General features: G+C 67.6%; 54 protein-coding genes and 1 pseudogene (2 of these 55 cut by a window edge). 21 read left to right on the top strand and 34 right to left on the bottom strand.

The genetic code is table 11. The annotated features are described in order from the left end of the window. The 4 genes from gatA to U5809_RS25545 form a co-directional block, all read left to right on the top strand. A protein-coding gene (gatA, locus tag U5809_RS25560) for an Asp-tRNA(Asn)/Glu-tRNA(Gln) amidotransferase subunit GatA (protein WP_124455769.1) crosses the window boundary here: on the top strand, window positions 1-955 show its 3' portion. It extends 536 nt beyond the left edge of the window; only the last 955 of its 1,491 coding nucleotides appear in the window; its start codon lies off the left edge, out of view; it ends in the stop codon at window positions 953-955. A 3-nt stretch (window positions 956-958) separates the two neighbouring features. Then, entirely contained in the window at window positions 959-2,434 is a 1,476-nt protein-coding gene (gene gatB / locus U5809_RS25555; RefSeq protein ID WP_176050806.1) for an Asp-tRNA(Asn)/Glu-tRNA(Gln) amidotransferase subunit GatB, read from the top strand. Between the two features lie 118 nt (window positions 2,435-2,552). Beyond that, window positions 2,553-3,392 carry a polyphosphate kinase 2 family protein gene (locus tag U5809_RS25550; RefSeq protein WP_176050805.1) on the top strand — a complete coding sequence of 280 codons (840 nt, stop codon included), beginning with the start codon at window positions 2,553-2,555 and terminating at the stop codon, window positions 3,390-3,392. Window positions 3,393-3,433: 41 nt separating this feature from the next. Further along, a complete protein-coding gene (locus tag U5809_RS25545) occupies window positions 3,434-4,207 on the top strand; it encodes an exodeoxyribonuclease III (protein ID WP_176050804.1) in 774 nt (257 codons plus the stop codon). 86 nt (window positions 4,208-4,293) lie between these two features. On the opposite strand, the gene U5809_RS25540 is transcribed toward U5809_RS25545, so the two are convergent. After that, entirely contained in the window at window positions 4,294-5,346 is a 1,053-nt protein-coding gene (locus U5809_RS25540; protein WP_322088556.1) for an NAD(P)-dependent alcohol dehydrogenase, read from the bottom strand. Between the two features lie 226 nt (window positions 5,347-5,572). Between U5809_RS25540 and U5809_RS25535 the strand changes: the two genes are divergently transcribed. Then, on the top strand, window positions 5,573-6,517 hold the full coding sequence (locus U5809_RS25535; RefSeq protein WP_282506202.1) for an AraC family transcriptional regulator: 945 nt from the start codon (window positions 5,573-5,575) through the stop codon (window positions 6,515-6,517). A 9-nt stretch (window positions 6,518-6,526) separates the two neighbouring features. On the opposite strand, the gene U5809_RS25530 is transcribed toward U5809_RS25535, so the two are convergent. The 7 genes from U5809_RS25530 to argB form a co-directional block, all read right to left on the bottom strand. Continuing rightward, window positions 6,527-7,585: a M48 family metallopeptidase gene (locus U5809_RS25530; protein ID WP_322088555.1), complete on the bottom strand. Its 1,059-nt coding sequence runs from the start codon at window positions 7,583-7,585 to the stop codon at window positions 6,527-6,529. After that, on the bottom strand, window positions 7,575-8,996 hold the full coding sequence (locus U5809_RS25525) for an AmpG family muropeptide MFS transporter (protein ID WP_322088554.1): 1,422 nt from the start codon (window positions 8,994-8,996) through the stop codon (window positions 7,575-7,577). Before U5809_RS25525 ends, U5809_RS25530 begins: the two co-directional genes overlap by 11 nt. Window positions 8,997-9,115: 119 nt before the next feature. Next, window positions 9,116-9,724, bottom strand: a complete 609-nt coding sequence (gene metW, locus U5809_RS25520; RefSeq protein ID WP_166962431.1) for a methionine biosynthesis protein MetW — start codon at window positions 9,722-9,724, stop codon at window positions 9,116-9,118. Continuing rightward, window positions 9,721-10,866 carry a homoserine O-succinyltransferase MetX gene (gene metX, locus U5809_RS25515; protein WP_282506199.1) on the bottom strand — a complete coding sequence of 382 codons (1,146 nt, stop codon included), beginning with the start codon at window positions 10,864-10,866 and terminating at the stop codon, window positions 9,721-9,723. Before metX ends, metW begins: the two co-directional genes overlap by 4 nt. Window positions 10,867-11,251: 385 nt before the next feature. Next, window positions 11,252-11,917 (bottom strand): nucleoid occlusion factor SlmA, encoded by a 666-nt coding sequence (gene slmA, locus U5809_RS25510; RefSeq protein ID WP_322088553.1) that lies wholly within the window; start codon window positions 11,915-11,917, stop codon window positions 11,252-11,254. Beyond that, window positions 11,884-12,675: an HAD-IA family hydrolase gene (locus U5809_RS25505; RefSeq protein ID WP_322088552.1), complete on the bottom strand. Its 792-nt coding sequence runs from the start codon at window positions 12,673-12,675 to the stop codon at window positions 11,884-11,886. The genes slmA and U5809_RS25505 overlap by 34 nt, the downstream gene beginning before the upstream one ends. Further along, window positions 12,672-13,571 (bottom strand): acetylglutamate kinase, encoded by a 900-nt coding sequence (gene argB / locus U5809_RS25500; RefSeq protein WP_006754950.1) that lies wholly within the window; start codon window positions 13,569-13,571, stop codon window positions 12,672-12,674. The genes U5809_RS25505 and argB overlap by 4 nt, the downstream gene beginning before the upstream one ends. 294 nt (window positions 13,572-13,865) lie before the next feature. Between argB and U5809_RS25495 the strand changes: the two genes are divergently transcribed. The 3 genes from U5809_RS25495 to U5809_RS25485 all read left to right on the top strand — a co-directional run bounded on the left by U5809_RS25495 (window position 13,866) and on the right by U5809_RS25485 (window position 16,146). Then, window positions 13,866-14,090 carry a cysteine-rich CWC family protein gene (locus U5809_RS25495; protein WP_176050796.1) on the top strand — a complete coding sequence of 75 codons (225 nt, stop codon included), beginning with the start codon at window positions 13,866-13,868 and terminating at the stop codon, window positions 14,088-14,090. 69 nt (window positions 14,091-14,159) lie between these two features. After that, a complete protein-coding gene (locus U5809_RS25490) occupies window positions 14,160-15,590 on the top strand; it encodes an ATP-binding protein (RefSeq protein ID WP_322088551.1) in 1,431 nt (476 codons plus the stop codon). Window positions 15,591-15,603: 13 nt separating this feature from the next. Continuing rightward, complete coding sequence (locus tag U5809_RS25485; RefSeq protein WP_021156278.1) at window positions 15,604-16,146, top strand: response regulator transcription factor; 543 nt, start codon at window positions 15,604-15,606, stop codon at window positions 16,144-16,146. 70 nt (window positions 16,147-16,216) lie between these two features. Here the strand turns inward: U5809_RS25485 and hslU are convergent, their stop codons facing one another. From hslU to dapF, 8 genes are all read right to left on the bottom strand, one after another. Beyond that, on the bottom strand, window positions 16,217-17,560 hold the full coding sequence (gene hslU, locus U5809_RS25480; RefSeq protein ID WP_176050794.1) for an ATP-dependent protease ATPase subunit HslU: 1,344 nt from the start codon (window positions 17,558-17,560) through the stop codon (window positions 16,217-16,219). A 10-nt stretch (window positions 17,561-17,570) separates the two neighbouring features. Beyond that, window positions 17,571-18,107, bottom strand: a complete 537-nt coding sequence (gene hslV, locus U5809_RS25475; RefSeq protein ID WP_006483683.1) for an ATP-dependent protease subunit HslV — start codon at window positions 18,105-18,107, stop codon at window positions 17,571-17,573. Window positions 18,108-18,343: 236 nt separating this feature from the next. Then, window positions 18,344-18,760 carry an RNA polymerase-binding protein DksA gene (gene dksA / locus U5809_RS25470; protein WP_006477498.1) on the bottom strand — a complete coding sequence of 139 codons (417 nt, stop codon included), beginning with the start codon at window positions 18,758-18,760 and terminating at the stop codon, window positions 18,344-18,346. Window positions 18,761-19,257: 497 nt separating this feature from the next. Next, on the bottom strand, window positions 19,258-20,337 hold the full coding sequence (locus U5809_RS25465) for a CobW family GTP-binding protein (protein WP_222155462.1): 1,080 nt from the start codon (window positions 20,335-20,337) through the stop codon (window positions 19,258-19,260). 199 nt (window positions 20,338-20,536) lie between these two features. Next, window positions 20,537-21,751, bottom strand: coding sequence for a class I SAM-dependent rRNA methyltransferase (locus U5809_RS25460; RefSeq protein WP_322088550.1), 1,215 nt, complete (start codon window positions 21,749-21,751; stop codon window positions 20,537-20,539). 76 nt (window positions 21,752-21,827) lie between these two features. Beyond that, on the bottom strand, window positions 21,828-22,748 hold the full coding sequence (gene xerC, locus U5809_RS25455; protein ID WP_322088549.1) for a tyrosine recombinase XerC: 921 nt from the start codon (window positions 22,746-22,748) through the stop codon (window positions 21,828-21,830). A gap of 13 nt (window positions 22,749-22,761) precedes the next feature. Beyond that, window positions 22,762-23,487 (bottom strand): DUF484 family protein, encoded by a 726-nt coding sequence (locus tag U5809_RS25450; protein ID WP_176050790.1) that lies wholly within the window; start codon window positions 23,485-23,487, stop codon window positions 22,762-22,764. Window positions 23,488-23,524: 37 nt separating this feature from the next. Next, on the bottom strand, window positions 23,525-24,394 hold the full coding sequence (gene dapF, locus U5809_RS25445; RefSeq protein ID WP_322088548.1) for a diaminopimelate epimerase: 870 nt from the start codon (window positions 24,392-24,394) through the stop codon (window positions 23,525-23,527). A gap of 236 nt (window positions 24,395-24,630) precedes the next feature. Here dapF and U5809_RS25440 point away from each other — a divergent pair. After that, window positions 24,631-24,934, top strand: a pseudogene (locus U5809_RS25440) (HigA family addiction module antitoxin). A gap of 30 nt (window positions 24,935-24,964) precedes the next feature. On the opposite strand, the gene U5809_RS25435 reads toward U5809_RS25440, so the two are convergent. Next, complete coding sequence (locus U5809_RS25435) at window positions 24,965-25,849, bottom strand: lipid A biosynthesis lauroyl acyltransferase (RefSeq protein WP_322088547.1); 885 nt, start codon at window positions 25,847-25,849, stop codon at window positions 24,965-24,967. Between the two features lie 265 nt (window positions 25,850-26,114). Between U5809_RS25435 and metK the strand changes: the two genes are divergently transcribed. After that, a complete protein-coding gene (metK, locus tag U5809_RS25430; RefSeq protein ID WP_322088546.1) occupies window positions 26,115-27,302 on the top strand; it encodes a methionine adenosyltransferase in 1,188 nt (395 codons plus the stop codon). Between the two features lie 109 nt (window positions 27,303-27,411). Here the strand turns inward: metK and U5809_RS25425 are convergent, their stop codons facing one another. Beyond that, entirely contained in the window at window positions 27,412-27,753 is a 342-nt protein-coding gene (locus U5809_RS25425; RefSeq protein ID WP_322088545.1) for a hypothetical protein, read from the bottom strand. A 352-nt stretch (window positions 27,754-28,105) separates the two neighbouring features. On the opposite strand from U5809_RS25425, the gene U5809_RS25420 reads away from it, so the two are divergent. After that, window positions 28,106-28,879, top strand: coding sequence for a phytanoyl-CoA dioxygenase family protein (locus U5809_RS25420; protein WP_322088544.1), 774 nt, complete (start codon window positions 28,106-28,108; stop codon window positions 28,877-28,879). A 150-nt stretch (window positions 28,880-29,029) separates the two neighbouring features. On the opposite strand, the gene U5809_RS25415 is transcribed toward U5809_RS25420, so the two are convergent. After that, the gene (locus U5809_RS25415) at window positions 29,030-29,236 is read right to left on the bottom strand and encodes a DUF3185 family protein (RefSeq protein ID WP_176050785.1); all 207 of its coding nucleotides are present in this window, start codon (window positions 29,234-29,236) and stop codon (window positions 29,030-29,032) included. A gap of 191 nt (window positions 29,237-29,427) precedes the next feature. On the opposite strand from U5809_RS25415, the gene mgrA reads away from it, so the two are divergent. Next, complete coding sequence (gene mgrA / locus U5809_RS25410; protein ID WP_322088543.1) at window positions 29,428-30,471, top strand: L-glyceraldehyde 3-phosphate reductase; 1,044 nt, start codon at window positions 29,428-29,430, stop codon at window positions 30,469-30,471. A 111-nt stretch (window positions 30,472-30,582) separates the two neighbouring features. Here the strand turns inward: mgrA and U5809_RS25405 are convergent, their stop codons facing one another. Further along, a complete protein-coding gene (locus U5809_RS25405; RefSeq protein ID WP_011353526.1) occupies window positions 30,583-30,768 on the bottom strand; it encodes a hypothetical protein in 186 nt (61 codons plus the stop codon). A 302-nt stretch (window positions 30,769-31,070) separates the two neighbouring features. Beyond that, window positions 31,071-31,958, bottom strand: coding sequence for a DMT family transporter (locus U5809_RS25400; protein ID WP_322088542.1), 888 nt, complete (start codon window positions 31,956-31,958; stop codon window positions 31,071-31,073). 789 nt (window positions 31,959-32,747) lie between these two features. Here U5809_RS25400 and U5809_RS25395 point away from each other — a divergent pair. Together U5809_RS25395 and U5809_RS25390 are read left to right on the top strand one after the other, a co-directional pair. Continuing rightward, the gene (locus tag U5809_RS25395; protein ID WP_011353523.1) at window positions 32,748-32,960 is read left to right on the top strand and encodes a hypothetical protein; all 213 of its coding nucleotides are present in this window, start codon (window positions 32,748-32,750) and stop codon (window positions 32,958-32,960) included. Between the two features lie 58 nt (window positions 32,961-33,018). Then, window positions 33,019-34,041 carry a serine/threonine protein kinase gene (locus tag U5809_RS25390; protein ID WP_322088541.1) on the top strand — a complete coding sequence of 341 codons (1,023 nt, stop codon included), beginning with the start codon at window positions 33,019-33,021 and terminating at the stop codon, window positions 34,039-34,041. An 81-nt stretch (window positions 34,042-34,122) separates the two neighbouring features. Here U5809_RS25390 and U5809_RS25385 read toward each other — a convergent pair whose 3' ends face one another. After that, window positions 34,123-35,565 (bottom strand): coniferyl aldehyde dehydrogenase, encoded by a 1,443-nt coding sequence (locus U5809_RS25385; RefSeq protein WP_322088540.1) that lies wholly within the window; start codon window positions 35,563-35,565, stop codon window positions 34,123-34,125. Beyond that, window positions 35,562-36,068, bottom strand: a complete 507-nt coding sequence (locus tag U5809_RS25380) for a hypothetical protein (protein WP_322088539.1) — start codon at window positions 36,066-36,068, stop codon at window positions 35,562-35,564. Before U5809_RS25380 ends, U5809_RS25385 begins: the two co-directional genes overlap by 4 nt. 509 nt (window positions 36,069-36,577) lie before the next feature. On the opposite strand from U5809_RS25380, the gene U5809_RS25375 reads away from it, so the two are divergent. Next, the gene (locus U5809_RS25375) at window positions 36,578-38,218 is read left to right on the top strand and encodes a GMC family oxidoreductase (RefSeq protein ID WP_282506179.1); all 1,641 of its coding nucleotides are present in this window, start codon (window positions 36,578-36,580) and stop codon (window positions 38,216-38,218) included. A 29-nt stretch (window positions 38,219-38,247) separates the two neighbouring features. Here U5809_RS25375 and U5809_RS25370 read toward each other — a convergent pair whose 3' ends face one another. From U5809_RS25370 to fliF, 6 genes are read right to left on the bottom strand one after another with little or no spacing between them, the layout of a single operon-like run. Beyond that, window positions 38,248-39,606: a flagellar hook-length control protein FliK gene (locus tag U5809_RS25370; protein ID WP_322088538.1), complete on the bottom strand. Its 1,359-nt coding sequence runs from the start codon at window positions 39,604-39,606 to the stop codon at window positions 38,248-38,250. Between the two features lie 31 nt (window positions 39,607-39,637). Further along, on the bottom strand, window positions 39,638-40,096 hold the full coding sequence (gene fliJ / locus U5809_RS25365; RefSeq protein WP_322088537.1) for a flagellar export protein FliJ: 459 nt from the start codon (window positions 40,094-40,096) through the stop codon (window positions 39,638-39,640). Window positions 40,097-40,101: 5 nt separating this feature from the next. Then, a complete protein-coding gene (gene fliI / locus U5809_RS25360) occupies window positions 40,102-41,607 on the bottom strand; it encodes a flagellar protein export ATPase FliI (protein ID WP_415877960.1) in 1,506 nt (501 codons plus the stop codon). A 32-nt stretch (window positions 41,608-41,639) separates the two neighbouring features. Continuing rightward, window positions 41,640-42,323 carry a flagellar assembly protein FliH gene (fliH, locus tag U5809_RS25355; protein ID WP_322088535.1) on the bottom strand — a complete coding sequence of 228 codons (684 nt, stop codon included), beginning with the start codon at window positions 42,321-42,323 and terminating at the stop codon, window positions 41,640-41,642. Beyond that, complete coding sequence (gene fliG / locus U5809_RS25350; protein WP_176050775.1) at window positions 42,316-43,311, bottom strand: flagellar motor switch protein FliG; 996 nt, start codon at window positions 43,309-43,311, stop codon at window positions 42,316-42,318. The genes fliH and fliG overlap by 8 nt, the downstream gene beginning before the upstream one ends. Next, on the bottom strand, window positions 43,301-45,064 hold the full coding sequence (gene fliF, locus U5809_RS25345; protein WP_322088534.1) for a flagellar basal-body MS-ring/collar protein FliF: 1,764 nt from the start codon (window positions 45,062-45,064) through the stop codon (window positions 43,301-43,303). Before fliF ends, fliG begins: the two co-directional genes overlap by 11 nt. Before the next feature lie 247 nt (window positions 45,065-45,311). Here fliF and fliE point away from each other — a divergent pair, with 247 nt between their 5' ends. The 6 genes from fliE to U5809_RS25315 all read left to right on the top strand — a co-directional run bounded on the left by fliE (window position 45,312) and on the right by U5809_RS25315 (window position 49,364). After that, the gene (fliE, locus tag U5809_RS25340) at window positions 45,312-45,656 is read left to right on the top strand and encodes a flagellar hook-basal body complex protein FliE (protein WP_034190274.1); all 345 of its coding nucleotides are present in this window, start codon (window positions 45,312-45,314) and stop codon (window positions 45,654-45,656) included. A 160-nt stretch (window positions 45,657-45,816) separates the two neighbouring features. After that, window positions 45,817-46,251 (top strand): flagellar export chaperone FliS, encoded by a 435-nt coding sequence (gene fliS, locus U5809_RS25335; protein ID WP_176050773.1) that lies wholly within the window; start codon window positions 45,817-45,819, stop codon window positions 46,249-46,251. Beyond that, complete coding sequence (locus U5809_RS25330) at window positions 46,248-46,580, top strand: flagellar protein FliT (RefSeq protein ID WP_176050772.1); 333 nt, start codon at window positions 46,248-46,250, stop codon at window positions 46,578-46,580. Before fliS ends, U5809_RS25330 begins: the two co-directional genes overlap by 4 nt. Before the next feature lie 100 nt (window positions 46,581-46,680). After that, the gene (locus U5809_RS25325) at window positions 46,681-48,045 is read left to right on the top strand and encodes a flagellar hook-length control protein FliK (protein WP_322088533.1); all 1,365 of its coding nucleotides are present in this window, start codon (window positions 46,681-46,683) and stop codon (window positions 48,043-48,045) included. Continuing rightward, window positions 48,042-48,359 (top strand): EscU/YscU/HrcU family type III secretion system export apparatus switch protein, encoded by a 318-nt coding sequence (locus U5809_RS25320; protein ID WP_322088532.1) that lies wholly within the window; start codon window positions 48,042-48,044, stop codon window positions 48,357-48,359. The genes U5809_RS25325 and U5809_RS25320 overlap by 4 nt, the downstream gene beginning before the upstream one ends. A gap of 270 nt (window positions 48,360-48,629) precedes the next feature. Then, a complete protein-coding gene (locus tag U5809_RS25315; RefSeq protein ID WP_322088531.1) occupies window positions 48,630-49,364 on the top strand; it encodes a PepSY-associated TM helix domain-containing protein in 735 nt (244 codons plus the stop codon). A gap of 64 nt (window positions 49,365-49,428) precedes the next feature. On the opposite strand, the gene U5809_RS25310 is transcribed toward U5809_RS25315, so the two are convergent. From U5809_RS25310 to U5809_RS25290, 5 genes are all read right to left on the bottom strand, one after another. Continuing rightward, window positions 49,429-50,454 carry an XdhC family protein gene (locus U5809_RS25310; RefSeq protein ID WP_322088530.1) on the bottom strand — a complete coding sequence of 342 codons (1,026 nt, stop codon included), beginning with the start codon at window positions 50,452-50,454 and terminating at the stop codon, window positions 49,429-49,431. Window positions 50,455-50,719: 265 nt separating this feature from the next. Beyond that, window positions 50,720-52,126, bottom strand: coding sequence for an amino acid permease (locus tag U5809_RS25305; protein ID WP_322088529.1), 1,407 nt, complete (start codon window positions 52,124-52,126; stop codon window positions 50,720-50,722). 231 nt (window positions 52,127-52,357) lie between these two features. Continuing rightward, complete coding sequence (rqpR, locus tag U5809_RS25300; RefSeq protein ID WP_322088528.1) at window positions 52,358-53,014, bottom strand: response regulator transcription factor RqpR; 657 nt, start codon at window positions 53,012-53,014, stop codon at window positions 52,358-52,360. Window positions 53,015-53,021: 7 nt separating this feature from the next. After that, entirely contained in the window at window positions 53,022-53,837 is an 816-nt protein-coding gene (gene rqpS, locus U5809_RS25295; RefSeq protein ID WP_322088527.1) for a quorum system sensor histidine kinase RqpS, read from the bottom strand. A 415-nt stretch (window positions 53,838-54,252) separates the two neighbouring features. Next, window positions 54,253-55,014, bottom strand: the 3' portion of a protein-coding gene (locus U5809_RS25290; protein WP_282506168.1) for a ferredoxin--NADP reductase. 9 nt of this gene lie beyond the right edge of the window; the window shows 762 of its 771 coding nt (coding positions 10-771); its start codon lies beyond the right edge, outside the window — the gene reads right to left on this strand; the stop codon is at window positions 54,253-54,255.

Below are 55,014 nucleotides of genomic sequence, written 5' to 3'. Positions count from 1 at the left end.
GTCGTTCGCGGGCGTGACGGGCATCAAGCCGACCTACGGCCGCGTGTCGCGCTACGGGATGATCGCGTTCGCGTCGTCGCTCGACCAGGGCGGCCCGATGGCGCAGAGCGCGTCCGACTGCGCGCTGCTGCTGAACGCGATGGCCGGCTTCGACGAGCGCGATTCGACGAGCCTCGAGCGCGACGACGAAGATTTCACGCGCCACCTCGGCCAGCCGTGGGCGGCCGGCAACGACGCGGGCAAGCCGCTCGCGGGCCTGCGCATCGGTTTGCCGAACGAATATTTCGGCGAAGGCCTCGCCGACGACGTGCGCGCGACGATCGACGCCGCACTGAAGCAGTATGAAGCGCTCGGCGCGACGCTCGTGCCGGTGTCGCTGCCGAAGACGGAACTGTCGATCCCCGTGTATTACGTGATCGCGCCGGCGGAAGCGTCGTCGAACCTGTCGCGTTTCGACGGCGTGCGCTTCGGCCATCGCGCCGCGCAGTACGGCGACCTGCTCGACATGTACAAGAAGTCGCGCGCCGAAGGCTTCGGCCCCGAGGTGAAGCGCCGGATTCTGGTCGGCGCGTACGTGCTGTCGCACGGCTACTACGACGCGTACTACCTGCAGGCGCAGAAGATCCGCCGCATCATCGCGAACGATTTCCAGGAAGCGTTCAAGTCGTGCGACGTGATCATGGGCCCGGCGTCGCCGACGGTCGCATGGGATCTCGGCGCGAAGGGCGACGATCCGGTGCAGATGTATCTCGCGGATATCTACACGCTGTCGGTGAGCCTCGCCGGCCTGCCCGGCATGAGCGTGCCGTGCGGCTTCGGCGCGGGCGCGAACGCGAAGCGCCCGGTCGGCCTGCAGATCATCGGCAACTATTTCAACGAAGCCCGGATGCTGCAGGTCGCCGACGCGTTCCAGCGCGCGACCGACTGGCACAAGCAAGTTCCGGCAGGGGTGTAAGCAATGACTACGCAATGGGAAGTCGTTATCGGTCTCGAGACGCACGCGCAACTGTCGACCGTCTCGAAGATTTTCTCGGGCGCGTCGACGCAGTTCGGCGCCGAACCGAACACGCAGGCCTGCCCGGTCGACCTGGCGCTGCCGGGCGTGCTGCCGGTGCTGAACCGCGGTGCGGTCGAACGCGCGATCCGCTTCGGTCTCGCGATTGGCTCGACCATCGCGCCGCGCAGCATCTTCGCGCGCAAGAATTACTTCTACCCCGATCTGCCGAAGGGCTATCAGATCAGCCAGTACGAGATTCCGGTCGTGCAGGGCGGCCAGATCACGATCCAGGTGCCCGCCAACGAGAAGGCCGGCAAGGCAGCGTACGAGAAGACGGTCAACCTGACCCGCGCGCACCTCGAGGAAGATGCGGGCAAGTCTCTGCATGAAGACTTCGCCGGGATGACGGGGATCGACCTGAACCGCGCGGGCACGCCGCTGCTCGAGATCGTCACCGAGCCGGAAATGCGCAGCGCGGCAGAAGCCGTTGCGTACGCGAAGGCGCTGCACGGTCTCGTCGTGTGGCTCGGCATCTGCGACGGCAACATGCAGGAAGGCTCGTTCCGCTGCGATGCGAACGTGTCGGTGCGCCCGGTCGGCCAGGAGAAGTTCGGCACGCGCGCGGAAATCAAGAACCTGAACTCGTTCCGCTTCCTCGAGGAAGCGATCAACTTCGAAGTCCGTCGCCAGATCGAGCTGATCGAGGACGGCGGCGAAGTCGTGCAGGAAACGCGCCTGTACGATCCGGACAAGCGCGAGACGCGTTCGATGCGCAGCAAGGAAGACGCGCACGATTACCGCTACTTCCCCGATCCCGACCTGATGCCGCTCGTGATCGGCCAGGACTGGATCGAGCGCGTGCAGTCCGGCATGCCCGAACTGCCGGCCGCGATCCAGCAGCGTTTCGTCGACGAGTACGGCGTGTCCGCGTACGACGCGGGCGTGCTGACGTCGAGCAAGGCGATGGCCGCGTACTTCGAGTCCGTGGTCGCGAAGGCCGGTGCGGCGAACGCGAAGATCGTCGCGAACTGGCTGATGGGCGACGTGTCGTCGCAGCTGAACCGCGACGGCATCGAGATCGACGCGATCCCCGTGTCGGCTGCGCAGCTCGCGCTGTTGCTGCAGCGCATCGCCGACGGCACGATCTCGAACAAGATCGCGAAGGAAATCTTCGCGACGATCTGGGACGAGAAGGCGACCGACGAAGGCGCGGCCGACCGCATCATCGACGCGAAGGGGCTGAAGCAGATCTCCGACACCGGCGCGCTGGAAGCGATCATCGACGAAGTGCTCGCGGCGAACGCGAAGTCGGTCGAGGAATTCCGCGCGGGCAAGGAAAAGGCGTTCAACGCGCTGATCGGCCAGGCGATGAAGGCCACGAAGGGCAAGGCCAATCCGCAGCAGGTCAACGAACTGCTGAAGAAGAAGCTCGGCTGAGCATGACAGCGCGCCAGAACCGCGCTTGACGACGGGCCGCTCCGAACCAGTTCGGAGCGGCCCGTTGCGTTTGGTGGATGCGTTATCGTATGCACCACACCGTCCAACGGAGGAACGAATGGCGAAACAACCGTCGCTCGACGATTTCCGCGTGCCGTACAGCACGCGCGAGAAGGAAGCCGCCGCATTCAAGCTCGATGCGTTCGACCCGGCCGCGAAGCCGTTTTCGTCCGGCTCGAAGGACGCCGACCGCGAACGGCTGTCGGCCGTGTCGACCGAACTCGACACGCAGCAGGAGCGCCTGCACACGCAACAGAAGAAGCGCGTGCTGCTCGTGCTGCAGGGGATGGACACCAGCGGCAAGGACGGCACCGTGCGCGCGGTGTTCCGCGACGTCGATCCGCTCGGCCTGCGCATCGTGCCGTTCAAGGCGCCGACGCCGATCGAGGCCGCGCACGACTTCCTGTGGCGCGTGCATGCGCAGGTGCCGGCCGCGGGCGAGCTCGCGATCTTCAACCGTAGCCACTATGAAGACGTGCTCGTGCCGCGCGTGCTCGACCTGATCGACGCGAAGGAATGCGAGCGCCGCTACCGGCAGATCCGCGATTTCGAGACGATGCTGTCCGAGAACGGCACGACGATCATCAAATGCTTCCTGCACATCTCGAAGGACGAGCAGCGCGAGCGGCTGCAGGCGCGCATCGACGATCCGACCAAGCACTGGAAGTTCGACATCTCCGATCTCGATGCGCGCAAGCACTGGGACGCGTACCAGTCCGCGTACCGTGACGCACTCGCCGCGACGTCGGCCGAGCATGCGCCGTGGTACGTGATCCCGGCCGATTCGAAGACGCACCGCAACGTGATGATCGCCGAGCTGCTGCTGCGCGCGATGACCGACATGAAGCTGGAATTCCCGCCGCCGAAGCCCGAGCTCGAAGGCGTGAAGATCCGTTAAGCTGCCACCCTGTAAAAACATCGAACTGAACGGAACCCGACATGATGCGAGTGATTACCGCCAACCTGAACGGCATCCGCTCCGCCGCGAAGAAGGGCTTCTTCGACTGGCTCGGCGAACAGAACGCCGATTGCGTGTGCGTGCAGGAAATCAAGGTATCGGCCGACGACCTGCCGGCCGAATTCGTCGAGCCGCACGGCTTCAAGAGCTATTTCCACCACGCCGAGAAGAAGGGCTACAGCGGCGCGGGCGTGTACAGCCGGCGCGAGCCCGATGACGTGATCATCGGCTTCGGCAGCAGCGAATTCGATTCCGAAGGGCGCTACGTCGAGGCACGCTACGGCAAGCTGTCGGTCGTGTCGGTGTACGTACCGTCCGGCTCGAGCGGCGAAGAACGCCAGCAGGCGAAGTACCGCTTCATGGACGAATTCATGCCGCATCTCGCTCAGTTGAAGAAGAAGCGCGAAGTGATCCTGTGCGGCGACGTGAACATCGTCCACAAGGAAATCGACATCAAGAACTGGAAGAGCAACCAGAAGAACTCGGGCTGCCTGCCGGAAGAGCGCGAGTGGCTCACGAAGCTGTTCGACGATGTCGGCTACGTCGACGTGTTCCGCACGCTCGACCCGCGCGCCGAGCAGTACACGTGGTGGAGCAACCGCGGCCAGGCATACGCGAAGAACGTCGGGTGGCGGATCGACTACCAGATCGCGACGCCTGGCGTGGCCGGCACCGCGAAAAGCACGTCGATCTTCAAGGACATCAAGTTCAGCGACCATGCGCCGCTGACGATCGACTACGACTACAAGAAGTGATCGGCGGCGCTGCGCCGCGTGCGCAGCCGCCGAATGCAAAACGGGCCGCATGTCTGACATGCGGCCCGTTTCGTTTGACGCGGTGCTTACTGCTTGATCGACGCCATGTCGATCACGAACCGGTACTTCACGTCGCTCTTCAGCATCCGCTCGTAAGCGGCGTTGATCTGCTGCATCGGAATCGTCTCGATATCCGACGTGATCCCGTGCTCCGCGCAGAAGTCGAGCATTTCCTGCGTTTCCGCGATCCCGCCGATCAGCGAGCCCGCGAGGCGGCGGCGCTTGAAGATCAGGTTGAACACTTGCGGCGACGGGTGATCGTGCTCCGGCGCGCCGACGAGCGTCATCGTGCCGTCGCGCTTCAGCAGGTGCAGGAACGGGTTCAGGTCGTGCGGTGCGGCGACCGTGTTCAGGATGAAGTCGAAGCTGTTCAGGTGCGCATGCATCTGCGCTTCGTCCTTCGAGATCACGACTTCGTGCGCGCCGACGCGCTTGCCGTCCTCGATCTTCGACGGCGACGTCGTGAACAGCACGACGTGCGCACCCATCGCGCGCGCCAGCTTCACGCCCATGTGGCCGAGGCCGCCGAGGCCGACGATGCCGACCTTCTTGCCGGGGCCGACGTTCCACTGCCGCAGCGGCGAGTAGGTCGTGATCCCCGCGCACAGGAGCGGTGCGGCGCCGGCCGGGTCGAGCGACTCGGGCACGCGCAGCACGAACGCCTCGTCGACGACGAGGTGCGTCGAATAGCCGCCGAACGTGATGTCGCCCGTCACGCGATCCTGGCCGTTGTAGGTGCCGACGAAGCCGTTCTCGCAGTATTGCTCGAGGCCGTCCGCGCAGCTCGGGCAGGTGCGGCACGAATCGACGAGGCAGCCGACGCCGACCAGTTCGCCGACCTTGAAGCGCGAGACCTGCGCGCCGGTCGCGGTCACGCGGCCGACGATTTCATGGCCCGGCACGACCGGGTAGATCGTGTTGCGCCATTCGTTGCGCGCCTGGTGCAGATCCGAGTGGCAGACGCCGCAGTAGAGGACGTCGATCTGGACGTCGAGGTCGCGCAGCGCGCGACGCTGGAATTCGAACGGGGCGAGCGGCGACTGCGAATCGGTCGCCGCGTAGGCATAGGTTGTGCTCATGCGTTGGGCTCCTTGTCCGGACGGATCCGGCGAATCAGACTGCCGTCGCATCATGTGGCGATGCGGCGAGGCAGGACGTCATCGTACGGAGCGCGGCGCCGCGGCGAAATACACGAAGGTCTGGAAGATTTGCCTATTCCTCTTGAACTGCATGCGAACAGCCGCTAAAACGCGTTCAAGGTGCTACATTGCGAGCCAGATTCTCTTGCCGGACAGGACCACGCCGATGAGCTTTCAGCCCCTTTTTGCCGATGCGGGCGACCGTGTGCAGCGCCGCATGATCGAGCTGCACACGCGCCTTGCGCCGAACGAAGGCGACACGTTCGCGGCGCTCGACGGCGTGCGCCTTTTTCGCGTCAGCCGTCCCGCGCCACGCATGCCCGTGCTGTACGAACCGAGCATCATCGTCGTGTGCCAGGGGCGCAAGCTCGGTTATCTCGGCGGCCGCTCGTTCGTGTACGACGCGCAGCAGTACCTGGTGCTGTCGGTGCCGCTGCCGTTCGAGTGCGAGACGTTCGCGAGCATGGACGAGCCGTTTCTCGCGATCTCGATCCGCGTCGACCTCGCGGTGATCGCCGAACTGGCGATCCTGCTCGACGAGACGCTCGGCGCGGCCGTCAGCGAACCGCTCGGCGTCTATTCGACGCCGCTCGACGCGCCGCTGGCCGACGCGGTCGTGCGGCTGCTCGAAGCGCTCGCGTCGCCGCACGACACGCGCGTGCTGGGGCCCGCGATCATGCGCGAGATCGCGTATCGCGTGCTGACGGGCGAACAGGGCGACGCGATGCGCGCGGCGCTCGTGCAGCAGCATCACTTCGGCCGCATCGCGAAGGCGCTGCGGCGCATCCACGCGGAGCTGACGGCCGACCTCGATGTCGAAACGCTCGCGCGCGAAGCCGGGATGAGCCTCGCGGTGTTCCATGCGCAGTTCAAGCACGTGACGGCAACCTCGCCGATGCAGTACGTGAAGGCCGCGCGGCTACATCAGGCGCGGCTGATGATGGTGCAGGACGGGGTCGGCGCCGGCACGGCGGCCGCGCGTGTCGGCTACGCGAGCGCGTCGCAGTTCAGTCGCGAGTTCAAGCGGCTGTTCGGCCGCAGCCCCGGTGACGAGGTGCGCTGGATGCGTGAAAGCGGTGTCCGCCCGGTTGCGGCCGACGTGGACGCGTAGCGCCCGGCGTTACCCGGCGGCACGCCGGACGACTTTGCGCCGCTGTGCGCTGATGCCCGCATAGTCGGGCAGCGAATCGACGCGCTTGCCGATCGCCTTTGCATACAGCGGAATCAGGTCGGGCAGCCGGTTCAGCAGATCCTGGCGTCGCGCGGTGCTGTACGGGTGCGTGTAGATGAAGCCCGTCGCCTTGTTCGCGCGTGTCGCGACCGCGAGCTTGTCCCACAGCGTGATGGCCGCGCGCGGATCGAAGCCCGCGCGTGCGGCGATGTCGCCGCCGATCACGTCGGCTTCGGTCTCGTCGGTCGGCTCGTAGTGAAGCGATTGCAGGCGCTCGCCGAGATTCAGCGCCTGCGGCAGCGGATCGCCGACGCCGAACAGCGGCGGCAGCGCGGCCGCACGCAGCGACGTCTGCGACGTCGCGCTGAAGTTGCTGCGCGCGTGTTCGCGCAGCGCGTGCGCGATGCCGTGCGCGAGCAGCACGCCGAGCTCGTCGTCGTTCAGGCGGACGCGGTCGAGCATGCCGCCATACACGAGCACCTTGCCGCCGGGCAGGCAGGTCAGGCGGATGTCGCGCGAGCGGATCGCGTTGACGTCCCACGTCCAGCTCTTCACGCGATCGTTCCACTTCACCGAATACGGCGCGAGCTTCGCGACGATCGCGCGCAGGCGCTTCACGCGCGGCTGGTTCGCGGGCAGCAACCGGTTGCTGTCGGCGGCCGCCTGCACGATCTGCGCGTATTCGTTCGCGGTGAGCTGCTCGAGCAGCGGCGACGGGATCAGCGTGCGGAACGCGATTGCGTTGCCGTAGCGGACCTGCTGTTGCGGTGTCTGCGCATACGCCTTCGCCGGCACGGCGGCGCCGGTCGGCTGCGCGGCTTCGGCGGCGGACGGCGCGACGGGTGCGCTGGAAGTCGACGGCGCGGTAGCGGGCGTGGCGGCTGGCGCTGAGCCTGCTGCCGTCGCAGCGGTGTCGGACGCATGCGCGAACGTTGCGGCGAGTGCCGCGGCGCCGATGCCCAGCGAGGCCGCAACGCGCGCGACGCGGCGCAGGCGGTCACTGCGCACGGCTGGCCTCGCCGTTGCGTGCGATGCCGTTCCACGGCGCGATCTTGAACAGCAGCAACATGCCGGGAATCGCGAGCGCGGTACACACGATGAAGTAGTCGAACCAGCCGATCTTCGCGACGATGAAGCCGCTCGCGGCCGACGCGAGCGTGCGCGGTACCGACGCGAGGCTCGTGAACAGCGCGAACTGCGTGGCCGTATAGCGCGGGTCGGTCGTGCTGGCGATGTACGCGACGAACGCGGCCATCGTCAGGCCGGTCGTGAAGGTTTCGAAGCCGTAGACGAGCGCGAGTGCGACGGTCATCGGGCTCAGATGCGGCGTGACCTCGAAGCCGAAGATCGACAGGAACGATGCAAGCGCGTGGCTTGCCGTGACCGTGAATTCGTAGAGCATCGCGAGCACCGACGAGCTGGGGCCGACGTGCGCAAGCCATGCGAAGCCGAGCGTCGACACCATCTGCAGCGCGCCGAAGACCCACAGCCCGCGGCCGATGCCGATCTTCACGAGCCAGATGCCGCCGATGATGCCGCCGGCGACGCTCGCGACGAGCGCGGTGGTTTTCGCGACGATGCCGATCTCGGTGCGCGAGAAGCCGATGTCGAGGAAGAACGATGTCGACAGCGTGGTTGCCATCGTGTCGCCGATCTTGAACAGGAAGATGAACGCGATGACGAGCAGCGCACCGGCCCAGCCGTCGCGCTGAATGAATTCGCGGAACGGCAGCACGATGGCGTCGCGCAGGTTGCGCGGCGGCGCGCCGACCACTTCGGGCTCGCGCACGAGCAGTGTCATCAGGATGCCCGGCAGCATGAACGCGCCGGTGAGCGCGAACACGGCGTCCCACGGCATGTGGTCGGACAGGATCAGCGCGAGCGAGCCGGGAATCAGCGCGGCGAGCTTGTACGCGTTCACGTGCACCGCGTTGCCGAGGCCCTGCTCGGTGTCGCGCAGCAGTTCACGGCGATACGCGTCGATGACGATGTCGGAGCTCGCGCCGAAGAACGCGACGAGCGTCGTGAGCGCGGCCACCGTCCAGATCGAGTCGCGCGGCGACACGAAGCCGAGCGCGGCGATCGCGCCCGCGACCAGCACCTGCGTGAGCAGCATCCAGCCGCGCCGGCGGCCCGGCCGCCAGCCGGGCAGGCGCGGGATGTAGCGGTCCATCAGCGGCGCCCACAGGAACTTCCACGTATACGGGAACTGGATCAGCGCGAACAGGCCGATTTCCTTCAGGTTCACGCCCTCGGAGCGCAGCCATGCCTGCACGAGGTAGACGAGCGTGAAGAGGGGCAGACCTGACGTGAAGCCGAGGAACACGCAGATCAGCATGTGCGTGTTCAGATAGGCTCGCCAGCCGGGGTGCTCCTCGTGAGCGGTGAGTGCGGGCGCCTCGTGTGGCGTTTTCGACATGGACTGGAACTGGGTAGCGTTGACTGATTGCGGCGGCAGCGCAGGCGGCGGCGCGGGTAGCACAGGAGCGCGGCCGCACGTGCGTGCGGGCCGTCGGCGTCCGTCAACGGCCCCCCGGCTCAGCTGCGCTTGACGCGATAGACAGCAAGACTACCACGCCAGTTCGCTCCCCATCGAATCGGCTGGCCTTCGTGCAGCACGACGCGGTCGAGGATCGTGACGCCGACTTCGGGCGCGAGCGCCTCGAAATCCTCGATCGTCAGCACCCGCACGTTCGGCGTGTTGTGCCACTGGTACGGCAGCGATTTCGACACGGGCATCCGGCCGTGCAGCACCGACAGACGGTGCGACCAGTAGCCGAAGTTCGGGAACGACACGATGCACTCGCGGCCGACGCGCGCCGTTTCGCGCAGGATCGCGGCCGTCTGGTGAATCGTCTGCAAGGTTTGCGACAGGATCGCGATGTCGAAGCTGTGGTCTTCGAACAGCCGCAGGCCGTCCTCGAGATTCTGCTGGATCACGTTGATGCCGTTCTTCGCGCTCGCGAGCACGCCCGCGTCGTTCAGTTCGATGCCGTAACCGGTGACGTCCAGTTCTTCCATCAGCAGCGCGAGCAGCGAGCCGTCGCCGCAGCCGAGGTCGAGCACGGTCGAGCGCGGCTCGACCCAGCGTGCGATCGTGCGGAAGTCCGCGCGCGCGGACAGGGAATTCAGCGCTTGCTGGTTCATGCACCCACCTCGTTGGCGATTCGTTCGTAATACGCGCGGATCAGGTTGTGATAGCGCGCATCGTCGAGCAGGAACGCGTCGTGACCGTGCGGTGCGTCGATTTCCGCGTAGCTGACCGTGCGCTTGTTGTCGAGCAGCGCCTTCACGATCTCGCGCGAGCGTGCGGGCGCGAAACGCCAGTCGGTCGAGAAGCTCGCGATCAGGTACTTCGCCTGCGTGTGCGCGAGCGCGGCCGTCAGGTTGCCGTCGAACGCCTTCGCCGGGTCGAAGTAGTCGAGCGCGCGCGTGATCAGCAGGTACGTGTTCGCATCGAAGTAGTCGGCGAACTTGTCGCCCTGGTAGCGCAGGTACGACTCGACCTCGAATTCGACGTCGAAGCTGAAGTTGTACGCGTCGAGCGCACCGTCGGCGCGGCGCAGCGCACGGCCGAATTTCTCGGCCATGTCGTCGTCGGAGAGATACGTGATGTGGCCGATCATCCGCGCGACGCGCAGGCCGCGCTTCGGCTTCACGCCGTGCGCGTAGTAGTCGCCGCCGTGGAAGTCGGGGTCGGACAGGATCGCCGAGCGTGCGACCTCGTTGAACGCGATGTTCTGCGCGGACAGCTTCGGCGTCGACGCGATGTCGATGCAGTGCGCGACGCGCTCCGGATACATCAGGCTCCACGCGAGCGCCTGCATGCCGCCGAGGCTGCCGCCCATCACCGCGGCGAAGCGCTCGATGCCGAACGCGTCGGCGACGCGCGCCTGCGCATGCACCCAGTCCTCGACGGTGACGACCGGGTAGCGCGCACCGTACGGCTTGCCGGTCGACGGATCGAGGCTCATCGGGCCGGTCGAGCCGAAACACGAGCCGAGATTGTTCACGCCGATCACGAAGAAACGGTTGGTGTCGAGCGGCTTGCCGGGGCCGACCATGTTGTCCCACCAGCCGGTGCTGCGCGGATCGTCCGCGTAGACGCCGGCGACGTGGTGCGACGCGTTGAGCGCGTGGCAGACGAGCACCGCGTTCGAGCGCGCGGCGTTGAGCTCGCCGTACGTCTCGACGACGAGCTGATAGTTGCCGATGACGCTGCCGCTTTGCAAGCGCAGCGGTTCGGCGAAGTGCATGGTCTGTGGAGCGACGATGCCGATCGATTCCATTCGTTCCGCCTTATGCCTTATGACTGGGCGGCTAAATGGTGTCGGCGAGGCGCGGAGTCGAAGGTGCGCGGCTGACGACCTCTTTAGCCGCATTTGTAGTGAACCGCCGGGGAACGACGCAGCGACGCATCAAGGCCCCGGCCGGTTCGCGCGCCCGCAATCGAGTCAGCAAATCGGCGCGCTTCCGGCCTGCCGCCAGGGAGGCGGCAAGTCGGACGAGTATAGCGGAATTCGGCAGGGCACGGATTTCGCGGCACAGCCGCCGGTTTGCAGGCGCGAATCGTCGAGTATCGACGCAGAGGTGCCCGGCATGAACAGGGGCGACGCGCAGTCGCCAGTCGTGCCGGAGCGGCGAGCGTGGATTTGCTGTCGGCGAACGCTTCGCTTACTGCAGGATCAGCCGTAGATGCGCATCGGCCTGCTCGCCGGGCGGTTTCTGGAATCCGCCTTTCGCGAAGCGGTGCCACCGGCCGATCACGTAGCTGACGAGCAGGCTCGCGCGCGCCGCGGGATCGTAGTCGGCCGGCAGTACGAACGGCGTCGAGCCGTCCTGCGGTGCCTGCGCCTCGGTACGCGCGACCCGCAGGCACTGCTTGACGGTCGCCTCGATGCGGTCGAGCAGCTGATTCACACGCTCGGTGAGCCGCTCGTCCTCGCCGACCAACGCCTCGCCGGTCAGCACGCGCGTCATCCCGGGGTTCTTCGCGGCGAAATTGAGCATCGTCAGCGCGATCGTGCGTGCCTGCAGCACGCCGTTCGGCTCTTTCGCGACGATCTGGTTGACGAGTCCGAACAGCGCCTGCTCGATGAACTCGATCAGCCCTTCGTACATTTTCGCCTTGCTGGTGAAGTGCCGGTACAGCGCGGCTTCCGATACCTCGAGCCGGGCCGCGAGCGCGGCCGTCGTGATTTTCTCGGGTTTCGGCGCCTCCAGCATCGCCGCGAGCGTCTGCAGGATCATGACGCGGCGCTCGCCCGGCTTCGGGCGCGGGCGGGAGGGTGTGGCCTGGCTTTCCGTTACGGCTTGGTCCTGCGGGTAAGTCGGCTGCATTTTTGTCGCCCCGATCGTGTGCCCAGTCGAAGCGATTTTAGCGAACGAATGCGCTGGTCGACATAATGGGGACGCCCGGTAACCGGCAGATGGCCCGGCAGGTGGCCGGTGATCCATACCGTGCCGATGCCGAGACGCTTGTAGCGCTTCAGGTGGCCGCGCGTATCTTCGACGAGGATCGCGTCGGACAGGCTTGCATGCGCGGCGCGCAGCGTCCGGCGCAGCATCGTGTGATCGGGCTTCGCACGCCACGTGCGGCGGTCGCGCATGTGCTCGATCGCGATCACGCGCTCGAACAGCCGCTCGATGCGCAGCTCGCGCAGCACCGCGCGCGCATAGTTCTCCGGCGCGTTGGTCAGGATCAGCTTGCGGCCCGGCAGCGCGGCGACGATGCGCGCGAGGCCGCGCTCGGCGCGGATCATGGCGGGCAGGTCGGAAAACGTGTGGACCACGCGCAGGAAGTCGTGCGGGTCGATCGGATGGTGGCGCGTGAGACCGAGCAGCGCGGCGCCGTAGCGCTCGGTGTAGCCGGTGCGCAGGCGGTCGGCTTCGGCGCGCTCGACCTGCAGCGTGTCGATGATGTATTGCGTCATCGCACGGTTGATCTCGGGAAAGATCGCGTGCGATGCATGGTGCAGCGTGTTGTCGAGATCGAACAGCCAGACGGGCGAGCCGGCGCGCGGCCGGCTGCGCGAGATGCGCCGGCGTCGCAGTGGCGCCGGCAGATCGGGACTGATGGTTTTGCGGCGCGCGCTCAATGCGAGCGGATCATCGTGCCGAACGGCTGCTCGGTCAGGATTTCCAGCAGCACCGAATGCTCGATCCGGCCGTCGACGATGTGCACCGACTTCACGCCGCTCTTCGCGGCGTCGAGCGCCGACGAGATCTTCGGCAGCATGCCGCCGGAGATCGTGCCGTCCTCGAACAGCGCGTCGATCTCGCGCGCGGACAGATCGGTCAGCAGGTTGCCGTCCTTGTCCATCACGCCGGGGATGTTGGTCATCATCAGCAGCTTCTCGGCGTTCAGCACGGTCGCGAGCTTGCCCGCGACGAGGTCTGCGTTGATGTTGTACGAGAGGCCGTCTTCGCCGAAGCCGATCGGCGAGATCACCGGGATGAACGCGTCGTCCTGCAGCGCCTTCACGACCGCCGGGTTGATCGCCTCGACTTCGCCGACCTGGCCGATGTCGATGTACTGGCCCGGATTGTCGCGGTCCGGCATCAGCAGCTTGCGTGCGTGGATCAGGCCGCCGTCCTTGCCCGTCAGGCCCACCGCGTGGCCGCCGAAGTGGTTGATCAGCGTGACGATGTCCTGCTGCACTTCGCCGCCCAGCACCCACTCGACGACTTCCATCGTCTCTTCGTCGGTGACGCGCATGCCCTGGATGAAGGTGCCGGCCTTGCCGATCTTCTTCAGCGCCTGGTCGATCTGCGGGCCGCCGCCGTGGACGATCACCGGGTTGATGCCAACCAGTTTCAGCAGGATCACGTCGCGCGCGAAGCCTTGCTTGAGCCGTTCTTCCGTCATCGCGTTGCCGCCGTATTTGATGACCACGGTCTTGCCGTGGTAACGGCGGATGTACGGCAGCGCCTCGGCGAGGATTTCTGCTTTCAGCGTGGGGGCGATCTGCGAGAGGTCGATGGGCTCGGACATGGCGGCGGCTCTGGCTGGGAACGGTTGAAACACGGCGAATTGTACAGGAGTGGCGCAGCGCAGCATCGGGTTTTTGGGCGGGCCGGAACACCGGCGGCGCGAGGTGGGCGCGGCGCGCGGCGGCCCGCCGGCTATGGCGCGGCGCGATTCCGGCGGCGGTGCGCGCCCGGTAGCGGCGGGGGGATGCGCCCGGGTTGGCGGCGCACGCCGGGCGAGCGGCCGGCGTGCAAATTCCGCTCGCCGCGCTATGCTTGTCGCGTGGGGCGAGTTCCCGCCCGTTTCCGCGATTGCGCCATGACCGATACCGCCGCCGACGCCCGTTCCGCCCCGCGCCGCGCGCGCTGCCCGCACTGCGGGCGCGGCTTCGACTGCGGCGCGCATACGCAGCCGTTCGACTGCTGGTGCGCGTCGATGCCGGTGCTGCCCGGCGGCGCCCAGCCGGCGGCCGGCGCGCGCTGCCGCTGCCCCGAGTGCCTCGCCGACGAGATCGCGCAGCGGATGGCCCGCGCGACCGGCTGACGGCACCGGCCCTGCGCGCCGATCCGGCCCCGCTGGAGGCGCTGCCCGCTAAACGGGTAAACTTCCCGGATGCAACGAATCACCACCACCGGGCGCGTCAACCTCAGTCACCTGTTCTGGCTTCGCAATCTCGCGATCATCGGCCAGCTCGTGACGATCGGCGTCGTGCAGACCTATTTCGGCGTGCATCTGCCGTTGCCCGCCATGCTGATGGTCATCGCGCTCGAAATCGTTTTCAACGCGCTGACCTGGGTGCGCGTGCTGCGTGCGCGGCCCGAGACCAATTTCGAGCTGCTCGGCCAGCTGTGGGTCGACCTCGGTGCGCTGTCCGCGCTGCTGTTCCTGTCGGGCGGCACGACCAACCCGTTCGTGTCGCTGTACCTGCCGTCGCTCGCGATCGCGGCGGCCGTGCTGCCGTGGCACCTGATGATCTGGCTCGCGGCGTTCGCGGTCGCGTGCTATGCCGCGCTCGGCTTCGATTCGGTGCCGCTCAACATGGACAATCCGGCGAACCTGTTCGACTACTACCGCACCGGCATGTGGGCGAACTTCATGGTGAGCGTCGGGCTGATCGCGTGGTTCGTCGCGCGCATGTCGAATGCGCTGCGCCAGCGCGATTCGGCGCTCGGCGAGGCGCAGCAGCATCTGCTGCGCGACGAGCGGGCCGTTGCGCTCGGCGTGCAGGCCGCCACCGTCGCGCACGAGATGGGCACGCCGCTGTCGACGATCGCGATGCTCGCCGAAGAGCTGCGCGACGCGGCACGCGCCGATCCGGGGCTGGCGCGCTACGAGGCCGACCTGAAGGTGCTCGAGGAACAGATGACGCTCTGCACGTCGGCGCTCGCGCGCCTGCGCAGCCGTGCGAGCGCGCCGGCGAGCCGCCAGCCGGTGGACGACTGGCTCGAGACGTTCGTCGAGCACTGGCGCCTGCGGCATCCGCATGTGCGGTTCGAGCTGCTCGGCGCGCGTCCGGCGGGCGTCGCGCTCGACGATACGGTCGCGGCCGGCCAGATCCTGACGATCCTGCTCGACAACGCCGCGCGTGCGAGCCCGCAGCGCGTGACGCTGGCCGCGAAGGTCGCGCATGGCGGCGCGGCCGACGAGATCGAATTCGAGGTATGCGACGACGGGCCCGGCATTCCGGCCTCGCTGCGCGAATCGCTCGGCGCAATGCCGGTCGACAGCACGCAGGGTGGGCACGGGGTTGGCCTGTATCTCGCGTTCAGTGCGGCCGCGCGGCTTGGCGGCGAGATCGAACTGTCCGATGTCACGCCGCGCGCGGCGGGCGGCAACGGGCGGGCCGGCGGTGCGGCAAATGGCCACGCCGCTGCCGTATCGGGCCCGCGCGCGGGCCCACGCACGAGCGAACGTGCGGCCGAACGGACGGCCGGCACGCCGGACGGCCGCCCGGCCGCGGCCACTGCCGCGCGCGGCACGCGGGCCGTGCTGCGCCTGCCGGTCGTGCGCGTCGCGGCGCCGGCCGCCTCAACCAACACGTAGACGGAGAAACCACATGAGCGAGAACAATTTCCTGGTGATCGACGACAACGAGGTGTTCGCGGGCACGCTCGCGCGCGGCCTCGAGCGCCGCGGCTACGCGGTCCAGCAGGCGCATGACAAGGAGGCCGCGCTCCGGCTGGCCGCGGGCGGCAAGTTCCAGTTCATCACCGTCGACCTGCATCTCGGCGAGGATTCGGGCCTGAGCCTGATCGCGCCGCTGTGCGACCTGCAGCCCGACGCGCGGATCCTGGTGCTGACCGGCTATGCGAGCATCGCGACGGCCGTGCAGGCCGTGAAGGAAGGCGCCGACAACTACCTCGCGAAGCCGGCGAACGTCGAGTCGATCCTGGCCGCGCTGCAGACCAACGCGACCGAAGTGCAGGCCGACGAGGCGCTCGAGAACCCGGTCGTGCTGTCGGTCGACCGGCTCGAATGGGAGCACATCCAGCGCGTGCTGGCCGAGAACAACAACAACATCTCGGCAACCGCGCGTGCGCTGAACATGCACCGCCGCACGCTGCAGCGCAAGCTCGCGAAGAAGCCGGTGCGGCAGTAAGCGGCGCACCAGCGAAAACGGGCGGCCCCCGATGAAGGGGCCGCCCGTTTCGCATCCGGCGCCGCGCGCGTTACAGCACGTAGCGCGACAGGTCTTCGTCCTGCGACACTTCGCCGAGTGCGCGCTCGACATACTTCGCGTCGATCGTCACGCGCTCGCCGGCATGATTGCCGGCCGAGAACGACACTTCCTCGAGCAGCTTCTCGATCACCGTGTACAGCCGGCGCGCGCCGATGTTCTCGGTCTTCTCGTTGACCGAGAACGCGATCTCCGCGAGGCGGCGGATGCCGTCTTCGGCGAATTCGAGCTGGACGTCTTCGGTCGCGAGCAGCGCCTGGTATTGCTTGACGAGGCTCGCGTCGGTCGCGTCGAGGATCGCTTCGAAGTCTTCCACCGACAGCGAGTCGAGCTCGACGCGGATCGGGAAGCGGCCCTGCAGTTCGGGGATCAGGTCGCTCGGCTTCGCGAGGTGGAACGCGCCGCTCGCGATGAACAGGATGTGATCCGTCTTCACCATCCCGTACTTCGTGTTGATCGTCGTGCCTTCGACGAGCGGCAGCAGGTCGCGCTGCACGCCCTGGCGCGACACTTCGCCGCCGCTGCCTTCGTTGTTGCGCGACGTGATCTTGTCGATCTCGTCGAGGAACACGATGCCGTTCTGCTCGACGTTCTGCACGGCCTTCGTCTTCACTTCCTCGTCGTTCAGCATCTTCGCCGCTTCCTCGTCGGTCAGCAGCTTCAGCGCTTCCTTGATCTTCACCTTGCGGCGCTGCTTCTTGCCGCTGCCGAGGTTCGAGAACATCGAGCGGATCTGCTCGGTCATCTCTTCCATGCCCGGCGGCGCCATGATGTCCATGCCGGCCGACGGCTGCTCGAGGTCGAGCTCGACTTCCTTGTCGTCGAGCTGGCCTTCGCGCAGGCGCTTGCGGAACGTCTGGCGCGTCGCGTTGTTGTCGTCGTTCGCGTGTTCGGCGTTGCCGCCGAAGCCCACCGCGCGCGGCTGCGGCAGCAGGATGTCGAGGATGCGGTCTTCCGCCTGGTCGGTCGCCTTGCTGCGCACCTTGCGCATCTCGGTTTCGCGCGTCTGCTTGACCGAGATCTCGATCAGATCGCGCACGATGCTGTCGACGTCGCGGCCGACGTAGCCGACTTCGGTGAACTTGGTCGCTTCGATCTTGATGAACGGCGCGTCGGCGAGCTTCGCGAGGCGGCGTGCGATTTCGGTCTTGCCGACGCCCGTCGGCCCGATCATCAGGATGTTCTTCGGCGTGATTTCCGTGCGCAGCGGGTCGGCGACCTGCTGGCGGCGCCAGCGGTTGCGCAGCGCGACGGCGACGGCCTTCTTCGCCTTGTTCTGGCCAATGATGTGCTTGTCGAGTTCCGAGACGATCTCGGCAGGGGTCATGGTGCTCATGGTGCGGTCCTTACTCGATCGTTTCGATGATGCGATTGTGGTTCGTGTAGATGCACATGTCGCCGGCGATCCCGAGCGACTTCTCGACGATCTCGCGCGGCGACAGGTCGGTGTTCTCGACGAGCGCGCGGGCCGCGGCTTGCGCATAGGCGCCGCCCGAGCCGATCGCGCAGATACCGCCTTCGGGGTCGAGCACGTCGCCGTTGCCGGTGATCACGAGCGTGGTGGTGGCATCGGCCGTGATCAGCATCGCCTCGAGGCGGCGCAGCATCCGGTCGGTGCGCCAGTCCTTCGCGAGCTCGACGGCCGCGCGGGTCAGGTTGCCCTGGTGCTTCTCGAGCTTCGCCTCGAAGCGGTCGAGCAGTGAGAACGCATCGGCGGTGCCGCCCGCGAATCCGACCAGAACCTGGTTGTTGTAGATCCGTCGCACTTTCCGCGCGCCACCCTTCATGACGATGTTGCCGAGGGTTACCTGACCGTCGCCGCCGAGCGCGACCTTGTCGCCGCGCCGGACCGAAACGATGGTCGTGCCGTGAAATTGCTCCATCTGCGTTCCTTGAGAAAAACGGGGAAGAGTCGGGCGGCGCGAGGCGCCGCCGCGTGAATCCGCAGTGCGCCGGGGAGCGGCCCGGCGCGCGTCCGTTTCATTTTAGGGCGGGCGCCGGGATATCAAGAGGCTGGGAGGCAAATCGGCAAGCCGGGAACCGGTGCCGGAAAAACAAAAAGCGCGCGGCAGGCCGCGCGCTTTCGGGAAGCAGCGTGTCGGAGCGGAACGCCGCTCGATCAGTCGCCGAACAGCTTCTGGCGCAACTCGCGGCGCTCCTGCGCCTCGAGCGACAGCGTGGCGGTCGGACGGGCGAGCAGCCGCGGAATGCCGATCGGCTCGCCGGTTTCCTCGCACCAGCCGTAATCGCCGGAATCGATGCGGGCGAGCGACTGCTGAACCTTCTTGAGGAGCTTGCGTTCGCGATCGCGCGTACGCAGCTCGAGCGCGTGCTCTTCCTCGATCGTCGCGCGATCGGCGGGATCGGGCACGATCACCGTCTCGCGCAGGTTCTCGGTCGTCTGGCCTGCATTCTTGAGGATGTCCGCCTGCAACTGTTCGAGCCGATTTTTGAAGAAGGCGAGCTGATCCTCATTCATGTAATCCTTGTCGCTCATCTTCAGGATTTCGGCTTCGGTCAAGAGTTTCTTCGTCATCTGCTTGCTTCTTCAATGTGCGGCAAATCGAGAGATATTGCCTGCACTTTGGGATTACCCGCAACCGCGCTTGCAATCATTTGCGATTTGCCGCCGCGGGGCCGAAAGCCTCTGGAAAACCGGTTCTCAAATACCAGGATAGGCCTGGCGCGGAGTTGCGCGCGCTGCGAACCGGTGTGCTGCGCGGCACATCGCATCGGCCGCGGCCGGGAGGCGGATTGGCGATCCGGCGCGGTTGCGATGCCCGGAAAACTGGTTCAGCAAGAACCGGGCCTGTTTGTTGCCGTACTCCAGCGGGCACGTATTGTAACTGAATCGCAAGCGGGCGCCGTATCGGGTCGATCCCCGTCAGCTGCGCCAATATCTAGAAAATATAACGCGCAAATCGCGAAAAAGCGATGACGGCGAAACCCTGCCCGAAAAGGGCGCCGCGCAGGCGCCTCGGCCGCCGGGAAAGGCGGCCGGGCGACACCGTGCGCGGCAGGGCCCCGAGTGCGTCAGGCGAGGCAGGCGTCGAGGCCGTCGGTGATCAGGTCCTGCGGCAGATCGACGCCGATGAACACCATCTTGTTGGTCTTCTTCTCGACCGGCAGCCACTTCGCGGCGAGGTCGCTGCCCATCATCTGGTGCACGCCCTGGAACACGACCTTGCGGTCGACGCCCTTCATGTACAGCACACCCTTGTAGCGCAGCATCCGCTCGCCGTAGATCTGCAGGATGCCGCCGAGGAAATCTTCCAGCTTGTTCGGGTCGAACGGGCGGTCGTTGCGGTACACGAACGACTTGATCTTGTCGTCATGGTGCGCGTGGTGGTGATGGTGGTGGCCGTGGTCGTGATCGTGCGCGCATTGACCGTGATCGTGGTCGCAATTGGCGTGATCGTGATCATGGTCGTGATCGTGGTGGTGATGCGCGTGATCGTCTTCGGCGAGGAAGTCAGGGTCGATCTCGAGCTTCGCGTTCAGGTTGAAGCCGCGCAGGTCGAAGATTTCCTTGATGTCGGCTTCACCGAAGTTCACGACCTTGATCGCGGCCTTCGGGTTCATGTGCATCAGGCGGTGCTTGAGGCCGGCGACGGTCTGGTCGTCGACGAGATCCGACTTCGTGATGAACAGGCGGTCGGCGAAACCGACCTGGCGCTGTACGACTTCGTGTTCGTCGAGCTGCGCGTTCGCGTGCTTCGCGTCGACCAGCGTGATGACCGCGTCGAGCAGGAAGTCGTCGGCGATTTCGCTGTCGATGAAGAAAGTTTGCGCAACGGGGCCCGGGTTCGCAAGGCCGGTCGTCTCGATCACGATGCGGTCGAAGTCGAGCTTGCCTTCGCGCTTCTTCGCGGCGAGATCGCCGAGCGCGCGGGCCAGATCGCCGCGGATCGTGCAGCAGATGCAGCCGTTGCTCATCTGGATGATCTGCTCGTTCGAATCCTGCACGAGGATTTCGTTGTCGATGTTCTCTTCGCCGAACTCGTTCTCGATCACGGCGATCTTCATGCCGTGCTGTTCGTTCAGGATGCGCTTGAGCAGCGTCGTCTTGCCGCTGCCGAGGAAGCCGGTAAGGATGGTGACGGGAGTGGCCATGTCGGTCGCCTGTGGTTCGTGAATCGGGGTCAAAACCAGGATGTGCGTCGCGCCCTCGCGCTGCGAGCCGGGGCGCACAACCATTCATTGAAACATACCTGTCAAGCCCCCGCCCGTCGTCCGAACGACAGGCGAAAGCGGGAATCCGCCGGGCGCAAGGCCGCGGCTGGCGGACGGCTACGCGCGTAGATCGGGGCGATCAGACGATTTGCAACAGCAGGCCCTTCAGATATTCGCCTTCCGGGAATGCGGCGAGCAGCGGGTGGTCGACGCCCGCGCCGAGCCGCTTCAGGATGCGCGCGTCGACCTTCGCGTCGGCGGCCGCGCCCGCGACGATCTTCTGGAACAGGTCCATGTCGATCGCCCCCGAGCACGAGTACGTGAACAGCAGGCCGCCCGGACGCAGCAGCTTGAAACCGCTCAGGTTGATGTCCTTGTACGCCCGCGCCGCGCGATCGACGCTGTCGCGGGTCGGCGCGAACTTCGGCGGATCGAGCACGATCAGGTCGAAACGCTCGCCTTCGTCCACCAGGCGGCGCAGCGTCTTGAATGCATCGGCGTCGAGCCAGGTCGCGCGTTCGGCGTCGAAGCCGTTGGCCACGACGTTCTGCTGCGCGAGCGCGAGCGCATCGCCCGACGAGTCGATCGACACGACGCGTTTCGCGCGGCCCTTGAGCGCCGCGAGCGAGAAGCCGCCGGTGTAGCAGAAGCAGTTCAGCACGTCGCGGTCGGCCGCGTACTGCGCAACCAGCGCGCGGTTGTCGCGCTGGTCGACGTAGAAGCCCGTCTTGTGGCCGTTCGGCACGTCGACGTGATAGCGCACGCCGTTTTCGTTCGAGATCAGCGTCGCGGGCGGTGCATCGCCGGCCAGCACGCCGGTCGTCTGTTCGAGCCCTTCCTTGTCGCGGATCGACACGTCCGAGCGCTCGTACACGTTCGGGCAGCCGGTCGCGCCGGTGAGCGCCGCGACGATCGCGTCCTTCCACGCTTCGACGCCCGCGGCCATGAACTGGCAGACGAGCTGGCCGCGCGGCGCGGCGCCGGCTTCGGCGGTGTCCGCGACGTAGTAGTCGACGATCAGGCCCGGCAGCCCGTCGGCTTCGCCGAACACGAGCCGCACCGCGCCCGTGCCCGACACCATCGTCGTGCGGTGCGCGACCGCGCGCTGCACGCGGCGCTTGAAGAACGCGTGGTCGATCGGCTCGTTCTCGTCGAAGCTCCACACGCGCACGCGGATCTGCGATTCCGGGCTGTACGCACCGCGCGCGAGGAAGCGGCCGTCGTGCGCACGCACAAGCACGGTCGCGCCGGGCGCGGGCTTGCCGTCGACGCGGTCGATCGCATTCGCGTAGACCCACGGATGGCGGCGCAGCAGCGATTTTTCCTTGGACGGCTTGAGGGTGACGGTTTGCATGATGAGATCGAAATGGGCTGCGCCGGAAGCCGACCGTGACCGGTCGCCGGGCGCGGCGGGTAACACGGGAAGCGCGTCAGTCGCGCTTCTTCGCGCGCGGATGCGCGCTGTCGTAAATCTTAGCGAGGTGCTGGAAGTCGAGCGACGTATAGACCTGCGTTGCGGACACGCTCGCGTGGCCGAGCAGCTCCTGCACCGCGCGCAGGTCGCCGCTGGACTGCAGCACGTGCGTCGCGAACGAGTGGCGCAGCACGTGCGGATGGACGTTGGCGGGGATGCCCGCGGTGAGCGCCGCGCGCTTCACGCGCTCGCGCACGACGCCCGGCGACATCCGGTTGCCGCGCACCGACACGAACAGCGGATGCGGATCGTGCTTCACGAATTCGCCGCGCACCGCGAGCCATGCGTTCAGCGCGTCGATCGCGTTGCGGCCAACCGGTACCTTGCGCTCCTTGTTGCCCTTGCCGCGCACGGTGACTTCGGCTTCGGCGAGATCGAGCCAGCCGGCCGAACGGTAGCCGTCGGCCTGCGTGTACATGACGTCGAGCCCGATCAGCTCGGCGAGGCGCAGCCCCGACGAATAGAACAGCTCGAGGATCGCGTGATCGCGAATGCCTTCGGTCGTACCGGCAAGCGGCGCGTCCATCAGCGCGGACGCGTCGTCGACCGACAGTGCCTTCGGCAGGGTTTTCGGGCGTTTCGGCGCGCGCACCGCGGCCACCGGGTTCGCGGGCATCTCGATGCGCTGCGCGAGCCAGCGGTAGAACGCGCGCCACGCGGACAGCCGGTGCGAGATCGACCGCGCGGACAGCCCGCCCGCGTGCGCGCGCGCGACCGCGCCGCGCATGTCGGCGGCCGTCAGTGCTTCGAGCGGCCGGCCGGCCGCGAGCTTCTTCAGCTCGTCGAGTTCGTGCGTGTACGCGCGCAGCGTATGTTCCGACAGCTGCCTGACGTGTTTCAGGTTCGACAGGTAGGCGGCGATCGGGTCGTCGGTCATCGCGTGCGGCGGATCAGTGCGGCAGCAGGCGCGTGAGCGCGGCGCTCGCGAGCGTCGCGATCTGCGCGAGGAAGTCGGTGGCCATCCCGTCGTGGAAGCGGCGCGGATCGGGCGAGCCGAGCACGAGCAGGCCGAACGCGGGCGCATCGGTGCCGGCGAGCGGCGTGCGCAGCGCGAGCAGCGCGACCGACGTGGCCGAGCCGTCGCCGGCCGGCGCGGCTTCGGCGCCTTCCGCCGCATTCGCGGCCGGTGCGGCGACCGCGGGCGCGAGCCATTGCGCGGCTTCGAAGCCCGTGTTCGCGCCGCAGTACGGCGTCGACAGCCCGTTCGTGAAGAGGCGCACTTCCTCGCCGACCTGGCGGGCGAAGTCGGCTTGCGCGTAGGTGTCGGCGACGTCCCACACGCGCAGTGCCGTTTGCGGCACGTCGAACACGTCGGCGATGCCGTCGGCGATCGTGCGCGGCAGCGCGTACGGATCGCGCTCCGCGATCACGCGCGCGGTCCAGCGGCTGAACTTCGCGGACAGGCTGTCGTTCTCGTGGCCGTAGCGCACGAGTTCGGCGAGCCGGCGCTCGAGATGCTTGTTCTTGTCGCGCAGCATCTCCATCTGCCGCTCCTGAAGCGAGATCGCGGCCTTGCCGTGCGGGTTCGCGAGACGGATCGTCGCGAGCAGTTCGGCGTGCTGCGCGAAGAATTCGGGATTGGCGAGCAGGTAGTCGGCGACTTCGCGATCGTTCATGTGGCTGGAGCGTTCAGTTATCAAGGACGTTGCAGGGTCAGGCGTTCAGGTCGATCTCGCCTTCGAACACGGTCGCGGCGGGGCCGGCCATCATCAGCGCGGCGGCTTCGTCGCGCGTGCCGTCCCAGCCGATCGTCAGCGTGCCGCCGTGCGTGTGCACGGTCACGGGCGAATCGAGCAGGCCGCGCCGGATGCCGGCCGCGACCGCAGCGCACGCGCCGGTGCCGCACGCGAGCGTCTCGCCCGCGCCGCGTTCGTACACGCGCAGCTTCACTTCGTTGCGCGACACGATCTGCATGAAGCCGGCGTTCACGCGCTGCGGGAAGCGCGCATGGCGTTCGATCAGCGGGCCTTCTTCGAGTACCGGATACGCCTCGACATCGTCGACGACCTGCACCGCGTGCGGATTGCCCATCGACACCGTCGAGATCCAGCGCGTTGCGCCGCCAACGTCGAGCGGCCACAGCGTGTCGCGACCTTCGTGGCGGCCGTCGAGGCCCGCCGCGTCGAACGGCACCTGCGCCGGCGCGAACACGGGTGCACCCATGTCGACGACGACTTCGCCGTTGTCCTGCAGCGTCAGCGTGATCAGCCCCTTCATGACCTGGACGCGCACGCTGCGCTTGTCGGTCAGGCCGCGGTCGCTGACGAATTTCACGAAGCAGCGCGCGCCGTTGCCGCAGTGTTCGACTTCGCCGCCGTCGCAATTGAAGATCCGGTACTTGAAATCCGCACCGTCGACGGTCGGTTTCTCGACGAGCAGCAACTGGTCGGCGCCGATACCGAAGTGGCGGTTGGCGAGTGCGCGTACTTGCGCTTCGGTAAGCGGCGGCAACGCGTGCGAATAGCCGTCGAGCACGACGAAGTCGTTGCCCGCGCCGTGCATCTTGGTGAACGAGAGTTTCACTGGGTCCGGAATTCCATGGCGAACAAGGCGGTCGGCACGGTGCGAACGGCCGGCGGCCACGCCGGGCGGCTTCGTTCGTCGTGCAGATCTCAACCGCAAATGATACATGCAGCCGACAGGGGCGTCCTGCGCGGGCGTTCCGGGCTTTTTCGTACTCGTTCAATTGATGATGCTACCCGCGGATGCGTATTGTTTCGCGATACGCCCTGTAACCCGCCAGCGAGGTGATTCAAGCCATGACCCGCATCTTCAATCCGCCCCATCCGGGCGAAACGCTGTGCGACGATGTGCTGCCGGCGCTTGGCCTGACCGTCACCGAAGCTGCGTCGCAGCTGGGGGTGACGCGTGCCGCCCTGTCGCGGATCCTGCATGGCCATGCAGGCATCTCGCCGGAAATGGCGCTGCGCCTCGAAGCGTGGCGCGGCGAGGAAAATGGGGGGGCGGGCCGATCTGTGGCTCGCGCAACAGTCGGCCCACGATCTGTGGCGGGCGCGCGCGAAGGGCGCGCCGAAGGTGGCACGAGCGCAGGCGCGCGCATGACGGCGCGTCTGCGAACGTCTTCCGGCAGGGTCAGTACAGGCTCGGCTCGCCGGGCGGGCGCGTCTTGAAGCGCTTGTGGACCCAGTAGTACTGCTCGGGCATCAGCGGGATCTGTTCCTCGAGGAATTCGTTCATCCGCCGCGCGTCGAGATCGTCGTCGCCGGTCGGGTAGTTGGCCCACGGCTTGAAGACCTTCAACCGGTAGCCCTTGTAGTTCGGCAGCACTTCGCCGATAAAGGGCAGAACCTGCGCGTGGCCGGTCTTGGCGAACCGGCCGACAGCCGTCAGCGTGCAGGCGGGTATGCCGAAGAAGGGCACGAACGTCGAGTTGCGCAGCCCGTAGTCCATGTCGGCGCCGAGCATCACCGGTTTGCGGTCGCGCAACCAGCGCAGCACGGTGCGCGCGCTGTCGGCCCGGCTTGCGAGTTCCGCACCGAAGCGGCTGCGGCCGGCTTTGGCCGCGGCTTCGATTTCCGGGCTCTTCATCGGCGTATAGAGCGAGCCGCACGGGCGATCGAGTGCGAGATTGATCGCCATCGAGCCGGCCTCGATGCCGACGAAATGGAACCCGAGCAAGAGGGTCGGCGGCATGTCCGGATCGGTGAGGTCGACTTCGCTTTCGACCGTAAACAGCTTGCGGTAGGCCTGCTCCGATGCGAACCACTGGTAGCTGCGCTCGACGTAGCTGCGGATCGCATGGCGGAAATGCTGCCCCGCCACTTCCTCGCGTCGCTCGTCGCTCCAGTCAGGGAAGCAGAGTTTCAGATTGGTGTGTACGATGCGTTTTCGCCGGCTGGGGATCTGGTACAGCAGCCAGCCGAGACCATCGCCGAACCGTGCGGTCAGGCCGTACGGCAACAGGGCGAGCAGTTTCAGCAAGCCGATGGCGAGGTTCGTGCCTAGACGACCTAGCATGCGAAACCTCCATGGGACCGGCTGGCCGGCATGTCGAGAACAGGGTGGTAAGACAGCGGAAGATGCAGCACGGGCGGCGCTCTGTGACAATTCAGGAAAGCCGCTATAATACGGGCTTCGCCGAGTTAACTGACAACTTGCGGGGCGAAGCCGGCTGGTGCGACACGCGCTGCCCGGTCCTGGTAATCCGCTAAAGCGTCGCCGCTTCAGGCCCAACGAAGCTGGCTACGTGAAACCACCCGTAACCACACAGGAGCCTGAAAAAGTGGCAAACGATTATCTCTTCACGTCCGAATCCGTCTCCGAAGGCCATCCGGACAAAGTCGCGGACCAAATCTCGGACGCGATTCTCGACGCCATCCTCGAGCAGGACAAATATTCCCGCGTTGCGGCTGAAACGCTGTGCAACACGGGTCTCGTCGTTCTGGCCGGTGAAATCACCACGACGGCCAACATCGATTACATCCAGATCGCGCGCGACACCATCAAGCGCATCGGCTACGACAACACCGAATACGGCATCGACTACAAGGGTTGCGCGGTGCTCGTCGCGTACGACAAGCAGTCACCGGACATCGCGCAGGGCGTCGATCGTGCACACGACGACAACCTCGACCAAGGCGCGGGCGACCAGGGCCTGATGTTCGGCTATGCGTGCGACGAAACGCCGGAACTGATGCCGCTGCCGATCTACCTGTCGCACCGCCTCGTCGAGCGCCAGGCCAGCCTGCGCCGCGACGGCCGCCTGCAATGGCTGCGCCCGGACGCGAAGTCGCAGGTGACGGTTCGCTACGTCGACGGCAAGCCCGATTCGATCGACACCGTCGTGCTGTCCACGCAGCACGCACCGGACATCGAACTGCCGGCGCTGCGCGAAGCCGTGATCGAGGAAATCATCAAGCCGACGCTGCCGGCCGACCTGATCAAGGGCGACATCAAGTTCCTCGTGAACCCGACCGGCCGGTTCGTGATCGGCGGCCCGCAGGGCGATTGCGGCCTGACCGGCCGCAAGATCATCGTCGACACGTACGGCGGTGCCGCACCGCACGGCGGCGGCGCGTTCTCGGGCAAGGATCCGTCGAAGGTCGACCGTTCGGCTGCGTATGCAGGCCGTTACGTCGCGAAGAACATCGTCGCCGCCGGCCTCGCGTCGCGCGCGCTGATCCAGGTGTCGTACGCAATCGGCGTCGCCGAGCCGACCTCGGTGATGGTCAACACGTTCGGCACGGGCCGTGTGTCGGATGCGGTGATCACGCAGCTCGTCCGCGAGCATTTCGACCTGCGTCCGAAGGGCATCATCAAGATGCTCGACCTGCTGCGTCCGATCTACGAAAAGACCGCTGCCTACGGCCACTTCGGCCGCGAAGAGCCGGAATTCTCGTGGGAAGCGACCGACAAGGCGCTCGCACTGGCCGAAGCGGCTGGCGTCGAGCCGACGGCACGCGTCGCGTAAGCGTCGTTCGCCCGCAAAGAAAAACCCCGGCTTGCCGGGGTTTTTTTATGGGTTCCGATCGCCGGCGTAACGGTGGCGATCGTCGCGGGTCGTGCCCGCCAGCGCGCGTTCAGCGTGCGCCGAACCCGAACCAGCCGTTGCTGGCCGCGAGGCGGCGCGGGCGGTTGACGCGGCGCTGGGGCCCAAGCGCACGGCGCAGCGCGAGCGCGCGCAGCGACGACGGCTTCTGCAGCAGCGAGCGCAGGCCGGCACGGCGTGCGAACGCCTGCGCGCTCATCATCGAGAAAAATGCGTGGAACCACGCACGGATACCGTCCAGCCGGCTGTGTGCGGGCGCACGCTCGGCCAGCGCCTGCGTGCGGGCGCGGTGATGGCGCAGCGAGCGGGCAGGAGCGGACGGCACGACGCGCTTCGCAGCGCGGCTGAGACGGGAAGTCAGACGGAATGGCATGTGAACGATGCTTCGCTTGTATGGATGGCGCCCTTGGGAGCGCACTGGTATGAACGGCCTCGGATGGCGCAACGGATCTTACCGAAACTTGCTGCGCGCCGCGCCCGCCAGAATTGACAGGCCGCGACAGGCTACAGGGGATTCATGACGGGCAAAAGTCGCGATAAACCCTTGTGCCACAAGGCGTGTGCCGCATACCGCCTGTCGGTGAGGCAGGTGCTGCGACGAACAGTTCCCTTGCGCCGGATCAAATCAGCGATTGGCATGCCCCTGCGTACGACAATGGTGCTGTTCGCGGCATCCGGCGCCGATTTACAATCGTCACATTCACACAATAAACGTCTGGCATCCCATGTCGTCTCCATTGCAGTCGGAATCGATCCGCGCGCAAGTCGCGGAATTGCGCGAGCGCGGCTTCGTCGTCGCGCGTGGCCTCGTCGGCGAGCAGCAGTGCGCGACGCTCAGGCAGATCGCGGAGCGCCAGTTGCGTGAGGCCGCCGAGCCGATCGAATTCGAGGCCGACCTGCGCTACCCGGGCGCGCCCGAGTCGAAGCATGCGCCGGGCGGGCACACGGTGCGGCGGCTGCTCGATGCGTACTCGCGCGATCCGGCGTTCGCCGAGCGCGCGATCGCGCCCGAAATCGGCGCGTGGATGCGCGAGTATTTCGGCGAAGAACCCGTGCTGTCGCGCGCGCATCACAACTGCATGATGACGAAGCATCCCGCGTACGGCAGCCTGACGGGCTGGCACCGCGATTTCCGCTACTGGTCGTTCGCGCGCCCGGACATGGTGTCGGTGTGGCTCGCGTTGGGGCCGGAAACGAACGAGAACGGCGCGCTTTGGCTCGTGCCGGGTTCGCATACGGCTGAATTCGGGCCGGAAGCGTTCGACGATGCGAAGTTTTTCCGCAGCGACCTGCCGGAGAATCGCAAGATGATCGACGCGGCCACGTGCCCGTCGCTGCAGACGGGCGATGTCGTGTTCTTCCACAGCAACACGCTGCATTCGGCCGGGCAGAACCGCTCCGACCAGGTGAAGTTCTCGCTCGTGTACACGTATCACGGCGCGAGCAACCGGCCGGTGCCCGGCACGCGCTCGGCGTCGAAGCAGGAAGTGCCGTTCTAGGCGTGAATCGGGCAGCGCGGTGAGGCCGCGATGCCAAGGCGATGCGGCGCATCGCCGGCGAACGAAGCAACGGGCGGCCTGGCCGCCCGTTTCGTTTGGCGTGGCCCGGTCGGTTGACGCGGGCCGTGCGTAGATCGTGCGGCTAGGCGATCAGCGCTTGCCGCCCGGCATCGCGAGGCCGATCAGGCCGACGAACGATGCGACGGCGCCGCCGACGATCAGCAGGATCGTCTTCGTCGCGGGTGAACCGGTAAAGAAGCGCGACACGTTGTCGTTGATCGAATGGAACGACTGGCCGCCGAAGTACAGCAGCGCGACGCCGCCGACGAGCAGTGCAACCGAGATGACCCGGGACATACCAACCTCGCTGAAACGGTGATTCGAGACGCCGCAGTGTAGGCGACGACCGCGGTCGCGTCCATCGCCTTGCCCGCCGTGCGCGCGCGGGCCGCTTTCGTTACCATAGTCGTCGTATGACTCCTTCGCCGTCGCCGCGCCGTGCGCGCGGCAAGCGCGTCCCTTCCTCGATCTCCAGACGGAACAGACTCATGGCCTACGAAGCAGCTTCCGAACGTTATGCCGGCATGCAATACCGCACCTGCGGCAAATCCGGGCTCAAACTGCCCGCCCTGTCGCTTGGCCTGTGGCACAACTTCGGCGACTCGACGCCGATTTCGACGCAGCGCGAGATCCTGCGCACCGCGTTCGACCTCGGCATCAACCACTTCGATCTCGCGAACAACTACGGGCCGCCGTACGGCAGCGCCGAGACCAACTTCGGCCGGCTGCTGAAGGAGGATTTCCGGCCGTATCGCGACGAGCTGCTGATCTCGACGAAGGCCGGCTGGGACATGTGGCCGGGGCCGTACGGCAGCGGCGGCGGGTCGCGCAAGTACGTGCTCGCGAGCCTCGACCAGAGCCTGCAGCGGATGGGGCTCGACTACGTCGACATCTTCTATTCGCACCGCTTCGATGCGCACACGCCGCTGGAGGAAACGGCGGGCGCGCTGGCAGCGGCCGTGCAGCAGGGCAAGGCGCTCTATATCGGCATTTCGTCGTATTCGGCCGCGAAGACGCGTGAGATGGCCGAGCTGCTCACGCAGTATCGCGTGCCGCTGCTGATCCACCAGCCGTCGTACAACATGCTGAACCGCTGGATCGAGAGCGATCTGCTCGGCACGCTCGACGACGTCGGCGCGGGCAGCATCGCGTTCACGCCGCTCGCGCAGGGGCTGCTGACGTCGAAGTACCTGAACGGCGTGCCGGCCGACGCGCGCGTGAACAAGCCGGGCGGCGGCTCGCTGAAGCAGGATCACCTGAGCGCGGACAACCTCGAGCACGTGCGCAAGCTCAACGCGATCGCCGAACGGCGCGGGCAGAGCCTCGCGCAGATGGCGTTGGCGTGGGTGCTGCGCAATGGCCGCGTGACGTCCGCGCTGATCGGCGCGAGCCGTGCGGAGCAGGTGCGCGAAAACGTCGGCGCGTTGAAGAACCTCGAATTCTCGGCGGAGGAACTCGCGGAGATCGATCGTTACGCGACCGAAGGCGGCATCAATCTGTGGGAAAAACCATCCACCGATCAGGCGATCTGACCGGGAGTCGATACGGCATGCGAAACAATATCGCGTGCCGTATCGCAGGCTTGCGGGCAGCACATCGCATCGCTGCGCCGCAGCGATGCGCGTGATACGCCGACAGTCGCGCTAGATCAGCGCAGGCAGCCCTTCAACGAGCAATACCGCGACGCCGACGCCGAGGATGACGCCGAGCACGCGTAGCAGGTTGTGACGGAATTCGGTTGCACACGGTACCGCGCCGAGAAATAGCGCTCCGGCCAGCGCCATCGGAATCAACAGGATGAAGTCGCCGATCGTGAAGTAGGTCGTCATGCGTGTCTCCAGGTCTTGACCGAAGCCAGCGTGTCAGCGCTTGATTCGGCCCCATGCCGGGTGTTTCTAGTGTTGGTCCGACCCGTTTGCGAGCGGGGCGGGCAATTCGAGTATAGGCAACCGGCGGCGCTTTTCGCTATCCGAACCATTAAAAATCAGCGGAAAGCCGCGCGAATCACGCGTTTTTCCCGCAAGGTAGACGAACGCCTTGCACGCATCTTTCCCGTTCCTTTCGATTTGTGCGAAATGGTCGCATGTGTCGAGGCGGGCCGCCGCACCCGCAGGCGCGGCGGCCCGTCCGCTTACGCGCGCTCGGGTTGCGCGCGGGTGGCCGACGCGCGGAACACGAGCGCGAGCCCCGCGATGATCGCGCCCATGCCGGCGAGCGCGAGCGGCTCGGGCCGGTTGCCGAGCCACACGGCATCCATCAGCGTGGTGACGACGGGCACGAGATAGAACAGGCTCGTCACGTTGACGAGATCGCCGCGCTGCATCAACCGGTAGAACAGCAGTTGGGCGATCACCGAAATCACGATGCCGAGCCACAGCAGCGGTACGACGAATGCCCAGTTCATCTCGAACGACACCGGCCGGAACGGCAGGATCGCGACACACAGCGCGAGGCCGATCGCATTCTGCAGCGGCAGCACGTCGGCGGGCGCCGCGCGTACGCGCTTTTGCAGCAACGAGCCGGCGGTCAGCGCGACGAGTGCGGTGAGCGCGCACGCGATGCCTGCAGCCGACAGGCCGCCCGTACTGCCGTCCGCGCCACGGCACACGACGAGCGCGAGCCCGGCCAGCGACAGCGCGAGACCCGCGACGCGCACGGGTTGCCAGCGTCGCTCGACGATCGCGAGCGTGAGGATCGGCTGGACGCCGAGGATCGTTGCGAGCACACCGGGCGCGATTCCGCGCTCGAGTGCGAGCAGGTAGAAGATCGAATAGCCGCCCATCATCAGCAAGCCGGTCAGCGCGGCCATGCGCCGCTCGCCGCGCGGCGGCAGCCAGCGTTTGCGCATGAAGGCCAGCGCGAGCAGCACGAGCGAGGCGAGTGCGAAGCGTGCGGTGAGAAAGACGAACGCGGACGCGTGACGCAAACCGAGTTCAGAGAAGATCGCGCCGCTGCTCCACAGCAGCACGAAGAGCGACGTCGCGCCATGCGCGGCAAGCGCGCGTTTGAACGAAACCATGTGAATCCACCTGTCGAACGGATCGGAACGTTCCATTCGCGCGCGCAGCAACATGCGGTGCGTCACGACGCACACACTGAGGCCAACGGGGGCGAATGGAAGACGAAACGGAAGCCGGCTGGTCAGCCGGCGCGCACCGCCGGAGGGGGCGGCGCGGCGCCGACGAGCGGCGGTGCGACAGGAGGAGGCAGGACCGACGGATGCGCGCACGCCTGCGGCCGCGAGTCGAACTGCGGCCGGGATTTTGCGAGGGCGGACGTGAGCGGATGCATCGTGTCGGAATGCGATTGAACGCGAATGAGCATCAAAGGTACCGCAAGGCCGGTATCGGACGCAACGTCTGTCGGCGACGTCGCGTGTCGAAGGGGGCGGGTGCGTGCGCAAGCGTTGCCGCGTCGGCCGCGTTCGAGGCTGGGGGAAGGCGATGACGGTGTGCCGTGGTTCGGCAATCGCAGTCGCGCGAATTTGCCTGGCGACGCGGCACCGGGCCCACGATGCGCGCGGGGCGTTCGTCACGTGCTCGCCGCGGTGATGCCGGGGATTCGGCGGACAGTCACATTCGACAGGGTATGATGGGGGTAACCGGGCGGGCAAGCGTCTGTCCGGCGCAGTGGTTGATTGGAGACATTCGACGAATTCGCGGCACTTCGCCTGCTTCTTCTTCTTTTCGCGCTTCGATAAACCGTGAACAATGGGATTACGCGCAACGCTCCGACGAGAGCGCGCGGATCGTGCATTTGCCGGCTCGCCACCGAGCCGGGTTTCAAGATTCAAGAGTGGGGAACCATCATGCATGTCGGGTCGATTGTCTGCACTACCCATATCGCGGTGCCGAAGGGCGCGCGCGGCATCGTCCAGCGCGTTCTGGGCGACATGGCCATGGTGACCTGGTACGCGGGCGTACCGGGCGAGTCGAAGGAACTCAACACCGAGCCGTTCTTTCTCGAGGACCTGATCGACACCGGCGAATCCGTGCTGCCGGCCGGCGCGGCGCTCCACTGAGCGCATCCGCCGTATCGGGCGCTCGTCTTTCGGCCAGGCTGGCGGCACAATGCGGGGCATGACTGACGCTACTTCCGCTCCTGCTTCTCCCGCCGGCCCGCCGTTCGCCGGCCTTACGCCCGAGTGCGTGCTCGACGCGCTCGACAGCGTGCTGATACCGGCCGGCCTGCGCACCGACGGGCGCCTGCTCGCGCTCAACAGCTACGAAAACCGCGTCTATCAGGTCGGCATCGAAGACGGCCCGCCGGTCGTCGCGAAGTTCTATCGCCCGGCGCGCTGGTCCGACGACGCGATTCTCGAAGAGCATGCGTTCGTCGCCGAACTCGCCGCGCGCGAGATTCCGGCGGTGCCCGCGCGCGCATTCGACGGCCGCACGCTGCACGCGTTCGACGGTTTCCGCTTCTCGGTCTTCGAGCGGCGCGGCGGTCGCGCACCGGATCTCGACCGTAGCGACACGCTCGAATGGCTCGGCCGCTTCATCGGCCGGATTCACGCGGTAGGCGCGACCGAGCCGTATGTCGAGCGCCCCGTGCTCGACATCAATACGTTCGGCTACGAGCCGCGCGACTACCTGCTCGCGCACGATTTCATTCCGGATGACGTACGACCGGCCTACGAGACGGCCGTCAGGCTCGCACTCGAAGGCGTCGAGGCCGCGTTCGAGCGCGCGGGCGACATCCGCCTGCTGCGCACGCACGGCGACTGCCATCCGAGCAACGTGCTGTGGACCGATGCGGGCCCGCATTTCGTCGACTTCGACGACAGCCGGATGGCGCCGGCGGTCCAGGATCTGTGGCTGCTGCTGCCGGGCGATCGCGAAGGCGCGTCGCGCGCGCTGGCCGACCTGCTCGCCGGTTACGAGGATTTCTGCGAATTCGAGCCGCGCGAGCTGCATCTGGTCGAAGCGCTGCGCACGCTGCGGCTGATTCACTATGCGGCATGGCTCGCGCGGCGCTGGGACGACCCCGCGTTTCCGGCTGCCTTCCCGTGGTTCAACACGCATCGTTACTGGGAAGCGCGCGTGCTCGAGTTGCGCGAGCAGATCGGCGCGATGCAGGAAGGGCCGCTCTGGCCCGTGTGATCGCACGCGCGGCATCCACGCCGCGCGGCAGACTGGCGCGGGCCGCGGCGCGATGCGCGCGGCCCGTCCGGTGCGACTACCTTAGAACTTCATCATCAGCTTGATCACCGCGGCGAAGCGCTTGCCGTACGGCGGCGCGATCAGGCCGCGCGTGTTCAGCCGCGCCTGCGTGAGCACGGGCTTCATCTTCGAGAACGTCACGAAGCCATCGTAGCCGTGATACGCGCCCATGCCGCTCGCACCGACGCCGCCGAACGGCAGGCTGCCGCATGCGATGTGCATCAGCGCCTCGTTGATCGTCACGCCGCCCGAGATCGTTTCGCGCATCACGCGATCGATCGTGCCGCCATCCTCGTCGAACAGGTAGAGCGCGAGCGGACGCGGGCGTGCATTCACGTACGCGATCGCCTCGTCGAGCCGCTCGTACGGCACGAGCGGCAGCAGCGGCCCGAAGATTTCTTCCTGCATCAGTTGCGACGCGGCCGGCACTTGCGTGACCGCGCACGGCACGAAGCGGCGCGACGCGGGATCGGATTGGGCGTCGGACAGCGGATGCAGTTGCGCGCCGCCCGCCTGCGCGTCGCTCGCGAGTTGCTGCAGGCGCGCGTAGTGACGCGGCGACACGATCGTCGTGTAGTCGCCGTTCGTCGACAGGTCCGGATACATCTTCGCGAAGCGTGCCCGCGCGCGCTCGATGAACGCGGCTTCCATTCCGCGTGGCAGCAGCACGTAGTCGGGCGCGATGCAGGTCTGGCCCGCGTTCAGCGTCTTGCCGGCGACGATCGCATCGACAGCCGCATCGAAGCGTGCGTTCGGGCCGACGATCGCCGGCGACTTGCCACCGAGTTCGAGCGTGACGGGCGTGAGGTTGTCGGCGGCCGCGCGCATCACGTGGCGGCCGACATGCGTCGAACCGGTGAACAGCAGGTGATCGAACGGCAGCCCGCTGAACGCGGCGCCGACCTCCGCATCGCCGTTCACGACCGCGACGTGATCGCGCGTGAAGGTCTTGCCGATGAGCTGCTCGAACAGGGCCGACGTGCGCGGCGTCAGTTCGGACATCTTGATGATCGCGCGGTTGCCGGCCGCGAGCGCGCAGATCAGCGGGCCGGCCGCGAGCAGCACCGGATAGTTCCACGGCACGACGATGCCGACCACGCCGAGCGGCTGCGGAATCACTTTCGCGCGCGCCGGGCGCAGCCACTTGTTCATCGGCTTGCGGATCGGCTTCATCCAGCGCTTGCCGTGCTTCAGCGCGTCGTCGATCTCTTCCTTCGCCATCCAGATTTCCGACAGCAGCACTTCCTGCTTCGCGCGATGGCCGAAATCGGCGCTGATCGCTTCGGCCAGTTCATCCGCGTGGTCGATCAGCATCGTGCGCAGCGCGCGCAGGTGCTGCATGCGCGTTTCCCATGCGGGATACGGCGTGCGCAGGTACGCCGCGCGCTGGTCGCGCAGCAGCGCCGTCAGCGCGTCGACCGACGGCAGTGCTTGCGGGGCCAGTTCGGGCAGGTCGTTCTTCATGTCGTCTCCTCCAGTTGGGCCTGGCTGGTCGGCCGGCCGTCACGCCGCACGCGCACGCTCGGCGAGCGCGGCGACGCGGATCGGGTGATGCGGGTCGCGCGGCGCGGGGCCGGATGCGACGTGTGCTCGAAAACCGGTTGCAGCGTGCGGCAGGCGTCGCATCCACGCGACGGTGTGCGCGTCGGGAAACCGTGTCGCGGCGCTTGGACATGCAATGCGATGCGACTGTTGCCGGGCGCGCGACGCTGCGGCGCGACTGCCCGCTGTTGCACCGAAGCAGGGCAGCGCGACGGGTCCATCAAATCGTGCCGCAGCGCATCGCGCCGCCGCGGCGACAAACCATCCAAACGGTCGGCGACGAAGCACACCGTTCGATTTCGATCGACTGCGCGCATGATGCCGAGCATCGCCGCGAGCACAGCCGTTTGAAATGAAATGCGGGCTGCGCGCGTTGCATCCGGAGAACCCGGTCGGCACACGGCCTGCAGAACCTGGTGCTGCATCGTCGTCTCCCCCGTTTCGCGACGAATCGACTTCTCGTGGTCGACGTATTGCGCGAAGCGAATCGATACATCTTAAATTTAGTTCACGCGGGCGTTTAGAGGAATCGCTCTTGAATCCGCGCGCCGCACGCATGACGGCCGTTCCTACAATGCCCGGACGCTAGGGTCTGTTTGCATATGGAACGCACATGCGTTGCCCCGAGAAGGGCCGCTCGCGAGGCGCGCGACGCCGCGAATACTGACGTATTCGCAAGGAGCGCAACGTGGCGAGCGGCCCTTCTCGGGGCAACCCCAAATTGAAGAGTTCATGTCACGGGAATGCCCGAAATCGCCCGTATGGCGGCGTCGCTCGTCGCTTGTTTGGCTCGGCCAAACGGCGCTCCTCACTTCTTGCCCTACGAGCGATTTCGGGCATTCGCATGTGCGTTCCATATGCAAACAGCCCCTATAGAGGGGACGCGGTCGCGCGGCGGTGCCGGGCGCCTTCCATGACACGACGGAGACGTGACATGCAATACGACTACATCATCGTCGGCGGCGGTTCGGGCGGGTCGAGCCTGGCAGGCCGTCTCGCCGATGCCTGCCCCGATGCGACGATCGCGCTGATCGAGGCCGGCTCGCATACGGAGCGCAACCTGCTCGTCAACATGCCGGTCGGCATCGCGGCGCTGGTGCCGTTCAAGCTCGGCACGAACTACGGCTACGAGACGGTGCCGCAGCCGGGCCTTGGCGGGCGGCGCGGCTACCAGCCGCGCGGGCGCGGGATGGGCGGGTCGAGCGCGATCAACGCGATGATCTACACGCGCGGCCATCCGGGCGACTACGACGAGTGGGCGCAGCTCGGCGCGACGGGCTGGGGCTGGCAGGACGTGCTGCCGTATTTCCGCCGCGCGGAAGGCAACGAACGCGGCGCGGATGCGTGGCACGGCGCGGACGGCCCGCTGTCGGTGTCGGATCTGCGCTTTCGCAATCCGTTCTCCGAACGATTCATCCAGGCCGCGCACGCGGCCGGCTATCCGCTGAACGACGACTTCAACGGCGCAACGCAGGAAGGCGTCGGCTTCTATCAGGTCACGCACCGCGACGGCTCGCGCTGCAGCGTGGCGCGCGCGTATATCTACGGCCGCAACCGGCCGAACCTGCACGTGATCACCGATGCGACGGTGCTGCGCGTCGGCTTCGACGGCAAGCGCGCGGTCGGCGTCGCGGTATCGCGCAACGGCCGCGTCGAGACGCTCGGCGCGCGCGCGGAAGTGATCCTGTCGGCCGGCGCGTTCAATTCGCCGCAACTGCTGATGTGCTCGGGGATCGGCCCGGCCGAGCAACTGCGCCGGCACGGGATCGCGGTCGTGCAGGATGCGCCGGACGTCGGCGCGAACCTGATCGACCATATCGACTTCATCATCAACACGCGCGTGAATTCGTCGGAGCTGGTCGGCGTGTGTCTGCGCGGAATCGCGAAGATGACGCCCGCGCTCGCGCGCTATTTCTCGAGCCGCACGGGGATGATGACGAGCAACGTCGCGGAGGCCGGCGGCTTCATCAAGAGCGATCCGTCGCTCGAACGTCCCGACCTGCAACTGCATTTCTGCACGGCGCTCGTCGACGACCACAACCGCAAGATGCACTGGGGGTTCGGCTATTCGCTGCACGTGTGTGCGCTGCGGCCGTTCAGCCGCGGCACGGTCGCGCTCGCGACCGGCGATGCGCGCGACGCGCCGCTGATCGATCCGCGCTTCTTCAGCGATTCACGCGATCTCGACCTGCTCGTGCGCGGCACGCAGGCGATGCGCCGGATCCTCTCGCAGGCGCCGCTTGCGTCGCAGGGCGGGCGCGAGCTGTACACGCGGGCAGACCAGAGCGAAGCCGAGCTGCGCAAGACGATCGTCGAGCATGCCGACACGATCTATCACCCGGTCGGTACCTGCCGGATGGGTTCGGATGCGCGCGCGGTCGTCGATCCGCAACTGCGCGTGCGCGGCGTCGAAGGGCTGCGTGTGGTCGATGCGTCGGTGATGCCGACGCTGGTCGGCGGGAACACGAATGCGCCGTCGGTGATGATCGGCGAGCGCGCCGCGGACTTCATCGTCGCGGCGCGCAAGGGTGGCGTGCCGCGCGGCGAGGCGGCTGCCGCGGTGCACGGCCGCTGAACGCGGCGCGCGCACGGCAGCGGCCATGCTCAGGCAAACGTATCGACGAGGCCGGCGCGGCTCACGCTTGCGGCGGCCGGTGCGGATTGCGCAACGTCGGCCGGTGCATCGACGGCTGACGATCCGCCGTTCCCGCGTCGCGACGACTGGCCGCCAGCGAAGGTCTGTTGCGGGTTCTGCTGCTGGGAGGCGAAGCCGCCGTCGCTGACGGTGGTGCTGCCGAGCCCGAGCCCGCCCGCTTCCATCGCCTCGCGCAGCTTCGGCAACGCGGCTTCGACGGCCTCGCGCACCTGCGCGTGCTGCGACACGAACAGCGCGTGCGCATGGTTGTCCGCGACGCGCAGCACGACTTGCAGCGGCCCGAGATCGGGCGGGTTGAGCGTCAGCTCGGCGCTCTGCTGGTGCGCATTCGACAGGAACACGACCTTCTGGCTCAGTGCGTCCGTCCAGTCGGCGGTGCCGACGTGCGGTGCGAGCGCGTGCGCATTGGCCGCGGCGATCGCACTGGCGGCCGGCGACAGCTGCAGGTTCGCCTGCGCGGCGGCCGCGGCCGTTGCGCCGGCCGCGAGCGTCGCGCTGGCGGCCGGATCGGTCGCGTCGCTGGCGGCTGCGAGTGCGTGCTGGGCGCCGGATTGCGCGTTCGCGTCCGCCTGCAACGCCTGCGGCGTGGCCTGGGCCGGCGTCTGCTGGGTGGCGAGCGCGCCTTTCGCATCGGCGAGCGACCGGTCGAATGTCGGCACCTTCGGCGTCAGCGGTGCGGCGGCGGTCGAAGCGCTCGCTGCCGGTGCGGAAGCCGTCGCGGCGGCGGACGCGCCGGTCGCCGGCATCGCGATCGCGCCTGCGCCGCCCGTCAGCTTGGCGAGCGCGGCTTGCAGCGCGTCACGGCTCGACGTCGGTTCGAGCGCCTGGGCGGCTGCATCCTTGGCGGCATGATCGGCCAGCGTCGCCGTGGCGTCGGGCTGGCCGGACACGGCCGTCTTTTGCGCCGCGTTGGCGACAGCGGCAGCGGCGGTGGCCGCGTCGGCCGGCGCCGCATTGTCCGTGCACGCCTGCAGCTGTGCCTGCAGGGCCGCGGCGGCCGCGAGCGCGGCGGCGTCGGGATTGGTCGTCGCGCTCGCGTCGTCGGTCGACGTGTCGTCGTCCGTGCCGGACGGCTTCGTGCCGGCGGACGGCTTCGACGCAGCCTGCTTCGTCGATGCATCGGGCGTGGCGGTATTCGATGTGTCGCGACGCGTGACGACGCTTTGCTTCAGCGTCTGCGCGAACGGCACGGCGGTCGCGCTCGCCGACGCGTCGTTGCCGGCGGCGGACGAACCCGAGCCGCGGGCGGCCTTGAGTGCGGCGCCGGCGGTGTCGAGCAGCGCGCCGAGCAGGGGCAGGGGAGGCATGACGGTTCTCTCGTTCGAATGCGGTGGTCGGTTACGACGAGCGGGCCGCGTCGGCCCGCATGCGCAGGATCTTCGCGGCGTGTTCGTCGGCGTCGCGCTGTTCGCGCCGCGCCTCGCGCGTCGCTTCCTGCGCGACGCCGCGTGCCTGCAGGATTTCATACGAGCCGACGGTGCGTTTCTTTTGCTGCCAGTTCGGGCGCGCTTCGTCGATGCGGACTTCGGCGGCGGCCAGCACGTTGCGCTGCTGCGCGATCGCCGCGTCGAGCGTGTCGATGAACGCCTGGAAATTGCGCCAGTTGCCGGCAGGCATCCCGTGTTGCGCGGACTGCGCGAAGCGCGCGTGATACTCGTCGCGGTAGCGCAGCAACGCGTCGAGCTGTTCGGCGGCCGAGGTGCGGTCGCGCTGCGCGGCGCCGAGCTGCTTCGTGGCCGAGTCGAGGTCGTCCTGCGCGCGGTCGAGCAGCAGTTGAAGGGGAAAGCTGTGAGCCATCGGGATCAGCCTCCGTAAGCGTCGAACAGTGCATCGAGCCCGGCGAGACTCGATGCGAACGGCGCGCATTCGCGAAAGCCCTGCTGCAGGAATGCCTCGATGCGCGGATAGAGCGCGATCGCGCGGTCGAGCTGCGCGTCGCGGCCGGGTGCGTACGCGCCGACCGCGATCAGGTCGCGATTGCGCTGGTAGCGCGACAGCATCTGCTTGAACTGCCGCACGTGGTCGAGATGGCCTTCGTCGATCAGCGCCGTCATCGCGCGGCTGATCGATGCCTCGATGTCGATCGCGGGGTAGTGGCCAGCCTCGGCGAGCGCGCGCGACAGCACGATGTGGCCGTCGAGGATCGCGCGCGCCGAATCGGCGATCGGGTCCTGCTGGTCGTCGCCCTCGGTCAGCACCGTGTAGAACGCGGTGATCGAGCCGCCGCCTTCCGGCCCGTTGCCGGTGCGCTCGACGAGCGCGGGCAGCTTCGCGAACACCGACGGCGGATAGCCCTTGGTCGCGGGCGGCTCGCCGATCGCCAGCGCGATCTCGCGCTGCGCCATCGCGTAGCGCGTCAGCGAATCCATCAGCAGCAGTACGTGCTTGCCCTGGTCGCGGAAGTACTCGGCGAGCGACGTCGCGTAGGCGGCGCCCTGCATCCGCAGCAACGGCGACACATCGGCCGGCGCGGCGACGACGACCGAGCGCGCGAGCCCGTCCTCGCCAAGGATCTGTTCGATGAATTCCTTCACTTCGCGGCCACGTTCGCCGATCAGCCCGATCACGATCACTTCCGCGCTCGTGTAGCGGGCCATCGTGCCGAGCAGCACCGACTTGCCGACGCCGGAGCCTGCGAACAGGCCCATGCGCTGGCCGCGGCCGACGGTGAGCAGCGCGTTGATCGCACGCACGCCGACATCGAGCACGTGGTGGATCGGTTCGCGCTCGAGCGGGTTGATCGACGGCGCCGACAGCGGCGCGTCGATTTTTGCCGCGAGCGGGCCGAGGCCATCGAGCGGGCGGCCCGACGCGTCGACGACGCGCCCGAGCATTTCCCAGCCGACCGGCAGCCGCTTCGCGCCCGCGAGCGGATCGGCGACGGGCGCGCTTTCGAGCGGCCACACGCGCGCGCCGGGCAGGACGCCTGCGACATCGGTGGTCGGCATCAGGAACAGGCGGTCGCCGGCGAAGCCGACGACTTCGGCTTCCGCATGCGGCAGCGTGCTGCCGGGCGGCAGTTCGATCGTGCATTCGGCGCCGACCGACAGGCGCAGCCCGATCGCTTCGAGCACGAGGCCGGCCGCGCGCGTGAGGCGCCCGCACGGCCGCAGCGGCAGCGCGCGGTGGCTGCGCGCGGCGAGCCCGTTCAGGTGCGTGCGCCAGTGCGCGAGATGGGGATTGTGCGGCGCGCGCGGCGCGGCGCCGGCGGTGTCGGCGGCCGTGTGCTGCGTCGCATCGTGCGCGGGGTCGTGCGCGGCAGCCGGGCCGAACGAAGCGAGCGCGAGCTCGCGTTCGAGCGGCGTCATGCCGTCGTGAGCGAACGCCTCGGGCGGCCGCGTTACCACGTGCTCACCTTGCCGATCGCGGCGGCGACGCGCTGCCAGCGCGTGGACAGCGTCGCGTCGACCTCGCCGGTCGCGGCGTGCGCGCGGCAGCCGCCGCGCTCGATCGACGCGTCGGTGCGCACGTTCCAGCCGAGCGTATCGAGATCGTCCTGCAGATAGGCTTCGACGACGGGCAGGTCGGCCGGATTCACCGCCAGATGCGGCGCGCCGGACAGCGCGGGCTCGGCCGCGAGCACGTCGCGCACGGCCGCGACCAGCGCGGCCGGGTCATGCTTCACGTGCTGGCGCACGACCTGCTGCGCGATGTCGAGCGCGAGTTGCGCGATGTCGGAGGCGAGATCGTGTTCGACGGCCGATACGGCTTCGCGGAACGACGCGGCGAGCGCCGCGAGCTGTGCAGCCTGCTCGCGCACGTCGGCCTGGCCGGCCTCGAAACCCTGTTCGCGGCCCTGCTCGAAACCGGCCTGGTAGCCGAGCGCCTGGCCTTCGACGTGGCCGGCCGCATGGCCCTCGGCGTGCGCGGCGTCGCGCACGCGCTGCAGATCCTCGGCGAGCGCGGCGGCAGCGGCTGCCGCGTCGTCGGGCGGCGGCGGGGGCGGTGGCGGGTCGAACGACGCCATCTCCCACCGCTGGTATGCGGTGAGGGTGCCCACGCGATCGCTCGCCGAATCAGACATAGGCGTCTTCCGCCTTGCCGCCGATCACGATCTGGCCGCTCTCGGCGAGATTGCGCACGATCTGCAGGATGCGGCGCTGCTGCGTTTCGACTTCGGACACGCGCACCGGGCCGCGCGCGTCGAGATCCTCGGCGAGCAGTTCGGCCGCGCGCTGCGACATGTTCGCGAGGAACTTCTGGCGCAGCGCGGGCGGCGCACCCTTCAGCGCGATGATCAGCGTTTCCGACTCCACTTCCTTGAGCACCATCTGGATCGCGCGATCCTCGAGTTCGAGCAGGTTCTCGAACACGAACATCTGGTCGACGATCTTCTGCGCGAGATCGGCGTCGTACTGGCGCACGCTTTCGAGCACGCCTTCTTCATGCACGCTCGTCATGAAGTTCAGGATCTCGGCCGCGGTGCGGATGCCGCCCATCGGGCTGCGTTTCAGGTTGTCGCTGCCGGACAGCAGGCCCGTCAGCACGTCGTCGAGTTCGCGCAGCGCGGCCGGCTGGATGCCGTCGAGCGTCGCGATCCGCAGCATCACGTCGTTACGCAGCCGCTCGGTGAAGCACGATGCGATTTCCGACGCCTGGTCGCGGTCGAGGTGCACGAGGATGGTCGCGATGATCTGCGGATGCTCGTTCTTGATCAGTTCGGCCACGGCGCCCGAGTCCATCCACTTCAGGCCCTCGATGCCGCTCGTGTCGCTGCCCTGCAGGATGCGGTCGATCAGCACGCCGGCCTTGTCCTCGCCGAGCGCCTTCGTCAGCACCGAGCGGATGTACTCGCTCGAATCGAGCGACAGCGCGGTGTGCTGCTCGGCTTCCTTCGCGAACTCCTGCAGCACGTCCTCGACCTGCTCGCGCGTGACGTTCTTCAGCGCGGCCATCGCGGCGCCGATCTTCTGGACCTCGCGCGGCGCGAGGAACTTGAATACCTGCGCGGCCTCTTCCTCGCCGATCGACATCAGCAGCAGCGCGCTTTTGGTCAAGCCTTCAGCGTTCATCGGACACCCAGTTCTTCACGACGGTGGCGACGATCTTCGGATCCTGGCGGGCGATCGTGCGCGCGTAGTCGAGGTTGCGTTCGTAGCGGTTCTTCTCGGTTTCGAAGCCGAGCAGCATCGGATCGGGCTCCTCCGTCTTGGCCAGCGCGGGCAGGCCGTCGAGCGCGACCGGATCGTCCGGTGCCGCGAGCGCTGGCGCGGCCGGCTCGGGCGCCGGGAACGCGCGGCGCATCGCCGGGCGCACGAACATGAAGTAGAGCGCCGCCGCGGCCGCCGCGATGCCGAGCCACTTCGCGGCTTCCTTCGCCATCGCGATCATGTCGGGCTGGCGCCACCACGGCAGGTCGGCGTACGGGTCGGCGACGGTCGAGAACGCGCTGTTCACGACGTTCACCGAGTCGCCGCGCTTCTCGTCGTAGCCCATCGCGTCCTTCACGAGCTGCTCGACCTGCGCGAGCTTCGCGGGCGGCAGCGGCTGCATCGTCACGTGGCCCTTCGCATCGGCGACCGGCTGGTAGTTGACGACGACCGCGACCGACAGCCGCTTCACGTTGCCCATCGGTTGTTCGAGGTGACGGATCGTCTTGTCGACTTCGTAGTTGGTCGTCTGGTCCTTGCGGTCGCTGACGGGCGTCGTCTGCGGCCCGTTCTGGCCGTTGCCGGCGACGATCGGCGCGGAAGCCGGCTGCGGCGGCGTGTTCGACAGCGCGCCCGGCACGCCCGACGCGCCGCCCTGCGCGAGTTCGGTCGCGCTGCTGGTTTGCTGGCTGCGGATCGCGGATTGCTGCGGATTACCGTTCGGGCCGTAGCTTTCCGACGTCTGCTCGATCTTCGAGAAATCGAGGTCCGCGCTGACCTGCGAACGCGCGTTGCCGGCGCCGAAGATCGGCGCGAGGATCGCGTCGATGCGCTTCTGCGTGTTGTGCTCGACCTGCTGCACGTACTTGAGCTGGCTTGCGTCGAGGCCGGAGGCGGATGCGGTCTGGGTCAGCAGGTTGCCGTCCTGGTCGACGATCGTCACGTTCTTCGCGGGCATGTCGGGCACGCCGGACGACACCATCCGCGTGATCGCCTGGACCTGGCCCTCGTCGAGCACGCGGCCCGGGTAGAGGTCGACGAACACCGACGCGCTCGGCGCTTCCTTGTCGCGCACGAACACCGACGGCTTCGGGATCGCGAGATGCACGCGCGCGCCGCGCACGGCATTGATCGATTCGATGGTGCGCTGCAGCTCGCCTTCGAGTGCGCGCTGGTAATTGATCTGCTCGGCGAACTGGCTGATGCCGAATTTCTGGTTGTCCATCAGCTCGAAGCCGACCGAGCCACCCTTCGGCAGCCCCATCGCGGCGAGCTTCAGGCGCGTTTCGTGCACCTGGTTCGACGGCACGAGGATCGCGCCGCCGGCATCGGCGAACTTGTAGGGAACGTTTGCCTGCTGGAGCGCGGTAATGATCGCGCCGCCGTCGCGGTCCGACAGGTTGCTGTACAGCACGCGGTAGTCGGGCGCGCGGCTCCACAGCACGAGCGCGGTGATCGCGGCGATCGCGAGCGCGACGACGATCAGGAACGGCAGCTTCGGGTTGCCCTTCATCCGCGAGATGCCGGGAATGCGTTCCGCGAAGCCGCCCAGCCCGAAGTCAGCGCCGGCGACGCCCGCGCCCGGCAACGCGGCGGCCGCGGCGGCGCCTGGCGCCGGGCTGGCGAGGCCCGCGCGGGCGTCGGGGTTGATCAGCGAGTTGGCCTGCGAATCCATGCGTCGAGTTTCTCCGGAGCGGGACCACTGAGCTCGCTCGGACGAGCGGGCGGACAATGACACGATGCGATTATCGTGATCCGCGCCGCACTCCGATCGACCGAAAAGAGCGGGGTTTCCCCCGTACTTTCTCGGCTTTGACGCGCGGCGCGCTGCTATCCTTTTTCGCGATCCGGCATGGTGCGCGTGGTGCGGCGCCGGCGGATCCGCCCGGTGCGTCCGGGTCTTCTCTAAGTCTGGGGACAGCATGACTGCGAACGTCAGCGGAATCGGTTCGGTGTTGCAACAGATGCAGTCGATGGCCGCGCAGGCGTCCGGCGGCGTCGCGAGCCCGACGGCGGCGCTTGCCGGCTCGGGCGCGGCGACGGCCAGCACGTTCGCGAGCGCGATGAAGGCGTCGCTCGACAAGATCAGCGGCGACCAGCAGCACGCGCTCGGCGAGGCGAAGGCGTTCGAGGTCGGCGCGCCGAACGTATCGCTGAACGACGTGATGGTCGACATGCAGAAAGCCAACATCGGCTTCCAGTTCGGACTCCAGGTCCGCAACAAGCTCGTGAGCGCCTACAACGACATCATGCAGATGTCGGTGTGACAGGCGGGCCGGGCGGGCCGGCGAGCCGGCTTTCCGTGCCCGGCGGCGGCCGCGTGCGCCTAAAGCTTTTCAAATCCCTTCCGATAACTCCGGAGAAGGCCGCGCCGTGCGACGCACGGTGGCGGCGACCGTATAGCCAAGGCAGAACAAGGAGAAGCGCATGTTTTCCCCAGGACACGCTGGAGCCAGTGCATACGCGCGTGTCGGCGTCGAGACGGGGGTGATGGGCGCCTCCCCGCACCGGCTGATCGCGATGCTGTACCAGGGCGCGCGGCAAGCGATCGCGCTGGCGCGCATGCATTTGCAGCAAGGTAACGTGCCCGCGCGCGGAGAAGCGATCGGCAAGGCGATCGGGATCGTCGAGAGCGGCCTGCAGGCCTCGCTGAATCGCGACGCGGGCGGCGAGATCGCAGAGCGGCTGTACGCGCTGTACGCGTATATCGGCCGGCGCCTGCTCGACGCGAACGCGCAGGCGAGCGACGCGATGCTGGTCGAGGTCGACGGGCTGCTCGCGACGCTCGAGGAAGCATGGACGGGCATCGCCCCGGAAGTCGCGCGGATGGCCGCGCAACAGGCAGCGGAAGCATCACGATGAATCACAAGGCCGAATACTTCGCACGTTACGAGGCGCTCGCCGCCGTGTCGGGGCGCATGCTGTGCGCCGCCCGCGGCGCCGACTGGAGCGCGTTGCCGGGGTTGCAGGCCGAATTCATGCAGCTTGTCGACGGGCTGAAGGAAGCCGATCCGGGCGTCGCGCTCGACGAATCGGATCTCGGCCGCAAGCTCGACCTGATCCGCCGCATCCTGGCCGACGACGCGGCGATCCGCGATCTCGCGAGCCCGGACGTCGCGCGGCTGTCCGCGCTGTTCGAGGCGCGGCGCTCGACCAAGGTATTGACCGATCTCTACCGCGCGCGCGGGTAGGGCCCGTTTCCGGGGAGACGGACGCGCTGTACCCGTGGGCGGCACCGGCGTGCCGTGCCCGGATTCGCAACGATGTGGCTGAGGTGAGCAGGCTCCGATCATGACCGGTATCGACACCGTTGCGGCCGCGCTGCTGGCGAGCCGCCTCGACAGCCTGCTGACCGACACCGTATCGGCGCCCGCCGGCGGCGGCGCGACCGCGCAGGTCGGCACGCCGGGCGCCGGCGCGTCGTCCTCGCCCCAGGCCGGCAGCCCGCCGGCCGCGCCGCCGGCCTCCACGCAGACGGCGCTGTCCGACGTCGGACGCGTGCTCGACGCGATTTCTCGCGCGGGCGGCGATGCGACGCCCGCGATTGCCGGGCGCACGCCGCTGCTGGCCGATCCCACCGTGCTGCTGACCGATCCGGCCGTGCCGGCGCCCGTTCCCGCTACGCCGGCGTCAGCGGCCTCTGCCCCGGCCACGTCGTCTCCGCCTGCCTCCGCAGCGGCATCGTCCGCGGCCACACGTGAAGCGGCCGCACCGTTGCCGGTCGCGGCGCTGCGTGCGGCGCTCGCGCAGGCCGTGAGCGAGAGCGGCCTCTTCTACGAATCCCATCTGGCGCAGTGGCTGGCCGGCCAGCGTCCGCTCGCGGCGCTGATGCGCGAGCCGCAGGCGCGCCTGACGGCCGCGCTCGCGCCGGCCGACCGCGATGCCCTGCCGCCCGGCGCGACCGACCTGCTCGACGAACTGCTGGCGCAGCGTCCGCCGCTACCCGCGACCGCGCGGGCGGCCGCGCAGCCGGGCACACCGGCCCAGGGCGGCGCGCCGGCCCGCGATCCCGCGCAGGCGATGCCGGCGGCTGCCCGGCAGGGCGCATCGTTGCCGGGCGATACTGCCGATCCGCTGGGCGCGCATGCCGACACGCGCTGGACGCCTGCGCGGGCCGACCTGGCTGCCGCGTCGTCCGATCCGCAGGCGCAGACGCTCGCGACCGTCCATCCGGCCGCCATACCGATCGTCAGGCAGCAGCTCGATGCGCTCGCGACCGACCAGTTTCGCTGGACCGGCGAGGCCTGGCCGGGCGCGCGGCTCGACTGGACGATCGAGCCCGACGAGCCGGGCAACCGTGGGCAGCGCGACGGTGGCGACGACGCGGGCGACGGCATCGCCTGGCGCACGCGCCTGACGCTGACGCTGCCGTCGCTAGGTACGGTCGACGCGGAACTCGTGCTGAACGGTACGCAGCTCGTCGCGCGGCTGCGCGCGAACCAGACGGGCGCCGATCGCCTCACGCGAAACGAGGCGGCGCTGCGGCAGCGGCTCGAGGGATCGGGGCTCAAGGTTGGCGGACTGTCGATTCGCGCGGTCGACGACGGGCCGGACGGCTTCGACCTGTTCGCGGCCCAGGCTGCTGCCGCCGCGTATGCGCGCGGGGCGGCCAGCGCCGAGCCGACGCATGTAGCCGACGACGAGGCGCCGCGATGAGCATGACGTCCCGCAAGCGCGCGGCCGCGCTCGTCTACGATCCGAAGGGTGGCGACACGGCGCCACGCGTGGTCGCGAAGGGCTACGGCCTGCTCGCCGAGATGATCGTCGCGCGTGCCCGCGATGCGGGGCTGTACGTGCATACGGCGCCGGAGATGGTGTCGCTGCTGATGCAGGTCGATCTCGACGACCGGATTCCGCCGCAGCTCTACCAGGCCGTCGCCGATCTGCTCGCGTGGCTGTACGCGCTCGATCGCACCGAACCCGCGCCGGACGACGCCGCGCCGCGCTTTTCGCTGCCGCCGCTGCGCTGAAAAGGGCCCGCGTCGCGCGATTTCTTACGAAATGCTGTCTCGGCCTTGCAAGGTCGTTCTGGCGATATGTGTCGCCTATCTATCGGCATTTCCGCGCAACCTGCGCGCATCGACTGCATTCCTCCGCGAATCCGACCTGCCGCCCGGGGGCGTGACGGATTGAGTCCGCAATAGATTTATGTAATGATATCCATTCTCATTTTCATGTTGATCGGCCGGCGTGCACACACTGCGCGCCGGCCGTTGTTTTGAACGAATGGATACTTTCGCGTGAACGCGCCCGAAACGATCGACCCGCCCAAGACGGGCATGCCGCGCGCCGGCGTCACCGTGCTGCACCCGGCGGGCCGCCATCTGAGCGACGACGAACTGGCCGCGCGCCGCCAGCGCTCGCGCCGCGCCACCTTCATCAAGTGGCTGCGCAAGGTACACGGCTGGGTCGGGCTGTGGGGCGCGGTGCTCGGGCTGCTGTTCGGCGTGACGGGCGTGCTGCTCAATCACCGCGCGCCGCCGCTGAAGATCCCGACCGGCGAGCCGCAGGTCGAGGAGATGCAGATCGCGCTGCCGAATCCGGTGCCGAAGACGCCCGCCGCGATGACGAAGTGGCTGCAGCAGGAGCTGCATTTCGACGGCAAGCCGGGCCGCATGCGCAAGGAGCCCGCGCAGGCCGTCGCATGGGGCGACAAACGCGTGATGCAGCCCGAGCACTGGCAGTTCGGCGTGTTCGGCCCGCACCAGAACCTGCAGGCCGAATACTGGGTCGGCAACGGCTACGTGTCGGTGAAGCGCACGGGCAATACGTTCCTGACGACGCTGAACAACCTGCATCGCGGCGTCGGGATGAACCTCGGCTGGGTGCTGCTGATGGATACGATCGCGGGGTCGCTGATCCTGCTGTCGCTGACCGGCGTGCTGTTGTGGACCGAGCTGAACAAGCGCCGCACGGTCGGTGTCGTGCTGGTGGTCGGTTCGGTCGCCGCCGCGCTGGCTGCCGGCCTGACCTGATCGGATTGGCGCGCGCGCCAGGCTGCCGCCGGCGCGAACCGGACGGGCGGCGCGCCGCGGCGGATCAGAGCCCGCAGGCCGCGCCGCTGTTCGCCGCGATCTCGCGCGCGGCCTTCGCGCCTTCGACCTGCAGGATCGTCGGCAGCGACACGTGATTCTTCGCGGCGGTGATCTCGGCGAGGATCGAGATCGCGATTTCCGGCGGCGTCCTGCTGCCGATGTAGATGCCGGCCGGCCCGTGCAGCCGGGCCAGTTCCGCTTCGTTCAGGTCGAATTCGCGCAGCCGTTCGCGCCGCGCCGCGTTGTTGCGCCGCGAGCCGAGCGCACCCACGTAGAACGCGGGCGTCTTCAGCGCCTCCATCAGGGCAAGGTCGTCGAGCTTCGGATCGTGCGTCAGCGCGATCACGGCCGAACGTGCGTCAAGTTTCATGTCGAGCACCGTATCGTCGGGCATCGTGCGCACGACCCGCGTGCCCGGCACGTCCCACGCATCCGTGTATTCCTCGCGCGGATCGCACACCGTCACCTGGTAGTCGAGCCCGACCGCGATCTGGCACAGATAGCGCGACAACTGGCCGGCGCCGATCACGAGCATCCGGTAGCGAGGCCCGTGGATCGACACGAGCCGCTCGCCGTCGAACGCGAGTCCGTCCGTCGCCTGTGCGGGCGAAAGCGACGCGCGGCCGGTCGCGAGCGTCATCGTGCGCGTGACGAGGCGGCCGGCCTCGACTTCCGCGCATAGCGCGGCAATCCCGCTGTCGCGCGTGAGCGGCTCGAGCACGAGCTGGATCGTGCCGCCGCACGGCAACCCGAAGCGGTGCGCTTCCTCGGCCGTCACGCCGTACTTGAGCGCCTCCGGGCGCGCGTCGGCCGCGATCCCGCTCGCGTGCACGCGAGCGATCAGGTCGTCCTCGATGCAGCCGCCGGACACGGAGCCGACCACCAGGCCGTCCTCGCGCACCGCGAGCATCGCGCCCTCGGGGCGCGGCGACGAGCCCCACGTCTTCACGACCGTCACGAGCAGGACTCGGCGTCCTTCTTCGAGCCAGCGCGCGCTGGATTTCAGTACATCGAGATCGACGCTTTCCATCATCTTTTCCTGTTGCCGGACGGCCCGTTGCCGGGGACCGTCGTTCGATGGCGGGATTATGAACCGCGTGGCGCGCGCGTGCAGGCAGCGCGCAAAACGTGCGCGCAAATCCGCAGGATCGGGCAAGACATCGCGACGATCGGACAGTGCTCGATCGCGGGAGCGGCGCAGCGGCCGGTTCGGGGGAGGCGGTTGCCGCGCGGGGCCGGCGGCGGCCCCGCGGGGTGTCGCGTCATCGCGCACGGTGAGCGCGCGATGACGGCGTTCAGTGCGCGTCGTGGTTGCCGTGCGCGAGCTTCGAGTGGTGGCGCGAGTACAGGAAGTAGATCACGAGGCCGATCACGAGCCAGATGCCGAATGCGGCCCACGTGACGGGCTGCAGGTTCAGCATCAGGAACAGGCACGCGGCGACCGCGAGGATCGGCACCACGGGCACGCCCGGGCAGCGGAACGCGCGCGGCAGGTCGGGATGCGTGCGGCGCAGCACGAGCACCGCGATCGACACCATCGAGAACGCCGCGAGCGTGCCGATGTTGATCAGCTCGGCGAGCACGTTGAGCGGCACGAGCGCGGCGATCAGGCCGAAGAACAGGCCGACGAGCCAGGTCGTCAGGAACGGCGTCGCGTAGCGCGGGTGCACGCGCGAGAGCATCGCCGGCAGCAGCCCGTCGCGCGACATCGCGAAGATCACGCGCGTCTGGCCGTAGCTCATCACGAGGATCACGGTCAGCATGCCGAGCACGGCGCCGAGATCGATGAAGCCCGCGACCCACTTCTCGCCGGCGACTTGCAGCGCGTACGAGATCGGGTGCGAGATGTTCGCGTACTGGGCCGCCGGCACGATGCCGGTCGCGACCGCGGCGACCGTCACGTACAGCACCGCGCACACCGCGAGCGACGCGATGATGCCGATCGGCAGGTCGCGTTTCGGGTTCTTCACTTCCTCGGCGGCCGACGACACCGCGTCGAAGCCGATGAACGCGAAGAACATCACGGCTGCCGCGCCGAACACGCCGTTCCAGCCGTGCGGCATGAACGGTTTCCAGTTCGCGGGCGTCACGTGGAACAGGCCGACCGCGATCACGAGCAGCACGACCGACACCTTGATGAACACCATGATGTTGTTGATGCGGGTCGATTCGCGGATGCCGATCGACAGCAGCGTCGTGATCACGATCATCACGAGGAACGCGGGCAGGTTGAACCACGTAACGACGCCCGGCACCGCGCCGGGCGCGGCCGTCAGCACGGTCGGCAGCGACAGCCCGAAGCCCTGCAGCAGCGACTGCAGGTAGCCCGACCAGCCGACCGACACGGCCGACGACGCGAGGCCGTACTCGAGCATCAGGTCCCAGCCGATGATCCACGCGACGAGCTCGCCGAGCGTTGCGTACGAATACGTGTAGATCGAGCCGGCGACGGGGATCGTCGACGCGAATTCCGCGTACGACAGCGCCGCGAGGCCGCACGCGATCGCGGCGATCACGAACGACAGCATCAGCGCGGGGCCGGCCTGCACGGCGCCGGTGCCGGTCAGCACGAAGATGCCGGTGCCGATGATCGCGCCGATACCGAGGAAGGTGAGGTCGATCGCGCCGAGCGCTTTCTTGAGCCCGGCGGCGTGCGCGCCGGCGATCATGCGATCGACGTTTTTCTTGCGGAAAAGAGACATTGCGGATGAATCGCCAGCGCGCGCAGGCGCGGGGGCGCTGACTGAGTGAAAACCCGTAATTTTAGCCGATTTGACGAACAAGACCCGCTGCGGCGCAGCGGCGCGTCGCGGAATCGTCCGATAAAACAAGCGCTTGCGCTTGATGCGGGCGGCAGTTGAGGGAGACGCGGCGTGCGCCGCGTCATGGAATCGGACGAAGCCGAGGTAGCGGGCGAAGGCGAATCGGGCCGGTCAGGCGCCGGCCGCGGGCGCCATGTCGACGAGCCTGTTGCTCATCACGTAGAACGTGAGTTCCGCGTTGTTCGACAGCCGCATCTTCTCGAGCAGCCGCGACCGGTACACGCTCACCGTCTTCACGGACAGCGACAGCGTGTTCGCGATGTCGGTGAGCCGCTTGCCCGACGCGAGCATGCAGAGGGTCTGGTATTCGCGGTCGGACAGCTTCTCGTGCGGCAGCGGTTCGTTCTCGAACGACACGTATTCGGCGAGCGCCTCGGCCATCGCGGGGCTCACGTACTTGCGACCGGCCGCCACCTGCTGGATCGCGCCGATCATCTGCGCGGCGTTGACCGTCTTCGACAGGTAGCCGGCCGCGCCGGCCTTCAGCGCGCGGACCGCGTACTGGTCCTCGCGGTACATCGAGAACATCAGCACCGGCGTGCGCGTCAGCTTGCGCTTGAGGCGCTTGAGCACCTCGATGCCGTTCGTGTCCGGCAGCGAGATGTCGAGCAGGATCACGTCGAATTCCTGTTTGTCGACGGCTGCCATCGCGTCGCCGCCGGTTTCGGCTTCGGTGACGTCGCGCGCGATGCCGCGGTCGATCAGCAACTGGCGAATCCCTTGCCGGACGATCGCGTGATCGTCCACGAGCAGGATGTTCAGGCTCATGACGACCTCACGAAAGCGACGCGCGGCGGGCCGCGGCGGGCACCGCGAGCAGCGAATCCCACGCGAAGCGCGCGGTGACGCGCGTGCCGTGGCCGGTTTCCGGCATGGCCGTCTCGAAGCTGCCGCCGAACGCTTCGCAGCGGGCGCGCATGCCGGCGAGGCCGTAGCCGCTGCGGCGGCTACGGGCGAAACCGGTCCCATCGTCGGCGACAATCAGTGACAGATGCGTGCCGTCGGTGACGATCCGCACGTCGACCGACGTCGCGCGGGCGTGCTTCGCGACGTTCGACAGCGCTTCCTGCGCGACGCGGAATACCGCGAGTGCGCTGGCGCCGGCGATCTGCGTGAGGCGCGCGTCGGCTGCACACACGAAGCTCGTGCGCAGGCCCGTGCGGGCCGCGTGAGTGTCGATCCACGACGACAGCGCGCCGATCACGCCCGCGTCGAGCGCCGGCGTGTCGCGTTCGTCGATCAGCCGGCGATTCGCGTCGGTGGCGGCGTCGAGCGCCTGCTGCGCCAGCTCCAGCGCGCGCAGGCAGCCGTCCGGCGCATCGGCCGGCAGCCACGTTTGAACGTTTGCGAGCGCGAAACGCGCAGCGGTCAATTCGGCGCCGAGCCCGTCGTGCAACTCGCCGGCCAGATGGCGGCGGGCTGCTTCGTCGGCGGCGAGCAATTGGGCGGACAGGGCCGCGATCCGTGCGGCGGAGGCGTCGCGTTTCGACGCGGTGTCGGCAACGGGCGGAGTAGCGGCGCAGCTGTGCACACGCTGCCGCGACGGGAACGGGGCGTGGGCGCCCGAGGGCGCGTTAAGCGACGTATCCATGACTCTCCCTGCTGTCAGAAAGCGGTTCAGACACCGGCTGGCTGCGTGGATCGGCTGCCATTACGACGACGGTCGCCGCCAGAGAATCGCTCCATGCCGAGGTAACAAAAGTTACACCTTGTAACACTTGCATCCGACCCTTCCACTCTCATTCAAACGGCAACCACGCGCGGCGAATAATATCTCAAAATTTCTGAAAAGGTCATGTCGGGCGGACATTTAAGGGTAAATGTGAATAATCGGAATGAACGTGTTGTAGGAAAAACACTGACACCCGAACACCCGGCGGTGACGTATCCAAATGTAACTATTTGAGATGAGATGGTCCCAGTTTGTTACGAATTCGCCAAGTAGGGACGAAAAAAAACCGGAGCTTTTGCTCCGGTTCTTGATGACGCGCAAATTTGGGGGCCGATCAATCCACGAATGCGCGCTCGATCACGTAGTGGCCCGGCGCGCTGTTCTTGCCTTCGACGAGGCCGGCCTGCTTCAGCAGGTCGGTCGTGTCCTTCAGCATCGCGGTGCTGCCGCACAGCATCACGCGGTCGTTTTCCGGCGAGAACGGCGGGACGTCGAGATCCGTGAACAGCTTGCCCGTCGCGATCAGGTCGGTGATCCGGCCTTCGTTGTCGAACGCTTCGCGGGTGACCGTCGGGTAGTAGACGAGCTTTTCCTTGATGATGTCGCCGAGGTACTCGTGGCCCGGCAGGTCGTGCTTGATGTAGTCCATGTACGCCAGCTCGCCCTTCAGGCGGCAGGTGTGCGTCAGGATCACCTTGTCGAAGCGCTCGTAGATCTCCGGATCGCGGATGATCGACATGAACGGCGCGAGGCCCGTGCCCGTCGACAGCATCCACAGCGTCTTGCCCGGCAGCAGGTTGTCGGCGACCAGCGTGCCCGTCGGCTTCTTGCCGATCAGCACCGTGTCGCCCACCTTCAGGTGCTGCAGGCGCGACGTCAGCGGGCCGTTCTGCACCTTGATGCTGAAGAATTCGAGATGCTCTTCGTAGTTCGGGCTGACGATCGAGTAGGCGCGTGCGAGCGGCTTGCCGTCGACCTCGAGGCCGACCATCGTGAATTCGCCGTTGTTGAAGCGCAGGCTCGCCTCACGGCTGCAGGTGAAGCTGAAAAGCGTGTCGGTCCAGTGATGGACGGATTGGACGGTGGCGGTGTCGTA

Source organism: Burkholderia sp. BCC1999, from assembly GCF_905339975.1.
GTDB lineage: Bacteria > Pseudomonadota > Gammaproteobacteria > Burkholderiales > Burkholderiaceae > Burkholderia.
This window is presented reverse-complemented; position numbering and strand designations above follow the sequence as displayed.

What these genes read in the sequence shown, in the direction of transcription:
- U5809_RS25380 (WP_322088539.1), bottom strand. Translation starts at nt 36,068, where the DNA reads ATGCAGCACCAGGTTCTGCAGGCCGTGTGCCGACCGGGTTCTCCGGAT.
- gatB (WP_176050806.1), top strand. Translation starts at nt 959, where the DNA reads ATGACTACGCAATGGGAAGTCGTTATCGGTCTCGAGACGCACGCGCAA.
- U5809_RS25405 (WP_011353526.1), bottom strand. Translation starts at nt 30,768, where the DNA reads ATGACGACCTACTTCACGATCGGCGACTTCATCCTGTTGATTCCGATG.
- U5809_RS25545 (WP_176050804.1), top strand. Translation starts at nt 3,434, where the DNA reads ATGATGCGAGTGATTACCGCCAACCTGAACGGCATCCGCTCCGCCGCG.
- U5809_RS25435 (WP_322088547.1), bottom strand. Translation starts at nt 25,849, where the DNA reads ATGCTAGGTCGTCTAGGCACGAACCTCGCCATCGGCTTGCTGAAACTG.
- U5809_RS25330 (WP_176050772.1), top strand. Translation starts at nt 46,248, where the DNA reads ATGAATCACAAGGCCGAATACTTCGCACGTTACGAGGCGCTCGCCGCC.
- U5809_RS25320 (WP_322088532.1), top strand. Translation starts at nt 48,042, where the DNA reads ATGAGCATGACGTCCCGCAAGCGCGCGGCCGCGCTCGTCTACGATCCG.
- U5809_RS25310 (WP_322088530.1), bottom strand. Translation starts at nt 50,454, where the DNA reads ATGGAAAGCGTCGATCTCGATGTACTGAAATCCAGCGCGCGCTGGCTC.
- U5809_RS25400 (WP_322088542.1), bottom strand. Translation starts at nt 31,958, where the DNA reads ATGGTTTCGTTCAAACGCGCGCTTGCCGCGCATGGCGCGACGTCGCTC.
- U5809_RS25370 (WP_322088538.1), bottom strand. Translation starts at nt 39,606, where the DNA reads ATGCCTCCCCTGCCCCTGCTCGGCGCGCTGCTCGACACCGCCGGCGCC.
- hslV (WP_006483683.1), bottom strand. Translation starts at nt 18,107, where the DNA reads ATGGAGCAATTTCACGGCACGACCATCGTTTCGGTCCGGCGCGGCGAC.
- U5809_RS25495 (WP_176050796.1), top strand. Translation starts at nt 13,866, where the DNA reads ATGACCGATACCGCCGCCGACGCCCGTTCCGCCCCGCGCCGCGCGCGC.
- hslU (WP_176050794.1), bottom strand. Translation starts at nt 17,560, where the DNA reads ATGAGCACCATGACCCCTGCCGAGATCGTCTCGGAACTCGACAAGCAC.
- U5809_RS25390 (WP_322088541.1), top strand. Translation starts at nt 33,019, where the DNA reads ATGACTGACGCTACTTCCGCTCCTGCTTCTCCCGCCGGCCCGCCGTTC.
- fliF (WP_322088534.1), bottom strand. Translation starts at nt 45,064, where the DNA reads ATGGATTCGCAGGCCAACTCGCTGATCAACCCCGACGCCCGCGCGGGC.
- U5809_RS25450 (WP_176050790.1), bottom strand. Translation starts at nt 23,487, where the DNA reads ATGAACGATCGCGAAGTCGCCGACTACCTGCTCGCCAATCCCGAATTC.
- U5809_RS25550 (WP_176050805.1), top strand. Translation starts at nt 2,553, where the DNA reads ATGGCGAAACAACCGTCGCTCGACGATTTCCGCGTGCCGTACAGCACG.
- U5809_RS25485 (WP_021156278.1), top strand. Translation starts at nt 15,604, where the DNA reads ATGAGCGAGAACAATTTCCTGGTGATCGACGACAACGAGGTGTTCGCG.
- U5809_RS25415 (WP_176050785.1), bottom strand. Translation starts at nt 29,236, where the DNA reads ATGTCCCGGGTCATCTCGGTTGCACTGCTCGTCGGCGGCGTCGCGCTG.
- U5809_RS25375 (WP_282506179.1), top strand. Translation starts at nt 36,578, where the DNA reads ATGCAATACGACTACATCATCGTCGGCGGCGGTTCGGGCGGGTCGAGC.
- U5809_RS25465 (WP_222155462.1), bottom strand. Translation starts at nt 20,337, where the DNA reads ATGGCCACTCCCGTCACCATCCTTACCGGCTTCCTCGGCAGCGGCAAG.
- rqpR (WP_322088528.1), bottom strand. Translation starts at nt 53,014, where the DNA reads ATGAGCCTGAACATCCTGCTCGTGGACGATCACGCGATCGTCCGGCAA.
- metX (WP_282506199.1), bottom strand. Translation starts at nt 10,866, where the DNA reads ATGGAATCGATCGGCATCGTCGCTCCACAGACCATGCACTTCGCCGAA.
- argB (WP_006754950.1), bottom strand. Translation starts at nt 13,571, where the DNA reads ATGTCCGAGCCCATCGACCTCTCGCAGATCGCCCCCACGCTGAAAGCA.
- U5809_RS25460 (WP_322088550.1), bottom strand. Translation starts at nt 21,751, where the DNA reads ATGCAAACCGTCACCCTCAAGCCGTCCAAGGAAAAATCGCTGCTGCGC.
- rqpS (WP_322088527.1), bottom strand. Translation starts at nt 53,837, where the DNA reads ATGGATACGTCGCTTAACGCGCCCTCGGGCGCCCACGCCCCGTTCCCG.
- U5809_RS25325 (WP_322088533.1), top strand. Translation starts at nt 46,681, where the DNA reads ATGACCGGTATCGACACCGTTGCGGCCGCGCTGCTGGCGAGCCGCCTC.
- fliI (WP_415877960.1), bottom strand. Translation starts at nt 41,607, where the DNA reads ATGACGCCGCTCGAACGCGAGCTCGCGCTCGCTTCGTTCGGCCCGGCT.
- metW (WP_166962431.1), bottom strand. Translation starts at nt 9,724, where the DNA reads ATGAACCAGCAAGCGCTGAATTCCCTGTCCGCGCGCGCGGACTTCCGC.
- U5809_RS25420 (WP_322088544.1), top strand. Translation starts at nt 28,106, where the DNA reads ATGTCGTCTCCATTGCAGTCGGAATCGATCCGCGCGCAAGTCGCGGAA.
- U5809_RS25305 (WP_322088529.1), bottom strand. Translation starts at nt 52,126, where the DNA reads ATGTCTCTTTTCCGCAAGAAAAACGTCGATCGCATGATCGCCGGCGCG.
- U5809_RS25535 (WP_282506202.1), top strand. Translation starts at nt 5,573, where the DNA reads ATGAGCTTTCAGCCCCTTTTTGCCGATGCGGGCGACCGTGTGCAGCGC.
- U5809_RS25425 (WP_322088545.1), bottom strand. Translation starts at nt 27,753, where the DNA reads ATGCCATTCCGTCTGACTTCCCGTCTCAGCCGCGCTGCGAAGCGCGTC.
- mgrA (WP_322088543.1), top strand. Translation starts at nt 29,428, where the DNA reads ATGGCCTACGAAGCAGCTTCCGAACGTTATGCCGGCATGCAATACCGC.
- xerC (WP_322088549.1), bottom strand. Translation starts at nt 22,748, where the DNA reads ATGACCGACGACCCGATCGCCGCCTACCTGTCGAACCTGAAACACGTC.
- dksA (WP_006477498.1), bottom strand. Translation starts at nt 18,760, where the DNA reads ATGACGAAGAAACTCTTGACCGAAGCCGAAATCCTGAAGATGAGCGAC.
- slmA (WP_322088553.1), bottom strand. Translation starts at nt 11,917, where the DNA reads ATGCAGCCGACTTACCCGCAGGACCAAGCCGTAACGGAAAGCCAGGCC.
- fliH (WP_322088535.1), bottom strand. Translation starts at nt 42,323, where the DNA reads ATGTCTGATTCGGCGAGCGATCGCGTGGGCACCCTCACCGCATACCAG.
- U5809_RS25395 (WP_011353523.1), top strand. Translation starts at nt 32,748, where the DNA reads ATGCATGTCGGGTCGATTGTCTGCACTACCCATATCGCGGTGCCGAAG.
- fliS (WP_176050773.1), top strand. Translation starts at nt 45,817, where the DNA reads ATGTTTTCCCCAGGACACGCTGGAGCCAGTGCATACGCGCGTGTCGGC.
- fliJ (WP_322088537.1), bottom strand. Translation starts at nt 40,096, where the DNA reads ATGGCTCACAGCTTTCCCCTTCAACTGCTGCTCGACCGCGCGCAGGAC.
- U5809_RS25385 (WP_322088540.1), bottom strand. Translation starts at nt 35,565, where the DNA reads ATGAAGAACGACCTGCCCGAACTGGCCCCGCAAGCACTGCCGTCGGTC.
- U5809_RS25525 (WP_322088554.1), bottom strand. Translation starts at nt 8,996, where the DNA reads ATGTCGAAAACGCCACACGAGGCGCCCGCACTCACCGCTCACGAGGAG.
- fliE (WP_034190274.1), top strand. Translation starts at nt 45,312, where the DNA reads ATGACTGCGAACGTCAGCGGAATCGGTTCGGTGTTGCAACAGATGCAG.
- U5809_RS25490 (WP_322088551.1), top strand. Translation starts at nt 14,160, where the DNA reads ATGCAACGAATCACCACCACCGGGCGCGTCAACCTCAGTCACCTGTTC.
- fliG (WP_176050775.1), bottom strand. Translation starts at nt 43,311, where the DNA reads ATGAACGCTGAAGGCTTGACCAAAAGCGCGCTGCTGCTGATGTCGATC.
- U5809_RS25540 (WP_322088556.1), bottom strand. Translation starts at nt 5,346, where the DNA reads ATGAGCACAACCTATGCCTACGCGGCGACCGATTCGCAGTCGCCGCTC.